At 68.4% G+C, this 55,800-nt stretch carries 53 protein-coding genes and 1 pseudogene (1 of these 54 only partly in view); 15 read left to right on the top strand and 39 right to left on the bottom strand.

The window, feature by feature from the left end:
* Positions 1 to 700: the 5' portion of a LysR family transcriptional regulator gene (locus ABLE88_RS17680; RefSeq protein WP_348833023.1), read on the bottom strand. 161 nt of this gene lie to the left of the window's left edge; only the first 700 of its 861 coding nucleotides appear in the window; its start codon is at positions 698 to 700; the stop codon falls past the left edge of the window.
* A gap of 135 nt (positions 701 to 835) precedes the next feature.
* Here ABLE88_RS17680 and ABLE88_RS17675 point away from each other — a divergent pair, with 135 nt between their 5' ends.
* Complete coding sequence (locus ABLE88_RS17675) at positions 836 to 1,408, top strand: DUF4865 family protein (protein ID WP_348833022.1); 573 nt, start codon at positions 836 to 838, stop codon at positions 1,406 to 1,408.
* Between the two features lie 5 nt (positions 1,409 to 1,413).
* Positions 1,414 to 2,235: an acetoacetate decarboxylase family protein gene (locus ABLE88_RS17670; protein ID WP_348833021.1), complete on the top strand. Its 822-nt coding sequence runs from the start codon at positions 1,414 to 1,416 to the stop codon at positions 2,233 to 2,235.
* Positions 2,236 to 2,467: 232 nt separating this feature from the next.
* Here ABLE88_RS17670 and ABLE88_RS17665 read toward each other — a convergent pair whose 3' ends face one another.
* From ABLE88_RS17665 to ABLE88_RS17630, 8 genes and pseudogenes are all read right to left on the bottom strand, one after another.
* Positions 2,468 to 3,196 (bottom strand): ABC transporter ATP-binding protein, encoded by a 729-nt coding sequence (locus tag ABLE88_RS17665; RefSeq protein ID WP_348833020.1) that lies wholly within the window; start codon positions 3,194 to 3,196, stop codon positions 2,468 to 2,470.
* Positions 3,197 to 3,209: 13 nt separating this feature from the next.
* Entirely contained in the window at positions 3,210 to 5,114 is a 1,905-nt protein-coding gene (locus ABLE88_RS17660; RefSeq protein ID WP_348833019.1) for a branched-chain amino acid ABC transporter ATP-binding protein/permease, read from the bottom strand.
* Between the two features lie 4 nt (positions 5,115 to 5,118).
* Positions 5,119 to 5,991 (bottom strand): branched-chain amino acid ABC transporter permease, encoded by an 873-nt coding sequence (locus ABLE88_RS17655; protein WP_348833018.1) that lies wholly within the window; start codon positions 5,989 to 5,991, stop codon positions 5,119 to 5,121.
* Positions 5,992 to 6,066: 75 nt separating this feature from the next.
* The gene (locus ABLE88_RS17650; RefSeq protein WP_348833017.1) at positions 6,067 to 7,272 is read right to left on the bottom strand and encodes an ABC transporter substrate-binding protein; all 1,206 of its coding nucleotides are present in this window, start codon (positions 7,270 to 7,272) and stop codon (positions 6,067 to 6,069) included.
* Between the two features lie 203 nt (positions 7,273 to 7,475).
* The gene (locus ABLE88_RS17645) at positions 7,476 to 8,180 is read right to left on the bottom strand and encodes a haloacid dehalogenase type II (RefSeq protein WP_348833016.1); all 705 of its coding nucleotides are present in this window, start codon (positions 8,178 to 8,180) and stop codon (positions 7,476 to 7,478) included.
* A gap of 84 nt (positions 8,181 to 8,264) precedes the next feature.
* Positions 8,265 to 9,944, bottom strand: coding sequence for a dihydroxy-acid dehydratase (gene ilvD, locus ABLE88_RS17640; RefSeq protein ID WP_348833015.1), 1,680 nt, complete (start codon positions 9,942 to 9,944; stop codon positions 8,265 to 8,267).
* Positions 9,945 to 10,107: 163 nt separating this feature from the next.
* Positions 10,108 to 10,797, bottom strand: coding sequence for a GntR family transcriptional regulator (locus ABLE88_RS17635; RefSeq protein ID WP_348833014.1), 690 nt, complete (start codon positions 10,795 to 10,797; stop codon positions 10,108 to 10,110).
* 122 nt (positions 10,798 to 10,919) lie between these two features.
* Positions 10,920 to 11,399, bottom strand: a pseudogene (locus tag ABLE88_RS17630) (transposase domain-containing protein); the annotation flags it as partial.
* A 10-nt stretch (positions 11,400 to 11,409) separates the two neighbouring features.
* On the opposite strand from ABLE88_RS17630, the gene ABLE88_RS17625 reads away from it, so the two are divergent.
* Positions 11,410 to 11,640 (top strand): hypothetical protein, encoded by a 231-nt coding sequence (locus ABLE88_RS17625; protein WP_348833013.1) that lies wholly within the window; start codon positions 11,410 to 11,412, stop codon positions 11,638 to 11,640.
* A gap of 73 nt (positions 11,641 to 11,713) precedes the next feature.
* Here ABLE88_RS17625 and ABLE88_RS17620 read toward each other — a convergent pair whose 3' ends face one another.
* The 13 genes from ABLE88_RS17620 to ABLE88_RS17560 all read right to left on the bottom strand — a co-directional run bounded on the left by ABLE88_RS17620 (position 11,714) and on the right by ABLE88_RS17560 (position 25,088).
* Positions 11,714 to 12,217: a RidA family protein gene (locus ABLE88_RS17620; RefSeq protein WP_348833012.1), complete on the bottom strand. Its 504-nt coding sequence runs from the start codon at positions 12,215 to 12,217 to the stop codon at positions 11,714 to 11,716.
* 17 nt (positions 12,218 to 12,234) lie between these two features.
* Complete coding sequence (locus ABLE88_RS17615) at positions 12,235 to 13,230, bottom strand: threonine ammonia-lyase (RefSeq protein WP_348833011.1); 996 nt, start codon at positions 13,228 to 13,230, stop codon at positions 12,235 to 12,237.
* Positions 13,220 to 14,194, bottom strand: coding sequence for a 3-hydroxyacyl-CoA dehydrogenase family protein (locus ABLE88_RS17610; RefSeq protein WP_348833010.1), 975 nt, complete (start codon positions 14,192 to 14,194; stop codon positions 13,220 to 13,222). Before ABLE88_RS17610 ends, ABLE88_RS17615 begins: the two co-directional genes overlap by 11 nt.
* A gap of 3 nt (positions 14,195 to 14,197) precedes the next feature.
* Entirely contained in the window at positions 14,198 to 15,271 is a 1,074-nt protein-coding gene (locus ABLE88_RS17605) for an ABC transporter substrate-binding protein (protein ID WP_348833009.1), read from the bottom strand.
* Positions 15,272 to 15,295: 24 nt separating this feature from the next.
* Positions 15,296 to 16,063: an ABC transporter permease gene (locus ABLE88_RS17600; protein ID WP_348833008.1), complete on the bottom strand. Its 768-nt coding sequence runs from the start codon at positions 16,061 to 16,063 to the stop codon at positions 15,296 to 15,298.
* On the bottom strand, positions 16,060 to 16,893 hold the full coding sequence (locus ABLE88_RS17595) for an ABC transporter ATP-binding protein (protein WP_348833007.1): 834 nt from the start codon (positions 16,891 to 16,893) through the stop codon (positions 16,060 to 16,062). Before ABLE88_RS17595 ends, ABLE88_RS17600 begins: the two co-directional genes overlap by 4 nt.
* 101 nt (positions 16,894 to 16,994) lie before the next feature.
* The gene (locus ABLE88_RS17590) at positions 16,995 to 17,843 is read right to left on the bottom strand and encodes an alpha/beta fold hydrolase (RefSeq protein ID WP_348833006.1); all 849 of its coding nucleotides are present in this window, start codon (positions 17,841 to 17,843) and stop codon (positions 16,995 to 16,997) included.
* A gap of 53 nt (positions 17,844 to 17,896) precedes the next feature.
* Positions 17,897 to 19,405 carry an amidase family protein gene (locus tag ABLE88_RS17585; protein ID WP_348833005.1) on the bottom strand — a complete coding sequence of 503 codons (1,509 nt, stop codon included), beginning with the start codon at positions 19,403 to 19,405 and terminating at the stop codon, positions 17,897 to 17,899.
* Positions 19,406 to 20,024: 619 nt separating this feature from the next.
* Positions 20,025 to 21,332, bottom strand: coding sequence for an MFS transporter (locus ABLE88_RS17580; RefSeq protein WP_348833004.1), 1,308 nt, complete (start codon positions 21,330 to 21,332; stop codon positions 20,025 to 20,027).
* Between the two features lie 298 nt (positions 21,333 to 21,630).
* The gene (locus ABLE88_RS17575) at positions 21,631 to 22,614 is read right to left on the bottom strand and encodes a SphA family protein (RefSeq protein WP_348833003.1); all 984 of its coding nucleotides are present in this window, start codon (positions 22,612 to 22,614) and stop codon (positions 21,631 to 21,633) included.
* 111 nt (positions 22,615 to 22,725) lie between these two features.
* Positions 22,726 to 23,274, bottom strand: a complete 549-nt coding sequence (locus ABLE88_RS17570; protein WP_348833002.1) for a cupin domain-containing protein — start codon at positions 23,272 to 23,274, stop codon at positions 22,726 to 22,728.
* A gap of 26 nt (positions 23,275 to 23,300) precedes the next feature.
* Positions 23,301 to 24,140 (bottom strand): HpcH/HpaI aldolase family protein, encoded by an 840-nt coding sequence (locus ABLE88_RS17565; protein WP_348833001.1) that lies wholly within the window; start codon positions 24,138 to 24,140, stop codon positions 23,301 to 23,303.
* 507 nt (positions 24,141 to 24,647) lie between these two features.
* On the bottom strand, positions 24,648 to 25,088 hold the full coding sequence (locus ABLE88_RS17560; protein WP_348833000.1) for a GlcG/HbpS family heme-binding protein: 441 nt from the start codon (positions 25,086 to 25,088) through the stop codon (positions 24,648 to 24,650).
* Between the two features lie 118 nt (positions 25,089 to 25,206).
* Between ABLE88_RS17560 and ABLE88_RS17555 the strand changes: the two genes are divergently transcribed.
* From ABLE88_RS17555 to ABLE88_RS17545, 3 genes are all read left to right on the top strand, one after another.
* Entirely contained in the window at positions 25,207 to 26,010 is an 804-nt protein-coding gene (locus ABLE88_RS17555) for a FadR/GntR family transcriptional regulator (RefSeq protein ID WP_348832999.1), read from the top strand.
* Positions 26,011 to 26,026: 16 nt separating this feature from the next.
* Positions 26,027 to 26,410: a nuclear transport factor 2 family protein gene (locus ABLE88_RS17550; protein ID WP_348832998.1), complete on the top strand. Its 384-nt coding sequence runs from the start codon at positions 26,027 to 26,029 to the stop codon at positions 26,408 to 26,410.
* 194 nt (positions 26,411 to 26,604) lie between these two features.
* On the top strand, positions 26,605 to 26,946 hold the full coding sequence (locus ABLE88_RS17545; RefSeq protein WP_348832997.1) for a hypothetical protein: 342 nt from the start codon (positions 26,605 to 26,607) through the stop codon (positions 26,944 to 26,946).
* Positions 26,947 to 27,076: 130 nt separating this feature from the next.
* On the opposite strand, the gene paaZ is transcribed toward ABLE88_RS17545, so the two are convergent.
* From paaZ to paaN, 4 genes are read right to left on the bottom strand one after another with little or no spacing between them, the layout of a single operon-like run.
* Entirely contained in the window at positions 27,077 to 29,110 is a 2,034-nt protein-coding gene (paaZ, locus tag ABLE88_RS17540) for a phenylacetic acid degradation bifunctional protein PaaZ (RefSeq protein WP_348832996.1), read from the bottom strand.
* A complete protein-coding gene (locus ABLE88_RS17535; protein ID WP_348832995.1) occupies positions 29,107 to 31,212 on the bottom strand; it encodes a 3-hydroxyacyl-CoA dehydrogenase NAD-binding domain-containing protein in 2,106 nt (701 codons plus the stop codon). The genes paaZ and ABLE88_RS17535 overlap by 4 nt, the downstream gene beginning before the upstream one ends.
* 3 nt (positions 31,213 to 31,215) lie before the next feature.
* Positions 31,216 to 32,421 carry a 3-oxoadipyl-CoA thiolase gene (gene pcaF / locus ABLE88_RS17530; RefSeq protein ID WP_348832994.1) on the bottom strand — a complete coding sequence of 402 codons (1,206 nt, stop codon included), beginning with the start codon at positions 32,419 to 32,421 and terminating at the stop codon, positions 31,216 to 31,218.
* A gap of 21 nt (positions 32,422 to 32,442) precedes the next feature.
* Positions 32,443 to 34,092, bottom strand: coding sequence for a phenylacetic acid degradation protein PaaN (gene paaN / locus ABLE88_RS17525; protein ID WP_348832993.1), 1,650 nt, complete (start codon positions 34,090 to 34,092; stop codon positions 32,443 to 32,445).
* Between the two features lie 150 nt (positions 34,093 to 34,242).
* Between paaN and paaG the strand changes: the two genes are divergently transcribed.
* From paaG to paaK, 3 genes are all read left to right on the top strand, one after another.
* Positions 34,243 to 35,031: a 2-(1,2-epoxy-1,2-dihydrophenyl)acetyl-CoA isomerase PaaG gene (gene paaG / locus ABLE88_RS17520; protein ID WP_510182917.1), complete on the top strand. Its 789-nt coding sequence runs from the start codon at positions 34,243 to 34,245 to the stop codon at positions 35,029 to 35,031.
* Positions 35,032 to 35,096: 65 nt separating this feature from the next.
* Positions 35,097 to 35,519, top strand: coding sequence for a hydroxyphenylacetyl-CoA thioesterase PaaI (paaI, locus tag ABLE88_RS17515; protein ID WP_348833360.1), 423 nt, complete (start codon positions 35,097 to 35,099; stop codon positions 35,517 to 35,519).
* A gap of 34 nt (positions 35,520 to 35,553) precedes the next feature.
* Complete coding sequence (gene paaK / locus ABLE88_RS17510; protein WP_348832991.1) at positions 35,554 to 36,885, top strand: phenylacetate--CoA ligase PaaK; 1,332 nt, start codon at positions 35,554 to 35,556, stop codon at positions 36,883 to 36,885.
* Between the two features lie 81 nt (positions 36,886 to 36,966).
* Here paaK and ABLE88_RS17505 read toward each other — a convergent pair whose 3' ends face one another.
* The 8 genes from ABLE88_RS17505 to ABLE88_RS17470 form a co-directional block, all read right to left on the bottom strand.
* Positions 36,967 to 37,722, bottom strand: a complete 756-nt coding sequence (locus ABLE88_RS17505) for a Phenylacetic acid catabolic protein (protein ID WP_348832990.1) — start codon at positions 37,720 to 37,722, stop codon at positions 36,967 to 36,969.
* Between the two features lie 10 nt (positions 37,723 to 37,732).
* Complete coding sequence (gene paaE, locus ABLE88_RS17500) at positions 37,733 to 38,809, bottom strand: 1,2-phenylacetyl-CoA epoxidase subunit PaaE (protein ID WP_348832989.1); 1,077 nt, start codon at positions 38,807 to 38,809, stop codon at positions 37,733 to 37,735.
* Between the two features lie 27 nt (positions 38,810 to 38,836).
* Positions 38,837 to 39,361 carry a 1,2-phenylacetyl-CoA epoxidase subunit PaaD gene (paaD, locus tag ABLE88_RS17495; RefSeq protein ID WP_348832988.1) on the bottom strand — a complete coding sequence of 175 codons (525 nt, stop codon included), beginning with the start codon at positions 39,359 to 39,361 and terminating at the stop codon, positions 38,837 to 38,839.
* Between the two features lie 9 nt (positions 39,362 to 39,370).
* Positions 39,371 to 40,147: a 1,2-phenylacetyl-CoA epoxidase subunit PaaC gene (gene paaC, locus ABLE88_RS17490; RefSeq protein ID WP_348832987.1), complete on the bottom strand. Its 777-nt coding sequence runs from the start codon at positions 40,145 to 40,147 to the stop codon at positions 39,371 to 39,373.
* Positions 40,147 to 40,431, bottom strand: coding sequence for a 1,2-phenylacetyl-CoA epoxidase subunit PaaB (paaB, locus tag ABLE88_RS17485; RefSeq protein ID WP_348832986.1), 285 nt, complete (start codon positions 40,429 to 40,431; stop codon positions 40,147 to 40,149). Before paaB ends, paaC begins: the two co-directional genes overlap by 1 nt.
* 93 nt (positions 40,432 to 40,524) lie before the next feature.
* Positions 40,525 to 41,523: a 1,2-phenylacetyl-CoA epoxidase subunit PaaA gene (paaA, locus tag ABLE88_RS17480; protein WP_348832985.1), complete on the bottom strand. Its 999-nt coding sequence runs from the start codon at positions 41,521 to 41,523 to the stop codon at positions 40,525 to 40,527.
* A gap of 214 nt (positions 41,524 to 41,737) precedes the next feature.
* Positions 41,738 to 42,604 (bottom strand): phenylacetic acid degradation operon negative regulatory protein PaaX, encoded by an 867-nt coding sequence (paaX, locus tag ABLE88_RS17475; RefSeq protein ID WP_348832984.1) that lies wholly within the window; start codon positions 42,602 to 42,604, stop codon positions 41,738 to 41,740.
* A 32-nt stretch (positions 42,605 to 42,636) separates the two neighbouring features.
* Positions 42,637 to 43,395, bottom strand: a complete 759-nt coding sequence (locus ABLE88_RS17470) for a TetR/AcrR family transcriptional regulator (RefSeq protein ID WP_348832983.1) — start codon at positions 43,393 to 43,395, stop codon at positions 42,637 to 42,639.
* A gap of 253 nt (positions 43,396 to 43,648) precedes the next feature.
* Here ABLE88_RS17470 and ABLE88_RS17465 point away from each other — a divergent pair, with 253 nt between their 5' ends.
* The 5 genes from ABLE88_RS17465 (at position 43,649) to ABLE88_RS17445 (ending at position 48,216) form a co-directional block, all read left to right on the top strand.
* Positions 43,649 to 44,833: an ABC transporter substrate-binding protein gene (locus tag ABLE88_RS17465; RefSeq protein WP_348832982.1), complete on the top strand. Its 1,185-nt coding sequence runs from the start codon at positions 43,649 to 43,651 to the stop codon at positions 44,831 to 44,833.
* Between the two features lie 78 nt (positions 44,834 to 44,911).
* A complete protein-coding gene (locus tag ABLE88_RS17460; protein WP_348832981.1) occupies positions 44,912 to 45,784 on the top strand; it encodes a branched-chain amino acid ABC transporter permease in 873 nt (290 codons plus the stop codon).
* Positions 45,784 to 46,728: a branched-chain amino acid ABC transporter permease gene (locus ABLE88_RS17455; protein WP_348832980.1), complete on the top strand. Its 945-nt coding sequence runs from the start codon at positions 45,784 to 45,786 to the stop codon at positions 46,726 to 46,728. Before ABLE88_RS17460 ends, ABLE88_RS17455 begins: the two co-directional genes overlap by 1 nt.
* Entirely contained in the window at positions 46,725 to 47,528 is an 804-nt protein-coding gene (locus ABLE88_RS17450) for an ABC transporter ATP-binding protein (RefSeq protein WP_348832979.1), read from the top strand. The genes ABLE88_RS17455 and ABLE88_RS17450 overlap by 4 nt, the downstream gene beginning before the upstream one ends.
* Complete coding sequence (locus tag ABLE88_RS17445; RefSeq protein WP_348832978.1) at positions 47,515 to 48,216, top strand: ABC transporter ATP-binding protein; 702 nt, start codon at positions 47,515 to 47,517, stop codon at positions 48,214 to 48,216. Before ABLE88_RS17450 ends, ABLE88_RS17445 begins: the two co-directional genes overlap by 14 nt.
* 183 nt (positions 48,217 to 48,399) lie before the next feature.
* Here the strand turns inward: ABLE88_RS17445 and ABLE88_RS17440 are convergent, their stop codons facing one another.
* The gene (locus ABLE88_RS17440) at positions 48,400 to 48,927 is read right to left on the bottom strand and encodes an Lrp/AsnC family transcriptional regulator (protein ID WP_348832977.1); all 528 of its coding nucleotides are present in this window, start codon (positions 48,925 to 48,927) and stop codon (positions 48,400 to 48,402) included.
* A gap of 177 nt (positions 48,928 to 49,104) precedes the next feature.
* On the opposite strand from ABLE88_RS17440, the gene ABLE88_RS17435 reads away from it, so the two are divergent.
* Positions 49,105 to 52,527, top strand: coding sequence for an indolepyruvate ferredoxin oxidoreductase family protein (locus tag ABLE88_RS17435; RefSeq protein WP_348832976.1), 3,423 nt, complete (start codon positions 49,105 to 49,107; stop codon positions 52,525 to 52,527).
* 20 nt (positions 52,528 to 52,547) lie between these two features.
* Here the strand turns inward: ABLE88_RS17435 and ABLE88_RS17430 are convergent, their stop codons facing one another.
* The 4 genes from ABLE88_RS17430 to ABLE88_RS17415 form a co-directional block, all read right to left on the bottom strand.
* On the bottom strand, positions 52,548 to 52,814 hold the full coding sequence (locus tag ABLE88_RS17430) for an FAD:protein FMN transferase (protein ID WP_348832975.1): 267 nt from the start codon (positions 52,812 to 52,814) through the stop codon (positions 52,548 to 52,550).
* The gene (locus ABLE88_RS17425) at positions 52,795 to 55,002 is read right to left on the bottom strand and encodes a PepSY domain-containing protein (RefSeq protein WP_348832974.1); all 2,208 of its coding nucleotides are present in this window, start codon (positions 55,000 to 55,002) and stop codon (positions 52,795 to 52,797) included. Before ABLE88_RS17425 ends, ABLE88_RS17430 begins: the two co-directional genes overlap by 20 nt.
* A gap of 22 nt (positions 55,003 to 55,024) precedes the next feature.
* Positions 55,025 to 55,495, bottom strand: a complete 471-nt coding sequence (locus tag ABLE88_RS17420) for a DUF2271 domain-containing protein (RefSeq protein WP_348832973.1) — start codon at positions 55,493 to 55,495, stop codon at positions 55,025 to 55,027.
* A gap of 39 nt (positions 55,496 to 55,534) precedes the next feature.
* Positions 55,535 to 55,800 (bottom strand): hypothetical protein (locus ABLE88_RS17415; protein ID WP_348832972.1); only part of this gene is annotated, 266 nt, incomplete at its 5' end.

The following is a 55,800-nucleotide window of genomic DNA, read 5'->3' as shown; positions in this document are numbered from 1 at the left end:
CGCGCCGGCCGAGGGCTGCGACCGCGAGGCCGGCGGAGACGGCGGCCCCGATCGTGCCGACGCCGCCGCCGACGAACACCTCGGTCCAGGGAATGCCCGCGGCGTCCAGCGCCGCCGTCGCCATGCTGCGGACGCTGCACGGCTCGGCCTGTGTCGCAAGCCGCAGCGGCTCGCCGGCCCGATGCTCGAAGTCCGGCACCGCCATCCAGCCGAACCCCTCGTCGAGGATCACCTCCCCGCCGCGGCGGTGGTTGTCATGGCGCAGCACGATGGCGGCGTCGAGATCACCGCGCTCGAAGTGCTCCAGGCTCTCCCGCGAGGAGGCGACGCGCACCTCCAGCACCAGCGAGGGGTCGACGCCGCCCATGCGCTTCAGCAGCACCGGCAGCTCGCTGCCGACGATGTGGTGGCTGATGCCGACCACGAGGCGGCGCTTCTCGGCCCCGAAGCACCCGAGCGCCACCTCATGGGCGCCGATCAATGCCCGCGCATGGTCGAGGAAGGCGGCCCCGTCCGACGACAGGCGGACCAGCCGCGGCGTGCGCTCCAGGAGGCGCCGGCCGAGGATGTCCTCGAGCCGCTTCACCTTCAGGCTCACCGCCGACTGCGCCGTGTCGAGGGCCTCGGCGGCGCGGGTGAAGCTCTTGAGGTCCGCGGTCAGCACGAATGCCTGCACGGCTTCGATGTCGAGTGCCTTCATGGCCATTCATTCGAATTTACAATGTCTGAAATGATCTATCATGCGGTTTTTAGATAATCAACCGCCGCCTATGGTCCCGGCATCCGAGGCCGAATGTCCGCGCTTCGGCCGATGCAAGGGACAAGGATTTCGCGAATGATCCTCGTGCATTACGCCCACCGGCTGCCGGCCACCTACGACGTCGGGCTGATCCGCGCGCGCGCCGCCGAGCGGGGCGTCCTCTGGGCGGACGTGCCGGAGCTCTGTTTCAAGGGGTTCCTGCTGCGCGAGCGCGGCCGCTACGGGGCCATCGCCAACAATTATTCCTCGCTCTACCTCTGGCGCCGGGACGAGGCCTTCCGCGACTTCCTGCTCGCCGGGCGCTACCGGGTCGTGACCGACAGCTTCGGCCGGGCGGACATCGCCACGAGGTTCGTGCTCGATGCCCGCAGGGGCGCGGCAGCCGAGGCGCGCTTCGTGTTCAAGCATGAGCTCGACATTCCGCTCGACGCCGACCTCGAAGCCGCCTTCGCCGCCGAGGTGGAAGCCACCCGGCAGGCGGCCCGGCAGGCCGGCACGGTGGTCGCGGCGGTGGGCGTCGATGCGCAGTCCTGGCGCTTCACCCGCATCGTCGTCTCCGCCAACGCCCCGGATGGGCAGCAGCAGGGCACACCCTACGAGATCCTCCATCTCGCGCGGCCCCTGCTCGACACCCTGCCCCAGGCCTGAGCCCGATGGCCTACCGCTTCGCAGCGGGGCGCATCTACCGGATGCCGACCCATTTCGGGCCGGCCCCCGGCCCCCGGCAATTGCCGGACGGCATCGCGGCCGATCCCCGCTCGAGCCCGCGCCGGCTTTCCGTCGCCGCGCGCTTCCTCACCGATGCCGCGCAGCTGGAGGCGCATCTGCCGGAAGGCTTCGCCCTCGGGGGCGAGCCGGTGGTCACGGTGGAGTTCCACCATCTCACCGGGATCGACTGGCTGGCGGGCCGGGGCTACACGATGGTTCAGGTGAGCTGGCCGGCCACCTTCGCCGGAGCGGAGGACAGGGCCTCGGGCCGGTTCCTCGCCGTCATCTGGGAGAGCCTCGCCGACCCGATCATCACCGGGCGGGACGAGATCGGGCATCCCAAGCTCTATGCCGACATCCCGGCGCCGCGCGTGTGGGACGGCGCCCATCTGTGCTCCGCCGGCTGGATGGGGTTCCGTTTCCTCGATCTCGAGGTGTCCGCCCTGCGCGACGTTCCTGCCGACGCGCCCGCGCCGCCGCCCGACGACGTCCTGTTGCTGAAATATGTCCCGCGCACCGGTTCGTGGGGTGATGCCGACCTGTGCCAGGTGACGCTGACCCCTGGTGGCGATCCCGACCGGGCCGTCGAGCGGCGTCAGGTGGGCGCCGGCCGGGTGCAATTCCATCCCGCCGCATGGGCGGACCTTCCCACCATGCACCATGTGGTGAACGCGCTCGCCGGCCTGCCCGTGCGCGAGCCGCGCGGCGGCACGGTGGTGCAGTCGCGCGGCGGGAAATCCTACCGCGACCAGAGGGTTCTGCGCTGAGCGGAGGCGGCCGCCGGCCTCAGAGCGCGATCTGCGCCTTCGTGAACTTCGACGCCTTCAAGGAACTCGCCTCATCCCCGAGCCGGGGATCATGAGTGGAAAATTCCCGCTCAGACCGGCCTGAAATGCCCGGAGCACGTCACGGCCGCTGTTTCGCCGTCTGGCTCGACGGTGATGGGCAACTTCGACGGCGACGGAATATGACCGCGCCCCCCGATCGAGTGGTCCGATTTCAAGCCAGTCCCAAGGAATGGCCGCCAAGGTAAGCTTGGCGAACACCCTCATCGTCGCGCAACTGGCGGGCCGGTCCCTCCCGCACGATGCTTCCATTGGCCATCACATATGCGTGGTCGGCAACCGCTAGGGCGAGGTTGGCAAATTGCTCGACGATGACCATCGTGCGCCCTTCCGCCCGCAGGCGCGAGATGATGGCATAGACCTCGGAGATGAGTTTCGGCGCGAGGCCGAGTGAAGGCTCGTCCAGCAACATGACCTGCGGACGCGCCATCAGCGCGCGGGCGATAGCGAGCATCTGCTGCTCTCCCCCTGAGAGGGTCCCGGCCTGCTGGCTGCGCCGTTCCCGGAGCAGCGGAAAGACCTCGAGCACGAAGTCGAGGTCCAGCGCCAGCGCGCGGCGGGCCCGGTCCTTGCGGGCAAAGGCGCCGAGGCGCAAATTGTCCATGACCGACAGGCTGGCGAAGAGCTTTCGGCCTTCCGGCACATGGACAAGACCCAGGGCAGAAACCCTGTGCGACGGCAGCCCGCGGAGGTCGTGGCCGTCGAGAAGCACTCGTCCCCCGCTCGGCCGGAGCATGCCCGAAATCGTGCGCAGTGTCGTCGTCTTGCCAGCTCCGTTCCCGCCGATCAGGCAGACAAGCTGCCCTTGGTGAACCTCCATGTCGAGGTGGTGGATCACATCGGCGCGACCATAGCCGGCCGACAGTTTCTCTATGGTGAGCATTGCGCGTCTCTCCTCAGGCTGCGGCTTGCGTCGCGCCCAGATAAGCCTCGACAACCTTCGGGTCGGAGGTGACCTCGTCCGGGCGCCCCTCCGCGATCTTCTCGCCGAAGTCGAGCACCGTGATGCGGTCGCAGAGCGCCATCACCATGTCTATGTGATGCTCGATCAGAAGCAGGGTTCGACCGCCTGCCCGCACGCGGCGAAGGATAGCCACGAGGGCGTCGATGTCGGACGGCAGGAGGCCGGCCGCCGGCTCGTCCAGCAGAAGCACCTTCGGTTCGGTCGCCAGCGCTCGCGCGATCTCCAGCAGCCGCTGCTGGCCGTAGGGCAGGCTGCGTGCGTCCCGGTTCGCGGCGCCGGCGAGCCCGACGAATGCGAGCAACGCCTGCGCCCGTTCCCTGTTCTCCCGCTCCTCACACCTGTAGCGCCTTGAGCGCACCAGAGCGTCGATAAGGTTCGAACGATAGGCGAGATGAAGACCGACCAGCACGTTCTCGATGACGCTCATGTGGCCGAACAACTGGATATTCTGGAATGTCCGGGCAACGCCGAGCCGGGCGATCCGTGCCGGGCTGGCCCCGGTGATCGAAATATCGCCGATGCGGATATCTCCGGCCGACGGCGCATAAAGGCCCGTGAGCGTGTTGACGAAAGTGCTCTTGCCGGCGCCGTTGGGACCGATCAGTCCGTGTACGGACGCGGTCTCGATCCGGGTGGAGACGTCGCTTATCGCCTTGAGGCCGCCGAACCGGACCGTCACCCCGCGGAAGCTAATCGTCGCCCCGTCGACGGACCCCGCGCCCGCGGCGACGCCTTGATCGGGCGGGGCTCCGGGCGCGGACGCCGGTTCGGGCCGCCAGGCGGCCGCAAGCGTTCCGACCAGCCCTTCCGGGAGATAGGCGATGGCCCCGAGAAGCAGCAGACCGAAGACGGAAAGGCGCTGCTCCGTCATGGTCTCCAGCTGGAAGGCGGCGACCGCGACGACGACCGCCACCGCCGCCGGAATCCATGCGGCCCATCCGCGCGCTCCGAGCGCCACCGACCTGGCCGTGGCGCCGAGAATGAGCACGACGGCGGCGACCGCCATGACTCGGAAAGCGGCGATGTCGCCGAGGAGGTTGGGCAACCACACCGCCACCACCGCCCCCACCAGCGCACCCCACCGGTTCGCCCGTCCGCCGACGATCAGGGCCAAAAGGAAGACCACCGTGAGGTCGAAGTTGAAGGCCTGCGGCGTGATGTATTCCTCGGAGAAGGCATAAAGGCCTCCTGCGACACCCGTCACCGCCGCGCTCAGGCAGAAGGCCAGGATCTTGGAAGCGGTGGCGGATACCCCGAGGCTCTCGAGCGCGATGGCGCTGCCCTGCAGCGCCTGGAACGATCGGCCATACCGCGAGGCGGCGAGATTGCCCACCAGGATCCAGACGAGGGCGAACACCACGAACACCACCAGATAAAAGCCGGTGGCATCAAGCGTCGCCCCAAGCAATTGCGGCTTCGGCACGGCAAGGCCGCGGGCGCCCTGAGTGAGCCCTGTCCACTCGTTCAGCACGACCTGCACAATGCTGGCGAAGGCCAGCGTGACCATGGCGAAGTAAGGTCCGTGGGTCCGCAGCGCCGGAAAGGCGAGAACGGCGCCGAATCCGGCCGAGAAAGCCCCTGCCGCGACGAGCGCGACGGCGAGGGGAGCGCCCGCGTCCACGGAAAGAAGGCCGGCTGTATAGGCGCCGATGGCGAACAGCCCGAAATGGCCGAGGGATATCTCCCCCACCTGACCGACGATGATGTCGAGCCCCAGCAGCGCGACGGCGAACACGAGGACCACGGTGGCAAGGTGCAGATAATAGGCGTTGGGCGCCAGGAGCGGCACCGAGGCCATGAGCGCGAAGACCGCGAGGGTGGGATGGAGGGCGCGCATGATCTCAGACCTTCTTCGCGAGGACGTGGCCGAAGAGCCCTTCGGGCTTCAGCGTCAGCGCCGCGAGCAGGATGAGGAGGCCGGGCACCTCTTTGTAGCCGGTGGAGATGTAGAAGGCGGTGAGCGCCTCGGCGAGGCCGATGAGAAGGCCGCCCGCCACGGCGCCGAGGCCTGAGGTGAGGCCGCCGAGAATGGCCGCCGAAAACCCCTTGAGCGCAAGCACCAGCCCCATGCCCGGCCCGGTGAGCGTGACGGGCGCGACCAGCACCCCGGCACAGGCCGCGGTGGCGCAGGACAAGGCGAAGGAGCCGGAGATCACCTTGCCGGTGTCGATGCCCATGAGCCCGGCCGCCTCGCGCTCGTCGGCGGTGGCGGCGAAGGCGCGCCCGAGCAGGGTGAAACGGTTGAACACCTCGATCGCCACCATGAGCAGCAGCGCGCCGCCCACGATGAGAAGCTCCGTCGGCATGACGAAGGCGCCGCCGATTTCAATCGGCTGTGGAGGCAGGGGCGAAGGAAAGGGCAGATCCTCCTTGCCCCAGATGTTCTCGGAGACATTCTTCGCGACGATGCCAAAGGCGATCGTGGCGAGGATCCAGCCTTCCGACGGGCTGTCGAGGGTGGGCCGCACCGCGATCCGCTCCACCACGAAGCCGTAGAGGCCGCCGAACACGATGACCACCGGCAGCATGGCCCAGTATCCCAACACGGGCGTGAGCGACAGACCGACGAGGGCGCCGACGGCGAGCGCCTCTCCCTGGCCGAAATTCACGGTGCGGGAGGTCACGTAGGTGAGCTGGTAACCGAATGCGATCAGGCCGTAGATGGTGCCGAGCGAGATTCCGCTGACCAGCACCTGAGGCAGGAGATCGAGCATGTGCGCTCCTTCGGAGCCGCCGCGCGCGGCGGCTCCAGGGTGGTGGGAGGATGGGGCGGCAGGGGTGGCGGGCGCCTATTTGCCCACTCTCGCCCGGTCGGCTTCGTCGACGAAGACGACGCGGCCCGCCTTCACCGTGCCGAAAACGACATGCTCCGGCACCGTCGCCTCGTGATCCTCGGCGGAGAAGGGGCGGTCATAGGTGGCGATGACGCCCTTGACCGGAGTCTTCAAGTCCTCCAGCGCCGCCTTCACCTGCGCTCCGTTCGGATTGGGTCCCGCCTGCGCCACCGCCGCGGTCAACAGCAGCAGCGCATCATATGATTGCGCCGCGGAGGAGGGATTGGGCAGCCGCTCTACGCCGAATGCTTTCTGGTAGGCTGCGATGAACGCGGCCCAGCGCGGGCTCACGCCCGTATCCTGGATGAACGTCTGGGGCATGTAGACCCCTTCGCCGTTCACCCCCGCATTGTCGATGTAGTTCGACATGGAAGCGTTCCAGCTGGTGATATAGGGGACCTTCCAGCCGATCTTGGCCATGGAATTCGCGATCTGCGCGAGATCCGGCCCCAGCGCATAGCCGAATATGCCCTGCGCGCCTGCAGCCCGCGCCTTCAGCAATTGCGGTGTCATGTCGACGTCGCGGACGTTGAACTTCTCCACCAGTACCGGGGTGACGCCGAGCTTCGCCAAAGCCGCGACGAGGTCGTCCTTGCCAAGCTGGCCATAATTGGTGGAGTCCGCAAGGATGGCCACCTTGGTGATCTTGCGGCGCTTCACCATCTCCTCCGCCATCATGGCCGACTGGATGGTGTCAAAGGCGCCGATGCGGAAGACGTAGTTCTCAGCATGGGCCGGCGGTGTGAACTGCCGGCTGACCTGGCTTCCCGTGGCGACAGGAATGATGATGGGCGTCTTCGCCTCCTGGTAGAGGCGCGAGGCGGCGAGAGCCACCGGCGTGTTCGCGATACCGACCACCCCGACCACCCCGTCCTTGGTGGTGAGTTCCTGGGCGATCTGGATACCGCGCTCTGGCTTCGATTCATCGTCGCGCTCGATAAGCTCTATCTTGCGACCACCGAGCCCGCCCTGGGCGTTGATCGCGTCGGTGGCCAGCCTGACTCCGTCGCGGATGGACACGCCGAGCGGCGCCGAGCCTCCGGTGAAGGGGCCCGTGAGGCCGATGCGGACGGTTTCCTGAGCACGTGCGGAGGGAGGAAGCGCAGGCGTCGCGGCGCACATCACCGCGGCACCAAGCGCGAGGACGCGCATGGTTTTCATGGATTGGTCTCCTGCTGGAAATTGAGCCGGATCGTGATCCGGACTTTTGTCGAGGCGCCTTCTGCGGACGCCGGACCTGCTGTGCGCCTAAACTACTGTCGTCTCACCGATGACGTCTCACTTGGCGCTTATTCTCTGAACTCTGTCTTTGGTTCTGGAGCCCGTGAGCCGGAAGCACAGGTTCACCGGCGAGTGGGTTTGTCTCAGGTCCAGCCCAAGGACCGAAAGAAGGGCGGGACGCAATCCAATGTGGGAAAGACGGCGTCGGGCGCATAGTCGGGCAAGGGCTTGCGGCCTGTTCCGCGATCGATCCAGATGCAGCGGAAGCCCATATCCCGTGCCGCGGCGAGATCGAGATGCGGGCTCGCGCAGATGTGCACCACGTCGTCCTTCGTAACGCCGAGGGCCTTGTGGGCGTGCTCGAAGATTTGGCGCGTGGGCTTGTAGGCTTCGGCCTGCTGCGCCGTGATCACCCGGTCGACATATCCGCCGAGCTGGGCCACGTTGCCTGCGATGATGTCGTCGTCGGTGTTGGAGATAATGCAGAGCCTGAAGCCTTGCGACTTCAGCTGCTCCAGCGCGCCCACCACCTCCGGAAATGGCGGCATGCGGGAAATGGAGGATGTCAGGATCTCGATGTCGGACGGCGCGTAGGACAGGCCCAGCTCTTCCATAGCGAGGCGCAGAGCCTCTCCGGCCACCGTGCGGAAGCTCTTGTGGGGCCTTTCCGCCTCGAGCACGTGCTCGTACTTGTCATAGGTGCGGATGAGGGCCGCCGCGTCGACCTGGGTGCCACTCTGCTTGGCGAGGATCGTCTTCACCGCCGCAAGAAGCCCCTCGTCCCACTGGATCAAGGTGCCGTAGCAGTCGAAGGTGAGCCACCATTCCGGTTTTGGGCCGGGCCTCATGTTCTTCACTCCCATTTTGATTTTGCTGAACATCGACCAGCGTGCTGGAGGGAACGGGCCCTGAGGACCCGCCCTTTCACGGCGTCAGAAGCGTGGCATCACCGCCCCCTCCGAAGCCGGAGCAACATGTTCGGAATAGAACTTCAGATAGCCCCGCTTCACACGCGGCTCGGGCGCCACATAGGCCTCCCAACGGGCGCTGATCTCCTTCTCCGGCACATCGAGGTCGAGCCTACGCGCCGCGAGGTCAATGGAGATGGGATCGCCATCCCGCACCACGGCGATGACGCCGCCGCGGGCCGCTTCCGGCGTGACGTAGCCGATAGCTGGGCCATGGGTGGCGCCGGAGAAGCGCCCATCAGTCACCAGAGCGCAACTGTCGCCGAGGCCAGCCCCCATGAGTGCCGAGGTGGCACCCAGCATCTCGCGCATGCCGGGGCCTCCCTTCGTGCCCTCGTTACGGATGACGATGCAGGTGCCGGGCTTGATGGAGCCGGCGCGCAGAGCTGCGATGGCGCCTTCCTCCTCGTCGAACACCCGCGCGGCGAGGGTGCAGGTCCACATCGCCTTGGTTACGCCCGAGGCCTTGACCACCGCGCCCTCGGGCGCGAGAGATCCCTTGAGGATGAAAACCGAGCCTTCAGCCTCAACGGGATTGTCTGCGGTGTGGATCACCTCGGGATTCTCGATCCTCGCCTCGTCCATGATCTCGCCTGCGGTCTTGCCGGACACGGTCAGCGCCCCACGGTTGATTCCGGCGCCCAGAGCCTTCATCACAGCCGGCACCCCGCCGGCTTCGTTCAGCTCGGTGACCCCCCAGGGGCCCGAGGGCGCGAGCTTCACCAGCGTGGGAGTCGTGCGCGACAACGCGTCCCAGGTGTCGAAGCTCACCGCGACGCCCGCCTCCTTCGCCATGGCCATGAAGTGGAGGACCATGTTGGTGGAGCCACCCACCGCCATGCCCACGCGCATGGCGTTCTCGAACGCCTCCTTGGTGAGGATCTTCGAGGGACGCACGTCGTCGCGCAGAAGATCCATGATGCGCATGCCGGAATACTTGGCGGCACGCAGCTGATCGTTCGAGCTCGCAGGCAACGTGCCGGAATGGGGCAGCGCGAGGCCGAGCGCCTCGGTGTAGATGCCGGCTGTATTTCCGGAAGTGGCGGTGTCGCAGGCACCGGCGAAGGGGAAATGGTTGTCCTCGAGCCCCTTCAGGTCCTCGGCCGACAGCTCGCCGCGAATGTGCTCGCCGACCCCGTCATAGACGGTTTCCAGGAAGACTTTGCGACCGCGATAGCGCCCCACCGGCGTCGGCCCGCCATAGAGCATGATGGCCGGCAGGTCGAGGCGAGCGGCGGCCATCACCATGCCGGGCATGACCTTGTCACCGGAACCGATCAACACGATGCCGTCGAGCCGATGGCCCTCCACCATGAGCTCGATCATGTCGGCAACCACGTCGCGGCTCGGCAGGACATAGCGCATGCCGACGGACGCGAAGGTCTCCGAGTCCGTTACGTGGAAGGTGTTGAATTCGCAAGGCGTACCACCCGCCATGCGGATGCCGGCCTTTACCGCGTCCGCCACCTGGCGCAGGTGGACGTTCTCGGGTGAGAAGTCCTGATAGGTATTGACCACTGCGATCATGGGGCGGGCGAATTCCTCGTCGATCAGTCCTGCGCCCTTTGCCCAGGCCCGTTGCAGGGATCTCTCAACGCCCTGGAACTGGTGTTTGCTGCGGCTGTTGCTTTCATGATCGGCCATGGTTGGTCCTTTCCGGGTCGCCGGCAGCCCGGGCGCCAGTTTGGGCGCGGGCGTTCATTCACGGAGGCACCTAACCATATTATAGATTGTCTAACAACCGACAATTTTGCTGCGCGTTGATTTTCCCCGCGGCGGCACGCACCGCCGCCCGCCGGCGCAGTTTTCATGCGCTCTCGCGGGCCTCCTGCTCGCGCAGAAATGCGACGAGGATCTCGCCCTGCTCGGTGTTGTGCGTCACAGCAAGCTCGGCCGCCATGCGAACATCCCCGCGCACGATCGCATCGACGAGCGGCTGGTGCTGTGCGACGATCTGCTCTGGGTGCGGCACGAGGGAATCGCTGGAAGCGATGTAGATCCGGATCTGCTGCTCTACCTTGAGATATTGTTCCGCCAGGCGGCGATGGCCGGACATCTCGATGATGGCCTTGTGGAGCGCGAAATCCGCCTCCGCAATCTTGCCTTTGCGGCCTCCGACGCACGCGGCGGACAGCGCCTTCAGGCTCTGGGCGAGACGCTCCTTCACCATGCGCGCCTCTGCCGTGGAGCCGCCGGCGCGCTCCGCTACCAACCGCGCCGCCAGCGCTTCGAGACTCGATCGAAGCGTATACAGTTCCCACGCGTCGCGGGAGGTCAGTGTCATCACCGTCCAGCCGGTGTAGGGGACCTGGACGATGAGGCCTTCCTGGGCCATCTGGTGGAGCGCGGCGCGAACCGTCGCACGCGACACCTCCAACTGCTCGGACAGCTTGATCTCCGTGAGCCTCATCCCAGGGGGGAGTCGCCCGGAGATGATGCTCTCCCGCAGCACATCGGCAGCCTGAACCTCTGCGCTGACCTTCTTCACCGGCCTCATCGGCCCCGCGTTCGTCATAGCCAAACCACATGCGTGTCGATTGTCAGACAGGACATGATGTCGATCCATGTTGCAAGGGGCTTTGAACCGCCCCGGGTTTGCCGGCGACTGTTTGGTTTGAGTCACGCTGCCATTTGCGGCCCATCGAGCACGGCGTAGTAGCGCTCCTCGACTTCGGCCGGCGGCATGGTGCCGAAGGGCTGCAACAGCCGGAGATGGTTGAAGCAGCCGCCCCAGGTCAGCGTCGCGAACTCGACGGCCTCGAAGGATCGCCAAGGACCACACCGATGGACGACCTCGGTCTTGTAGAGGCCGTTGATCCTCTCGGCGAGGGGATTGCCGTAGCTGTCACCCGCGCTTCCGGCGGAGGGCTCGATGCCAGCCTCGGGCCGGCGCCCAGTGCAGCGGATGCCGACATAGAGCGAGCCTGGATCGGAATGGTGCGCCAGATCGCCGCGATGGGTAGGCCGTCGTTCGTGCAGCGGCTGCTCGAGAGCATGGAGAACGAGCCCGGCATGAGCGGTCCGGTTTCCCCACCAGCCCGCGACGCGGCGGGCAAAGGCGGCGATCACGAAGGCGGCATAGATGAAGCCCGACCAGGTCTGGCCTTAGATGCAGCTAGAGAAGATCAAAACTTACGCTATGGCTATTTCCCTATCGCCATTTTCCAACATGCAGCCCGCTGATGGCAAGCTCTACATCACCTTCGCCATCTATCGAAGCAGAAAAACTGCAAATGGCGGACAAGTCAGCCCGAACGATCTGGGCTCAATCCACTCCATCAAATGCGGGGACGAAACACCTGGAGCCGATCCGATCAAGTTGAGCCAACTGGATCGGTGAATCGCCCTCTCAATTGATGAAAGAGAACGTGGTATCCGACCGGCTCGCGGTGGAAGCCGATCGGCGCGTGCTCCTAGAGCCCGGCCGCCGGCTTCACCGAGGCGATCAGATCGATCTCCACCGCGGCATTGCGCGGCAGCTTGGCGACGCCCACGGCCGAGCGGGCGTGGCGTCCGCGCTCCGGCCCCAGCAGATCGAACAGCAGCGTCGAGGCGCCGTCGGCGACCGCGCTCTGGTCCACGAAGTCCGGTCCGCTCTGGACGAACACCGTCATCTTGAGGATGCGGTCCAGGCCATCAAGGCCGCCGAGCCCGTCGCGCAGCGCGGCGAGGCCGCGGACCAGGGCGAGCCGCGCGCCCTCCTGCGCCGCAGCCCGCGTGACCTCCACCCCGACCCGCCCGACCGTGCGCACGCCGGCCTCGTCGCGGGGCAGCTGCCCACTGACGAAGGCGAGCCCCCCATGGACCACGACGGGCGTATAGGCGGCGGCCGGCGGTGCGGCGGCGGGAAGGACGATGCCGGCGGCGTCGAGCGCCGCCTGCCAGTGAAATGGTGTGTCGTCCGCGCGCGCGTTCAAAGGGATCCTCCCCGATCTCAGGCTGCGACCGGCAATCCCAGGGCCGTCTGGAAGAGCGCCGGATCGATGTTTCCGCCCGAGGCGATGACCAGCGTCGTCCGCCCGGCGGTCTCGATCGCGCCCGAGAGCACGGCCGCGAGGGCAGCAGCGCCGCCCGGCTCCAGCACCAGCTTCAGCTCCTGCGCGGCGAAGCGGATGGCCCCGAGGACCGCATCGTCGGAAACCGCGACGCCGCAGGCGCCGCGCGCGGCGAGGATCGGCAGCGTCAGGCGCCCCGGCGCGGGGACGAGGAGCGCGTCGCAGATGGAGCCGGACAGGCGCGGATTGCGCTCCCATACGCCGTTCGCGAGCGAGCGGGCCATGTCGTCGAAGCCCGCCGGCTCCACCGTGACCACCCGCGCCGCCGGGGCGGCCGCGGCAAGGGCGATCGCCCAGCCCGCCGCGAGGCCGCCACCGCTGCAGCACACCAGGGCCTGATCGATGGATGTGGCGGTTTCCTCGGCGACCTGCGCCACCGCCTCGAGGGCGCCGGTGCCCTGTCCGGCGATCACGAACGGGTCGTCGAACGGCGAGACGAGGGTCAGCCCGTCCTCGGCCACCAGGGCGCGTCCGATCTGCTCCCGGTCCTCCCGCTCGCGGTCGTAGAGGATGACGCGCGCGCCGCGCTGGCGCGCGCCCCCGATTTTGATGCCGGGGGCGTCCGCCGGCATGATGACGGTGGCCGGGACGCCGGCGATCCGGGCGGCCTCGGCGATGGCGAGCGCGTGGTTTCCCGACGAGAAGGCCACCACGCCCCGGCTGCGTTGGCCGGCGTCGAGCGCGCGGATGCGGTTGGCCGCGCCGCGGAACTTGAACGAGCCGGTGCGCTGCAGGTTCTCCGCCTTGATGAACACCCGGCCGCGCGCGAGTGCATCGAGCCGCGGGCTGGTCAGGACCGGCGTGCGGACGATGTCGCGGCCGATGCGTTCGGCCGCCGCGCGGATATGGTCGATTTGGACAAGATCAGCGGTCATGGCGCGGGCCCTCGGGGGTCTGGGCGGCGGCGACCGTCGCGGCCGCGGGTCCGGCATCGAGCAGACGGGCGGCGGCCATCAGCGTCTCCTCATAGGCCTTCAGCGCGGCGTTCGCGCTGTCCTGCGTCCAGTCCCAGAAGCCGCCGTCGGACTTGATGCCGCGGCGGCCCCGCGCCACCAGATTCGCCAGCGTCCGGCTCGGCTCGGCGCCGTTGTGAAGGCTCGGATAGATGGTGCGCGCGGCGGCGAGCTGGGTATCGAGCCCGGCGAACTCCTTCTGCAGGATCGGCCCCGCCGCCACATAGCGGAAACCGAAGCCGTAGCGCACGGCGGTGTCCACGTCCTCCGCCGTGCCCAGCCCCTCGTCGATCACGGCGAAGGCTTCGCGCATCAGCGCATGCTGGATGCGGTTGGCGAGGAAGCCGGGGACGTCGCGCGCCACCCGGATGGGCTTGCGGCCGACGTCCGCCATGATGGCGTAGAGGCTCTCTGCCACATCGGTGGCGGTCTGCTCGCCGCGCACCACCTCCACCGCCGGCACGAGATGGGCCGGCAGGAAGAAGTGCAGGCCCGCCATGCGGTGCGCCGACCGGCAGCCGCCGGCGATGTGGGTAATGCGGAAGGAGGACGTGTTGGTGGCGAGCGGGATGTGCGGCGGCACCAGCGCGTCCAGCTCGGCGAAGACCTGCCTCTTCAGCTCGAACACCTCCGGCACGGATTCGAGGCCGAACGTCACCTGCGCCCAGTCGATGTCCTGCGCCGCGCGGTGCAGGCGGAACCGCGCCGGGACGAAGGGCGCGCCGATCTGCGCCAGGGATGCCGCCACACGCTCGCGCCGACGCTCCCAGGTCGCCGCGTCGCGGGTCGTCGCATCCACGCTCCAGCCCTTGGCCAGGAAGATTGCGGCCACGTCGCACCCCATGGCGCCGCACCCGATGATGGCCATTCGTTTGTCGTCTGACACCTTCTACTCCTTGCTGCCTGCGCTCCGGGCAGGCTCCTGGCGGCTCGTTGAAGGGGCGGCGGCGAGGGTCACGATGGCGTTGGTGAAGACCTCGGCGACCGGAACGTCGAGGCGCGTGCCGCGGACCTCCGTGAGGAAATCGATGTTCTTGCCGATGCCCGCCGCGTCCATGTCCAGCGACGCCGGAAGCGACCCCAGGGCCTGCGCCCAGGCGGCATCGAGCACCGCCGGCGCGACGCCCGGGTAGAAGGGCCCGATCGCGGCGCGCGCGGCCGCGGGACGCGTGCGCATGGTCTCGATGGCGCGCGCGAGCGCCCGCACCAGCCGCACCGCCGCGCTGCGGTTGGCGGCGAGCCATTCCGGTCGGGCGGAAAGGGCGGTGAAGAGGAAATCGCGGAGCGGGGGATATTCCCCCTTTGCGAAGTCGAACAGCAGAGCGCCGCCAAACGTCACGACGCCGATGGTCGAGGTCGGCGCCGAGAGGCAATAGCCATCCACCCGCCCTTGGCCGAAGGCCGCGATCATGTTGCCGCCGCCGCCGATGGGAATGATGGTGAGGTCCCTGTCCGGATCGAGCCCGCCATAGACCGCCACGTGGCGGACGACGAGATCAGTGATGCTGCCGGCCCCGGCCACCGCGATCTTCAGGCCGCGCAGCGCTTGCGCCTTCTCGGCCGGCGTCCTGCGCGCCCCAAGGTCGGCCCTGCGGGCGGCCTCGGCCGAGAGCACGATGTCGCTGCCGCACTGCTTCAGCAGGGCCGCAAACAGCTGCGTCCTCTGCCCCTTCGCCCATGCCTGCAGCGGCACCGCCGGCAGGCCCACATAGATGTCGCTCTCGCCGCCGATCACCGACGTGAGCGCGGCGGCCGCGCCCTTGCCGAAGATCGTGACCTCCACGTCCAGCCCCGCGTCATGGAAATAGCCGAGCCCGCGGGCCGCATAGATTGGCAGGTAGAGGAACCCCTCGCTCGGTTGGGCGATGGTGAGCCGGGCCGGCGCCTCGGCGCGGGCGCTGGAGGCCCGCGCGGCGAGCGGCATCATCGCAACGAGCTTCGTGAATGCGCGACGGTGGAGCATGGTATCCTCCCCTTCGGAGCTTTTTCAGATGGATATTTCCCGGGTGCCCTCGCCGGCCTTCCAGGGCATGAGGGCCCTTTCCGCGAAGCGGACGATGCCGTTGAAGATCAGGCTGAGGACGACGATGCCGATCAGCGCCGCGAACACCGCCGCCGTATCGAACTGCGCCGCCGCGTCGGAGAGGATGTAGCCAATGCCCCGGTTGGCGGCGATGATCTCGCCCACGATGGCGCCGATGAGGGCGTACGGCACCGACAGGCGCAGGCCCGTGAACACCCAGGTCAGGGCCGACGGCACGATGACCTTGGAGATCAGCGCCCGCTCGCCCGCGCCCATCAGGCGCAGAATGGCGATCTGCTCCGGGCTGACGCTGCGCACGCCGGTGTAGGTGTTGAGGAAGACGAGAAAGAAGACGGTGACGGCGGCAAGGATCACCTTCATGTCGATGCCGATGCCGAACCACAGGATGAACAGAGGCGCCAGCGCGACCTTCGGCAGGCTGTAGAAGGTGATGAGGAAGGGGTCGAGGATGTCGGCCAAAAGCTTCAGCCGGCCGAGCAGCAGGCCGGCGCCGATGCCGAAGATGGCGCCGAAAAGGAAGCCCAGCGCCGCCTCGGTCGCGGTGATGGAGAGATTGTAGAAGAAGCTGCCGTTGGAGATCATCGTCAGGAAGCTCGCCGCCACAAGCGACGGGCGGGAGATGAAGAAGCCCGCGTCGAAGACGTTCGAGGCGGCTTCCCACATCGCGAGAAACGCCGCGAGGAACGCGATGCGATAGAGCGCGATCTTCATGCGAAGGCTCCCGCCATGCGCACCGCGGACGGCGCGTCCTGCGCCTGCGGCGCGGCGGCGGAAGGCTCCGAAAGGAGGTCCCACAATTCGGCGTACAGCCCGTGGTAGCGCGGATCGGTGCGCAGGCGGACGGGATCGCGTGGACGCGGCAGGTCGATGGGCACGATGCGCCGGATCGTCGTCGGCCGCGCGCCGAGCACGACGCAGCGGTCGGCGAGCGTGATGGCCTCGTCGAGATCGTGGGTGACGAACAGCACCGTCTTGCGGAAGCGGGCACACAGGCGCAGCAGCTCGCCCTGCATGGTGAGCCGCAGCTGGGCGTCGAGCGCGCTGAACGGTTCATCCATCAGCAGGGTTGCTGGATCGGCGGCGAGCAGGCGGGCCAGCGCCGCGCGCTTGCGCATGCCGCCCGAGACCTGGCTGGGATAGTGCGCGCCGAAGCGATCGAGACCCACCAGCGTGAGCAGCCGCTCGATCCGCGCGGCGCGCTCCGCCTTGGGCAGGCCCTGGATCTCCAGCGGGACGGCGATGTTCCCGGCGATGGTGCGCCACGGCAGCAGGTGGTCTGCCTGGGTCATGTATCCCACGTCGAGGTTGATCCCCTGCACGGGCGCGCCGTCGTAGGCGACCGATCCGGAGGTTGGCTGCATCAGGCCCGCGCTCATGTTGAGCAGGGTGGACTTGCCGCAGCCGGAGGGGCCCAGCAAGGTGATGAACTCGCCGCGGTCGACGTCGAATGTGACGCCGCCCACGATGGGCAGCGCCTCGGGACCGCTGCCGAAGCTCTTGCGCACCTCCGAGAAGGCAAGGATCGTCTGCCCGTCGTCCATTTTGTTCGCTCCCTGGAAAACAGTCCCGCCGCCCGGCGGGGAATGCCCGCCGGTGAAGGAAAGTCTTGGTTCTTGATGTCTTGGTTCTTGGACGCCGCCGTTCAGCGCGCAGCGATGTCGAGCAGGCGTGCCGTAAGCGCGTCCGGCGCGCTCACCATGGCGTCATGACAGGCGGCGAGCTCCATATATTCGAATCCCTTGCGGTTCCTGGCCCATTCGCGGGAGCTGTTGAGCGCCCCATAGGCCGGCGCCACGCAGCCGATGTAGGTCGCGGGCAGCCCGTTGCCGATCGGCCCTTGGACGTTGAGCGGGCTCGTGTAGGTGCTGAGCGGCTGGGGCGTGAGATGGCGCTCCAGCCATTGCGCGTCCGTCGCGTCGACGACGCCGAATGCGGCCGCCGGGGGTGCCGGCAGACTCAGTCCGCCGCTCGATTCTTCCGCCGCCTTCAGTCGCGCGGCGACGCCCTCGGCCGGCAGCGCGTCGAACGGCTTGCGTCCCGGCTCGACGATCATCGCATCGAGATAGACGAGGCGGCGGATGCGCTCCGGCATCCGATCGGCCACGCCGCTCAGCGCGCAGCCGCCGAACGAGTGGCCCACCAGCACCACGTCACCCAGGTCCTCCATTTCGATCAGGTTGGCGACGTCGAGGGTGAGAGTGTCGAGCGTGATGTCCCTCGACATCAGATGCCTGCGCTCGCCCAAGCCGGTCTGGGTGGGGGTGAAGACCCTGTGCCCCGCGCGCGCGAGACGGTGCGTCACCCGCTGCCAGCACCAGCTGCCGTGCCATGCGCCGTGCACCAGGACGAAGGTCAGGCCGCCGGGCGGATTGGCGGCGGCGGCTGTGCCGCTCGCTTCCGGGAGGGCAGAGGTTCCTGCGAGGACTTGATTTCCCGCGAGGATCTGGCTGGCCGCGAGCGCGGTGCCCGCGACGGTGGCGACGGTCTTCAACGCATCTCTCCGCTTCATGCGCTTGGTTCCTTGGTGTCGGGGCGGCGCGCCGTCTAGAGGTTGGGCGGCGGCGCGCTGCCGAGCACCGACGCCAGGGCGAGGCCGACGGCGAGCAGCGTCCGGTCGCTGCCGCCAGGGCCGAGAAGCTCGAGGCCGACGGGCAATCCGCTCCCGGCCAATCCCGCCGGCAGGATCAGGCTCGGAAATCCCGTGCAGCTGCCGAGCGCCATGTTCCGCGCTACCGCGGCCGCCAGCGGCACGCGCATGCTGCCGACCATCACCGCGTCCTCGACGCCGATCGGCGGCGGCGGGACCATGGTGGCGGGGAACAGCAGCGCCGCCGCCCCGGTGCGCGCGAACCAATCCGTCATCTGCGCGGTCATGGCGGCGCGCAGGGCCAGCGCCGCCTCGTGCTGCTCCCGCGACGGCCGGTTCGGCGGCAAAGCGAGGGCTTTGAACAGGGTCTTCACATTGTCGCTGACCGACGCGAACATCCCGTCGAACGAGACGCCCGCCTGGTAGCGCGCGAGGAAGCCGGCGATGCTCGCCTGCGCCTCGAAGGAGATGATGGTGGCAGCCACCTCGGGGGAGCGGGAGACGATCTCCGGCGCCGGCGCCTCGACCACCACCGCCCCGGCGCTCGTGAGCCTGCGCAGCGCCTCGGTGGCGAGGCGCTCCACCTCGGCGTCCAGCCCCTCCCAGAAGAACGCCCGCGAGACGCCGATCCGGATGTCCTTCAGCGGCAATGGACCGAGCGGACGCCCGTCGCGCGTCACCGCCGCGTCGAACAGGGCGAGGTCGGCCACCGTGCGCGCCACCGGGCCCACCTGATCGAACACGCTCGTTAGGGGCATGATGCCGTCATCGGGATAGCGGCCGTAGGTCGGCCGCAGCCCTACGAGCCCGCAGCACGCCGCCGGCAGCCGGATGGAGGCCCAGGTGTCCTCGGCGACGGCGAGCGGCGCCATGCGCGCAGCCACGGCCGCGGCCGACCCGCCGCTGCTGCCGCCGGGGATGCGGGTGAGGTCGTAAGGGTTGCGCACCGGGCCGAAGGCGCCGTTGTTGCTGGTCCAGCCGAAGGACAGCTCGTGGAGGTTCGTCTTGCCCATAACGGCGCCGCCCGCCGCCTTCAGCGCGGTGACGACGGCGGCGTCGACGGCCGGCCTGAAGTCGCGCAGCGCGGCCGTGCCGTAGGATGTCGGCAGGGCGACGGTGTTGACGCTGTCCTTGACCGGGATCGGCAGGCCGTGGAGCAGGCCGGGCCTTGCGCCTGCGGCCCGCTTGCGGTCGGCGTCCCGCGCCGCCTCGAGCACGAGGTCGCCGTCGAGGACGCGAAAGGCGTTGAGCTGGGGAAGGGCCGCGGCACGATCGAGGAGCGCCTGCGCATAGGCCTCGGTGGTGATGTCGCCCCGTGTCATGGCGGCGACCGCCTCGGTCGCGGTGAGATCGGTCAATCCGCTGCGCGCCGCCGCTGGCACCGAACCCTCCATCGCCAAGATCGTGGCGGCGCCGACGGCCTGCGCCGACTGCTTCAGGAACGCGCGGCGGTCCACTCGGTCCATCGACATCGCCTCCCGGTCCGCCAGGACGTGCTCGTCTTCCTGCACGTTGGGACCAGCAAAAGGTTAGCCTCGGGCCGGGGGCGATAGTATCGGGCGGCGGATATTTCAGAGATACGCGTGGAGAATGACGCCGCGGCCCAGAACCGGGCATTGGCGCCTGCCGACGCATCCTCGCCAATGCCGGTTGGGCACGCAAGACCACCGAGGGCTCGGGACACGGGCGAGCGCCGGCGAGCGATGCCGATGCGGATGACCTCGACGCAGCGGCAATCCAAATTTGCCCTGTAGCCCCGCCCGTTGGCCGATCCCCTCCGAGGTGCGCGCCAGGGCGGCGCGCGCCCGATCTGGCAGACGGAGAGCGGCCGCGCCGTCGAAAGCGACGCCGTGCCGGTCGTGGTCAGGACACGAACATTTCCGTCCCTTCACGAGCCGGTAAACGGAATCCAAAATCAGCAATTGGATATAACCAAATGCGCCGCCTTCGATAAGACGAAGAGGCTTAAAGGTCATATATTCCGCATTGGGATGCAATATGCCGTGACGGTCGGACGCCAGACATGCCTTAGACTGTATCCTCGCCGATGATCTTGCAGCCTAGCGGAACCGCGCAGTCGTCTTTTTAGGTTTTTCTCGGAGCGCTCGCTCCGCGCCCCGAGCTGGCGCACAGGCGCCATCGTAAAGCAAAAACCGCCGCCGCAGCCCCGAGCGAAGTCAGTGAGACCAGCGGGAAGAGAATTGTTTGGTCCAAGGCGCTCCCGACCAGGACGCCACCAATCACCGGACCGGCAATGGCGCCGATTCGGCCGACGCCGACCGCCCATCCGATGCCGGTGGAGCGCAGGTTGGTCTCATAGAAGGCGGCGCAGAGGGCGACCGTGCACATCTGCGCGCCGAGGCTCATAAAGCCGGCGGCGAATGCCGCCGAAAAGAGCAGCCACGTGGAATGTCCGATCAGCCCCATCGACGCGATCACGCCGGCGCCAACGGCGAATGCGGCTCCGACCACCAGCGCGGGCCCGAAGCGATCGCCCGTGCGTCCGATCAGCAGGCAGCCGCAAATGGCTCCCAGGTTGAGGACCACCACGGCGAGCACCGCATTCTGCATATCCCCGCTTTCCCGCGCCACGAGGAGGGGCAGCCAGTTTATGAGAAAGTAGGTCAAAAGCAGGCTGAGGAAAAAGGCGCACCAAAGCAGCAGCGTGCCCGTGGCGCGCGCGGGGGTGAACAGCTCGGCGACCGAGGCCTTGATCTCGTCGCGGGCGTGGCTGACGCCGTCCCACCGAACAGCGGGGAAGACCCGCGTCATGATCCTCGCCGCCTCATCGGTGCGCCCTCTGGACATCAGGAATTGGGCCGATTCGGGGATAAAGCGCCAAAGGAAGGGCACGCTCAGAAGAGGGGCTGCGCCCGCCACCACGAAGACGCCCTGCCACCCGATCTTCGGCAGCAGCACGGCCGAGGCCACTCCGCCGACGACGGCGCCGAAGGGAAAGCCGCAGAAGACACCGGCGACGAGTGTCGTACGCAGCCGGCGGGGCGCATATTCCGCGGTAAGGGCCACAAAACACGGCAGCGCCCCGCCGAGGCCCAGGCCGGTAATGAAGCGGATCAGGATGAGCGTCCGCACGTCTTCCACGAGGACCGTCGCGAGCGTTGCGAGCGCGAACAGCACTACCGAACACAGGAGCGCCGGCTTGCGGCCGGCCACGTCTGCAATCCGGCCCACGGCCACGGCGCCGACGAGACCGCCAAACAGGCCAGCGCCGAACACCGCACCGAAGTCGCCCGCCGGAACATTCCAATGTTGGGCGATCTGCGGCGCGACGAAGGCGATGGCCTGGGTGTCGAAGCCGTCGAGCATGGCGACCAGGCCGCAGAAGGCGACGATACCGAGCTGGGCTCGGCTGAGTCGGGTGATATCGAGCATCTCGTCGAGCGTCCTCGCCCGGCCGACGGAAGCGTGATCTATAGTCTTCACGGACTGGTCCTCCCGAACCACCTGAGACCGAGCTGACGAGCCCCACGGGCTCATCCGACGCTCGCCCTCTGACGTTTTGATTGTCACTGAATCCCTCGCCCGCCGCCAAGACGCTGCCCACTCCGGCAGACGGCATGAGCACGCGTTGCTCAGCCGGCATCGCGAGCTGAGCGGGGAACGTGTTCTCGCTGCCAAAGTTGGCGGGCGATTCCTCGAGCAAACTGAAACAATTTGCCCGGATCACATCCTAGAATGCCATCAGGCGGAAGTTGAGGTTGGCATAGATGCGGAAGCCCTGGCCGATCGCTGCGGAATCCGCGGCATGTTGGTTCGGCGAACCTCCCGAGGCGCTCGACTGCAAATCCGACAGTCCCCACATCGTCAGTTTGCACGGTCCGAAGTCGTAACCGACCATGGCCCCTACGCTCCACACGTTGAATCGCTCCATGAAGATGGCATTGTCATAGAATGGACTTGATACGTCGCTGGTCAGCTGCCCCACATAAGAGGCAACCGGCCCGAAGCTCCACTTGCCCACCGCCTTCGTGGCGACAAAGTCAACATGCAGCAGATCGCCGCTCTGATAGCCGGTGTAGGAGTTCTCGGTATTGAATTCGCCGTAGATGTGGGTCGAGAGATTCCAGCCGTCTTTCAGGTAGGAAACGCTGAACTTGGGCATCAGCGTCCACCAGGGATTGCCGACGCTGGAGAGCCCGGTTTTCCCGGAGATGGTTCCGTCGGGAATGCCGACGCCGAGCCCGGCTTGGACGTAGAATCCACTGTCAGCGAGCTTCCAGCTCAGCAGCGCCGGGAAGACGACTGTGTTGTGCATGCCGGCTTGGGACGAATTCACCGGGGCGGTGGTGCTCGACATGTTGAACGGCTGGACGATGATGGCCTCGTATTTGGCGCCGAGAAACGTCCATCCGGGAGAGAAGAGGAGTCCGGTTGCCCAGGTGGCCGTCTGGGCGTGGGTGGAGCCGCTCGGAAGATGGGGCGCGCCGGGTCCGACGAGTTCGCCATAGGCGCCGAAGGCGATGTTGAAGCTGTAGAGACCATCGGGCGGCGTAGCGGCGGTGGTCGCCATGAACACGCCCGGCGGCAGCAGCCAGCCGGGATAGCCCCGCTCGAAGGCCGCGGCCTGGTGTCCGCAGCACAGGGTCGCGACGGAGGCGAGGGCGGAATAGCCGGCCACGCGCCGCAGATTGATCTTGCACTCGTCGAACGTCATCGAAAGTTCCTCCCGTGAAGCTGATGCACTTGTTCGTGCTTTTGTTCATTTTTGACGACACCGTTGAATTGCGCGACGTCTTGGCGGACGCGCGCCGGCATTCCTTTGACACTACGTCGACTTTTCTGCCTCCAAGGGCACCGCGTCGATCATGCAGCCGACCAGCAGCGCGGGCTCGCTCGATCGGTTGCTCCAGGCATGGTTGGTTCCCCGGATGACGACGGTATCGCCGGCCGTCATGAGCACCTCCTCGACATCGGTCACGAGGTAGATCTCGCCCTTCACGCAGACGATGCAGTCCAGCGTATCGGTGCGATGCATGCTGGGGTGCCGCCGAAGATCTTCATCGCTCGGAGCGTGTTTCTGCTCGACCTCGACATTGAGTTCGAGAAGCCGCTTCCTGTGCGCGTCCTGGTCCTTCGCATCGGGCGGAATTTCCAGCGCCCGGAAGAGCATTCCGCCGGGAAACGGCTCCCGGGACTTGAGATCGAGGCCGCGGTCGGCGGCGATGCTGTTGTCGACCGGGACCTCCCGGGTGCTCCAGAGCGTCGCGCGCCAGAAAAATCCTGCGCTTTCCTGCACATTGGTCGCGTCGGTCATGAGCACGGCGGACCTGCCATCGTCCCTGGGACCGACCACGTACCGCTTCAACTTCGCCATGGGGGCCAACTCCACGCTTTGGTCGCTCAGGATTTGAATGCGCTCGGCGGCAGCGGCGGCCGGGTGAAGGCGGTGCCGTCGACCGCCTCCTTGAGCGCCCGCACGGTCTGCTCGCACGTCTTGCGGAAGGCCAGGGCATCGAGGCCCAGGCAAAAGACGGAGACGCCGTCCTCCAGCGCCTTGCGGCACGTCTGCGGGGTGGGATCGAGAACCGGCCCGCCGATGACGGCCACGTCGTGCCGGCGCGCCGCTTCGAGGGTCCTGCGGTAGGCGTCCTGGACTTTCGGGCTCGCCATCATGGCCGTGCCCTCGCCCATGGCGTAGGCGAGGTCGCCGGCGCCGAACACGATCATGCGCACGTCGGCCATGGCGCAGATGTCGTCGATGCGCTCGACCGCGTCCGGGTGCTCGATCATCGGCACCAGCGCCACCTCGCTGTTGTTCCATTGCGCGTAGCGATCGAAGCCGTTGAAGGCGTAGCGCGCCGCCCGCGTCGCCGGGCAGATGCCGCGCGTGCCCTTCGGCGGGAAGAAGGCCGCGCGGGCTGCCGCCTCCACGTCCGCCGGCGACTTGATCATGGGCAGGAAGATGCCCATGGCGCCGGCCTCGATGGCGCGGCGGATATCGGTCCCGGCGTGGGCATCCGCCACCCGGACGAAGGGAACCAGGCCGGCATTCTCGGCCGCTGCGATGACCGCTTCGAGCGCGCGCACGTCCGCCCCCGAGTGCTCGGCGTCGAGCATGACGAAGTCGAAGCCGGTCAGTCCCAGAATCTCGATCAGCGCGACATGCCCGGTGAAGCATTGCATCCCCAGCGGAATCTTGTGATCGGCCAGCATTCGCAGGATGCGGTTCGGCTCTGGCATCATTTCCTCCAGCCGTGCCCGGGCGATGCGCCGCCCAGGCTTGCGACTAAATACCAAGTGACTTGGTCACATTATCATGATCGTCGACGAAAGGAAGGCCGCCGGCTCCCTTTTTCCATGCCGCGCGACCGCGACCGTGATCCGCGCATCACATTTTCGCGTCTGATCAATGGGTTGAAATGAATTTCCAAAAATTTGGTTGGTCACGATCGGAGCGTTGCAACCTTGCGGAATGGTGCCCGCGCGAGTTGCCGGCACGGCGTCGACCGGGCGGCCCGCGGGATTGCACTGGCGGGCGGTTGCCGCGCCCTGTCGCGGACCGGCGGGCAAGGCGCCGGCGGCCGCGCCGGTCAAGCCGCAACAGCGCCGCGGCCGTGGACCACCGGCGCGCGGCCTAGCTCGAACCGATAGGCCGGCCGCGCGCTTTTTCGTCCGGCAAGGCGGTGGGTCGATGGTGGTGCTTCCGGGTTCCGGACGCCCTCTCCAGGGCGCCGCCCCGGTCGTCGGTCAGGACAGATCGGCACCCGCATCCCAGGAGTAGGCCGTCGCCTCGATGCCGGCGATCGCGCAGGCCTCGTCGTGATCAGGGAGGTCGCCGCTGACGCCCACCGCTCCAACGATCGCCGCATCATGGGGCGAGCGGATCAGGACCCCGCCAGGGACGGGAATCATGTTGCCCCCGGACAATCCGCTCAAGCCGACGAAAAAGGCCGGGTGATGCTTGGCGCGGCCGACGAGCGCCCGCGTACCCATGCCAAGGGCCAGCGCGGAAAGGCCCTTGGCCTTGGCGATGTCTTCGCGGAGCAGGCTCGAACCGTCTTCCATCTGGAGCGCGACGAGGCATCCGCGCGCATCGAGCACGGCCACGGTCATGGGATTGAGCTGCCGAGTACGTGCCGTCTTGAGCGCCACCTCGGCGACCACCAGTGCTTCTTCCAACTTTATCATGGTCTCTCCGCTTCCTCTCGCGCGGGCTTTGTCCGCCGCCGAGCCCAGCATTGACGATCCGCATAAAGTTTGCTAGTCACTTGGTGTCTTCGTTGGGGTGGAAATCGGATGTGCGGGAATGGAGCGTGACCAATTTGCGGGCGAAAAGGCCTCGATCCACAAGGGCAACGTCGCCGATCGCATCTTCCACGATTTGCGCGACGGCATTGTGTTGGGTCGTTTCGCGCCGGGGTCCAAGCTGCCCACCGAGCGCGATCTCGCGCGTCACTACGACGTGAGCGCTCCGACGGTGCGCGAGGCCATACGGGGGCTTTCGCTGATCGGCCTGCTGGACGTCCGGCACGGCAGCGGAACCTATGTCACCGCCAATTCCGATGCGCTGATCTCGCTGTCGCTGAGCACGCTGATCCAACTCCGGAAGCTCGGCGTCGTCGAGATCCTGAGCGTGCTCGGGGTTCTCAACGAGCTCGCCGCCAGCCAGGCCGCGACGGTGGCGACGGCGGAGGATCGTAAGGCCCTGGAGGCTGCGCTCGACGCCTTCGCTTCCGTCAAGAGCGTGCCCGAATCCGCGCAGGCGGTGCTCGCCTTCCACTCGGCCGTGGTGGCGGCGGCCCATAACCCGCTGCTGACGTCGCTGTGCGGCTTCCTCATTCAGCTCCAGACGGAGCTCGCCCTCGAACTCGCCGGCTCGTCCACGACGGTCTGGCGCAAGATCTTCGCCAAGCTGCATCCGAGCCGGGTCAAGCTCGTCAAAAGCATCATCGCGGGGGATGCGTCGGCCGCTCGGAAGGCCGCCGGCGAGTTTCACGCCTTGGCGACGCAAACCATCAGCTCGCTTCCCCGCGCGCAGGAGGTGCGCCTCACCGATCCGCGGCTCGGAGACTTCCTGTCGTCCTTGATCGAGCGCATGGGGCGCTCCTGATCCGCGGGAGTGGTCGATGGGAGCGGCTTTTGCATTTTCCGAGGACATCGTCCTGGAGCTGGAGGCGTCGCGTCGCCAGGCGATGCTGAACGGCGCGGAAGACGATCTCGACCGGCTTCTGGCCGAGGACATGCTCTGGGTGCACGGGTCGTCGGCCGTGGACGGAAAGTCCTCCTTCATCGCGAAGTTCAGGGCCGGCGATCTGCGATGCTTCGACCTCGACTATACCGAGCCCTCGATCCGCCTGTACGGCCGCACCGCGCTGGTGAGCGGGACGGTGAACATGGACGTCGCCATTCTTGGCGAGCGCAGGCGCTCGACCAACAGGTACGTGTGCGTTTGGTCCCTCGTCGGCAATGCGCCGCAGCTCGTCCACTGGCAGTCGACACGGATCCCATAGGGTGTGCTCCGCCCCCAGGGCGCGGCAATTCTCGGCCTGTCGTCCTCTGCCGGCCCGGCAGAGGACGTTCGATCCGATCCGTCGGCGCGGCGGACCGACACCGCATCGTGGCCGGCGGAGACGCGGCGCCGCCTCCGGTCTCGCCGCTGGGCGGTGTGACCCACCAGACACGTCCCACCCATGGAGCGATCGAAGTGGTGTCTTCTTTCCTGGCCTGTGCCGGCATCACCATCATCAGCGCCGCGGTCGGCCTCGGCTTTTCCGTGGCCGCGGTGCGAACGGCGTCGGCCGAGGCGCGCGGCGTCGCCCTGTACGCCACGTCGCGGAGCGCCTCCCTGCTCATGGCCAGCCTGCTGTCGCTCGCCACGCATCCCGCATGGCTCGCGGCCATGGCGCTCACGATGGTGCTGGTCCAAGCGGGCGACTCCGCCATCGGCGTGCGGAACGGATCGCTCCTCAAGACCGCCGGGCCCGCGGCAACGGCAATCATCAATCTGGCTGCCCTCCTCTGGATGATGTCGACGGCCAGCACCTGATTTCGACCACTTCTCCGTCTCTCCGCCGCAACCAGCCCTCTGGGCATCGGAGCGGAACGGGCGACGCCGGTCCTCGCTCTAAGCCGCCGAAGTTGTGAATTTCGCGCCGAACCGCAACGGCCTTGAGCCCTTAGACCCGGCTGCTCATGGTCAGCAGTTCGTAGCGGGCCACGGTGTCGCCGTCCTGGTTGAACACCTCCGCATCCCAGCGCACCTCGCCATATTCTGGCTTGCGGGCCGGCTGCTTGGTCTTGACTGTCAGACGCACGCGGATGGCGTCGCCCGGCGAGACGGGCTTCAGGAAGCGCAGGGAATCGAGCCCGTAATTGGCGAGCAACGGCCCCGGCGCGGGATCGACGAACAGGCCCGCCGCGAAGGACAGGATGAGATAGCCGTGCGCCACCCGGCCGGGGAAGAAGGGATTGGCCTTCGCCGCCGCCTCGTCCATGTGGGCATAGAAGGTGTCGCCGGTGAAATGGGCGAAATGCTCGATGTCCTCGAGCGTGATGGTGCGCGAGGCGGTTTCCACCGTGTCACCCACGTTCAGGGCATCGTAGTTCCGCTTGAACGGGTGCTCCGCCGTCACCGGCGCCGGCGCGCCGGAGAGCCAGGTCCGCGTCAAGGCGGAAAGGCGGGCGGGCGAGCCCTCGAGGGCGGTGCGCTGCATGTAATGGAACACGCCGCGCAGCCCGCCCATCTCCTCCCCGCCGCCGGCCCGGCCGGGGCCGCCATGGACGAGGCCGGGAAGCGGCGAGCCGTGGCCGGTGGACTCCTTGGCGCAGTCGCGGTCGATGAGCACAAGGCGGCCATGGTGCGAGGCGATGGCGAACACCAATTCCTCCGCGACAGCGGAATCGTGGGTGTAGAGCGAGGCGACGAGGCTGCCCTCCCCCTTCGCCACCAGCGCGACCGCATCCGCGAGGGTGCCATAGCCCATGACGGTCGCGACGGGGCCGAAGGCCTCCACCTCGTGCGGCGTCCGCGCCGCAAGCGGATCGGGGCAGCGCAGCAGAACGGGAGCCATGAAGGCGCCCGTGGCGGCATCCGCCCCAACCGGCTCGACCTTGTCCGGATCGCCGAACACGATCTGCGCCTCGCGGGCGATCTCCCAGACCGCCGCCTGCGTGGCGGCGCGCTGGGCGCGGCTCGCGAGCGGACCCATGCGCACGTCCTCGCGGCGCGGGTCGCCCACTGCGACGGCGGCAAGGCGCGCGGCCAGCGCCGCGATCACCGCCGCCTCCTGCGCCTTCGGCACGAGGATGCGGCGGATGGCGGTGCACTTCTGGCCGGCCTTCACCGTCATCTCCCGCACCACTTCGGTGATGAAGAGGTCGAACTCGGGCGTGCCCTCCACCGCATCCGGGCCAAGCACCGCGGCATTGAGCGAATCGCGCTCGGCGATGAAGCGCACGGCATTGCGCGAGACAGCCGGATGATCGCGCAGCGCCTGCGAGGTCGCGGCCGAGCCGGTGAAGGAGAGCACGTCCTGCCCGGTGAGATGGTCCAGCAGGTCGCCGGCCGCACCGCAGACGATCTGCAGGGACCCCGCCGGCAGGATGTTCGCCTCGATGATGAGCTTCACTACGGCCTCGGCCACGTAGGCGGTGGCGGTGGCCGGCTTGGTGATGACGGGCATGCCCGCGAGGATGGCCGGGGCCAGCTTCTCCAGCATGCCCCAGCAGGGGAAATTGAAGGCATTCACGTGCACCGCGACGCCGTGGAGCGGGGTGAGCACATGGAGGCCGATGAAGGTGCCGCCCTTGGACAGTGCCTCCGGCGCGCCTTCCACCACGAAGCGCTCGCCCGGCAGTTCGCGCCGCCCGCGGGAGGCGTAGGCGTAGAGCGTGCCGATGCCGCCGTCGATGTCGAAGAAATTGTCCCGCTTGGTCGCGCCAGTGTCGGCGGCCAGTGCATAGAGCGCGTCCTTGTGGGCGGTGAGATGCGCGCCGAGGGCTTTGAGCATGTCGGCGCGCTCGTGGAAGGTGAGGCGCCGCAGCGCCGGCCCGCCCACCTCGCGCGCATGGCGCACCATGGCCGCGAAATCGAGCCCACGGGTGGAGGCCCGCGCCACCACGCGCCCGTCGATGGCGCTCGGAATGTCCACCAGCCCGGCCTCGGGGGTGAACCAGCGGTCGAGGGCGTAGCTGTCGAGGATTTGGGTCATTGTATCCCTCCCATGGGAGCGCCGGCCTTGCGCCAGTCTGAAAATGTCCCGCCCGCTGCGGCGCGTTCGAGGAGGAGCGGTGCCGGCTCGGAGCCCGCGCCGCCGGTGGCATGGGCGGCTTGAACCTCGGCGAGGATGGCGGGCAGGCCGAGCGTGTCGGCGGCGAACATGGGGCCGCCCTTCAGGCGCGGGAAGCCGTAGCCGTGGACGAAGGCGAGGTCGATGTCGGACGCACGCAGGGCAATGCCCTCGGCGAGCGCCTTCGCCCCCTCGTTCGCCATCACCGCCAGAAGCCGAAGCTGGATGTCCGCGGGCGTGAAGGCGCGCGGGACGATGCCCTTCGCCGCGCGGGCCTGCTCGATTGCCCGCGTAACGAAGGCATCGGGCATGCGGTTGCCGGCCGCGTCATAGGCATACCAGCCCGCGCCGGTCTTGCGGCCGAGCCGACCCGCCTCCACCAGGGCATCGGCGATGGCGACATAGCGCTCGTTCGGGTCGCGCGTGGCCGCCCGGCGCATTCTCATGGCATAGGCGATGTCGAGGCCGGACATGTCGGACACCGCGAAGATGCCCATGGCGAAGCCGAACGCCTCCAGCGCCGCATCCACCGCCTCGGGCGCAGCCCCGTCCTCCACCAGATACTCCGCGTGGCGCCGGTACACCGCATAGATGCGGTTGCCGATGAAGCCGTCGCAATTGCCCGCCACCACCGGCTGCTTGCCCATCTTCTTCGCCAGCGCGAGGGCGGTGGCCAGCACATCCGGCGCGGTATGGGTCGCCTTCACCACCTCCAGCAGCTTCATGATGTTGGCGGGGGCGAAAAAGTGCAGGCCCACAACGTCCTGCGGTCGCGCGGTCGCGGCGGCGATGGCGTCGAGGTCGAGATAGGAGGTGTTGGTGGCCAACACCGCGCCTTGCTTTGCTATCCGGTCGAGGCGGCCGAAGATGTCGGTCTTCACGGCCTGGTCCTCGAAGGCCGCTTCGACGATGAGGTCGGCATCGGCCAGCGCGGCATAGTCGGAGGAGGGCGTGAGGCGGGCGAGGCGCTCGGCCTTCCGGGCCTCATCGATGCGGTTGCTCTTCACCTGCCGGGCATAGACGGCGTCGATCCTCTCGACGCCCGCCTGCGCGGCGGTGGCGTCGCGCTCCACCAGAGTGACCGGGTATCCGGCATCGAGCAGGGCGACGGCGATGCCGGCCCCCATGGTGCCGGCGCCGATGACGGCGAGGGATGCGAGCGGGCGCGCTTTCGCCCCCTCGAGCCCAGGCACCTTCACCGCCTCGCGCTCGGCGAGGAAGAGATGGCGCAGGGCCTTGGCTTCCGGGCTTTCCCGGAGCGCGAGGAAGGCCGCGCGCTCGGCCGCAAGGCCGGAGGCGAAGTCGCCGTCCCGTGATGCCTTGATGACGCGGATGGCCTCGGCGATGGCCGGCACGCCCTTCGCCCCTTTGAGCGCCTTGGCGGCGGCCGCCTCCGCCGCCGCCGGATCGCCCGCGGGCGCCGGCAGGGCGGAGAGGCGGCGCTTGGCCTCAGAGGGCGCGCGGGCTATGGCCTCGGCGAGGAGGTCGCCTTCCGCCACCGCGTCCAGAAGACCGAGGGACAGCGCCTCGCCGGCCTTCAACACCCGGCCCTCGCAGACCAGAGCGATGGCCTGCGCCACCCCGACCAGCCGGGCCAAACGCTGGGTCCCGCCGGCACCGGGGATGAGGCCGAGCCGGGTCTCGGTGAGCCCCACCAGCGCCGTGGGCGAGCCCAGCCGCACGTCGCAGGCGAGCGCGATCTCGCAGCCGCCGCCCAAAGCCGCCCCATCGAGGGCGGCGACCACGGGCTTGGTGCAGGCCTCGAGCGCGCCCACCACCTCCGGCAGGAAGGGCGCGTCGGGCGGCAACGCCATCTCGCGCAGATCCGCGCCGGCGACGAACCGCCCCGGCCCGCCGCTGAGGACAAGCGCCGACACCGCCGCATCGGCGTCGAGCGCACGCACGGCATCCAGCAGCCCCTGCCGCACGCCCTTGGACAGGGCATTCACCGGCGGATGGTCGATCCGGACGACCGCAACCGCGCCGTGGCGGCTGATGGTGACGGGAGACGTCAGGGCGTCCACCGCTCAGACCCGCTCGATGAGGGCGGCGATTCCCTGGCCCACGCCGATGCACATGGTGGCGACGGCGCGCTTGCCGCCGCGCACCTCCAGCGCGCTCACCGCCGTCATGGCGAGGCGGGCGCCGGACATGCCGAGGGGATGGCCCAGCGCGATGGCCCCGCCATGGGGATTCACATGCTCCGCATCGTCCGGCAGGCCGAGCTGGCGCAGCACCGCCAGCGCCTGCGAGGCGAAGGCTTCGTTCAGCTCGATGAGGTCGATGTCGGAGAGGGACAGGCCGTTCTTTTCCAGAAGCTTGCGCGTGGCCGGCGCCGGGCCGATGCCCATGACGCGCGGCGGCACGCCGGCCTGCACCACCGAGAGGACGCGGGCGCGCGGCGTGAGCGCGTATTTTTTCGCCGCCGCCTCCGAGGCGAGGATGAGGGCGCCCGCGCCGTCATTGACGCCGGAGGCATTGCCCGCCGTCACCGAGCCGCCGTCCTTGCGGAAGGGGGTCTTCAGCGCGGCCAGCTGCTCCAATGTGGTGTCGCCGCGCGGGTGCTCGTCGCGTTCCACCAGAACCGACCCCTTCTTCGTCCTCACCTCGACGGGGGCGATCTCGCGGGCGAAGAACCCCGCCTCCTGCGCCGCCTTGGCCCGCTGCTGGGAGCGATGCGCGAACAGGTCCTGGTCGGCCCGGGACACCTGGAAGTCCTCGGCCACGTTCTCGCCGGTCTCCGGCATGGAATCGACGCCGTATTGCGCCTTCATCAAAGGGTTGATGAAGCGCCAGCCGATGGTGGTGTCGTAGATTTCCGCCTGCCGCGCGAAGGCCTCCGTGGCCTTGCCCTGCACGAAGGGCGCGCGGGTCATGCTCTCCACGCCGCCGGCAATGATGAGGTCGGCATCCCCGGTCATGATCGCGCGGGCGCCGATGCCCACCGCATCGAGGCCGGAGCCGCACAGCCGGTTCACGGTGGTGCCCGGCGCGCTCACCGGCAGGCCGGCGAGGAGCGCGGCCATGCGGGCGACGTCGCGATTGTCCTCGCCCGCCTGGTTGGCGCAGCCGAGGATCACGTCGTCCACCGCCTCCCAGTCCACGCCGGGATTGCGGTCCTTCAGCACACGGATGGGATGGGCGGCGAGGTCGTCCGCCCGCACGTCCTTGAGGGCGCCGGCATAGCGGCCGATGGGCGTGCGCGCGAAATCGCAGATGAAGGCGTCAGCCATGATGATCTCCGAAAAATAGGCTCAGGCGGCGGCCGGGCGGCGCACGCACACGACGCGGAAGCGGCCGGCCACGAAGGCCGCATCGGTGAGGCAGGCATTGCCGGCGGGATTGGCGCCGGAGACGTGGTAGTCGCTGAAGGCCGCGCTCTGGTTCACATAGATGCCGCCCGTGAGGTTCACGGAGAGCGGCACGCCGGCGCGCGCATAGGCCGGCACGGCGCGGGCGATCTCGGCCTCGTCGGTGGAATAGAGGGCGGCGGTGATGGCGCCCTTCTGCCGCGCGGCGCGGGCGGCGCGGACCACCCCATCGGCCGCATCGGCCACCGCGACGACGAAGGCGATGGGGCCGAACCGCTCTTCGAGATATGCCGCCTCGTCGGCGGCCTCCACCGCCAACAGAAGCGGCGTCGCCGTCCGCGCGCCCTCCACCTGCAGCGCCGCGCTGTCGCGCACGATGCGGCCGAGGCTGCGGGCTTCCTCGATCCGCGCGAGGGTCGCCGGATTCTGGATGGCGCCCAGCACCGCGGCGGCGCGGGCGGGCTCCGACAGCAGCGCATCGATGGCGGAGGCGATACCGCCGGCCACCTCGTCGAAGCTCTTGCGCCCCGCCTCGGTCTCGATGCCGCCCGCCGGCACGAAGATGACCTGCGGCGCCGTGCACATCTGGCCGCTGTAGAGCGAGAGCGAGAAGGCGATGTTCTGGCACATGGGGCCGAAGGCGGCCGTGGAGGCGACGACGATGGTGTTGACGCCCGCCTCTTCGGTGAACACCAGCTTGTCCTTCACGTTCTCCCGCAGCCAGCCGCCGAACTGCGACGAGCCGGTGAAGTCCACGATGCCGATGGCCGGATGAGTCGCCAATTGCTTCGCTATGGGCGCCTCGGCGGTGTCCGGGGCGAGCTGGATCACGTCCGGATCGAAGCCCTCTTCGCTGAGCACCTCGCGGGCGATGCGCACGGTGAGCGCCAGCGGCAGGATGGCGGCGGGGTGCGGCTTCACGATCACCGCATTGCCGGTCACGAGATCGGCGAACAGCGCGGGATAGCTGTTCCAGGTGGGAAAGGTGGCGCAGCCGATGACGAGGCCGATGCCGCGCGGCACCATATGGAATTCCTTGTCGAGGCGGATCGCGGAGCGGCCCATGGGCTTCTCCCACATGACGGCGCCGGGCACGCGGGACATCTCCTCATAGGCATAGGCCACGGCTTCCAGCCCGCGGTCCTGGGCATGGGGGCCGCCGGCCTGGAAGGCCATGGGGCCGGCCTGCCCGGTGGTGTGCTCCACCGCTTCGGCGATGAGGAAGCTCGCCTTGTTGAGCCGCACGAGAATTTCCAGCGCAACGCCCGTGCGCTGGGCGATGGAGGCGGCCGCCCAGCCGGCGCCGGCCTTCCCCGCGCGGGCGATCAGCTCGTCGACGGCGCGGGCGCGATAGGTGATGCCGAGCGCCGGGCCGAAGGGCGAAACCTCGGCGCCGACCAGGGGCGCGTCCTCGTCCGCGGTCAGCTCGAACGGATGACCTTTCATCGCCGCGAACGCCGCCTTCGCCTCGGCTGCCGTCCCTTCGGGATAGGCCTTGGGATTTTCCGGGAAGGCCGCCCAGAAGCCCCGTCCGCGCGCTGCGGCAACGGCGGATTCTAGCAGCGCAGCGTGGGCCGCGAACAGGTCAGCCATGGTCCTCTCCCTGTGCAGGGACGCTGTGCGATGATGTTGACAACCCCATCCCTTGGGCTAATGATTAACCGATCGTCCGGTTAATTCAAGAGGCCCCGAAAGGGCCCTGCGCGGGAGGAGCAAGTGGAGGAGAAGCAAGTGGAGGCGCAGATCAAGGACGCCGTGCTTACCGTCGCGGACCATGGCGGCTGGCTGGAGCTGACGCTCAATCGCCCTGACCGCCTCAACGCCTTCAACGAAGAGCTGCATATGGCGCTCGGGAACGCGCTCGAAGCCGCCGCCGCCGACAGCTGCCGGGCGGTGCTGCTCACCGGCGCGGGTCGCGGCTTCTGCGCCGGGCAGGACCTCGGCGACCGGGTGAATGCGGACGGCCCGCTCGACCTCGGCGCCACCATCGATGCCTTTTACAATCCCCTCGTCCGGCGCATTCGCGGCCTCAACAAGCCGGTGATCTGCGCGGTGAACGGGATCGCTGCCGGTGCCGGCGCGAACATCGCGCTCGCCTGCGACATCGTCCTGGCGGCACGCTCCGCCAAATTCATCCAGGCCTTTTCCAAGATCGGCCTCGTGCCAGATTCGGGCGGAACCTATTTCCTGCCGCGCCTCATCGGCGAGGCGCGGGCGCGGGCGCTGATGCTCTTGGCCGAGCCGCTTGCCGCCGAGACCGCGGCGGAATGGGGCCTCATCTGGAAGGTGGTCGACGACGCAGCCTTGCTCGACGAAGCCCGCGCGCTCACCTCGCGCCTCGCCACCCAGCCGACGCAGGGCCTCGCCCTCACCAAGGCGGCGCTGAACGCCTCCGGCGGCAACAGCCTTGATGCCCAGCTCGATCTCGAGCGCGACCTGCAGCGCGAGGCCGGCCGCACGCCGGACTATCGCGAGGGGGTGAGGGCCTTCATGGAGAAGCGCGCGCCGAACTTCACGGGGCGGCGCTCGTGACCGCCCCGGCTGAAACCCGCTCGGCGCTCACCCCGCAGGAGATTGCCAGCCGCTCCGCCGACGCCATGTGGGCGACCGATCATGCGAGCCAGGGGCTCGGCATGGAGATCGTCAGCATCGGCCCCGGCACCGCCACCCTCGCCATGACGCTCACCGAGCGCATGTGCAACGGCTTCGGCATGGGCCATGGCGGCTTCATCTTCGCCCTCGCCGACAGCGCCTTCGCCTTCGCCTGCAACACCTATGACGAACGCACCGTCGCCCAGCACTGCTCGGTGACGTATCTGCGGCCCGGCACGCGCGGCAAGCGCCTCGCGGCGCGGGCGCGGGAGGTGAGCCGCAGCGGGCGCTCCGGCATCTATGATGTGGAGGTCTCGCAGGACGGCGTGGTGATCGCCCAGTTTCGTGGCCATTCTCGCGTCATCGGCGGGCGGATCACGCAACCCGATCCCGCCAGGTCGGACGGCTCCACGGACAAGAAATCCTGATCTCGCAAAAAGATCTTTGGAGGAGACGATGAACATGGCTCTGCCGGCACTGTCCCCGGGCCGTTCCTTCGAGGGTGGCCTCGATCCCGCTGAGCGCGCCTCGCGCGACGAGATCATGTCCCTGCAGCGCGAGCGCCTCGCCTGGTCGCTGCGCCACGCCTATGAGAACGTGCCCTTCTACCGGCAGGCGTTCGATGCGGCCGGGGTGCGCCCGTCCGATCTGCGCGACCTGTCCGACCTCGCCAAGTTCCCGTTCACGGTGAAGACGGACCTGCGCGACAACTACCCCTTCGGCCTCTTCGCCGTGCCGAAGGAGAAGCTGGCGCGCGTGCACGGCTCGTCCGGCACCACGGGCAAGCCCATCGTCGTCGGCTACACCAAGGCCGACATCGACATGTGGGCGGACGTGATGGCCCGCTCCATCCGCGCCGCGGGCGTGCGGCCCGGCATGATGGTGCATGTGGCCTATGGCTATGGCCTGTTCACCGGCGGCCTCGGCGCCCATTACGGCGTCGAACGGCTGGGCTGCACCGTGGTGCCCATGTCCGGCGGCATGACCGAGCGGCAGGTCCAGCTCATCAACGATTTCAGGCCCGACGCCATCATGGTGACGCCGAGCTACATGCTCGCGCTCATGGACGGCTTCGCCAAGGCCGGGCTCGACCCGCGCGCGACCTCGCTCAAATACGGCATCTTCGGCGCCGAGCCCTGGACCAACGCCATGCGCCACGAGATCGAGCGCGATTTCAACCTTGACGCCACCGACATCTACGGCCTCTCCGAGGTGATCGGCCCCGGCGTCGCACAGGAGTGCGTGGAGACCAAGGACGGCCTGCACATCTGGGAGGATCATTTCTATCCGGAAGTGATCGACCCGCTCACCGGCGAGGTGCTGCCCGATGGCGCGAAGGGCGAGCTGGTGTTCACCTCGCTGACCAAGGAGGCCTTCCCCATCATCCGCTACCGCACCCGCGACCTCACCCGCCTTCTGCCCGGCACGGCGCGGCCCGGGATGCGGCGGATGGAGAAGGTGACGGGGCGCTCGGACGACATGATCATCCTGCGCGGCGTCAACGTCTTCCCGACCCAGATCGAGGAGATCCTTTTGGCGGTGGAGGCCTGCTCCGGCCACTACCAGTTGGAGCTTACCCGCGACGGCCGCATGGACGAGATGACCGTGCATGCCGAGATCCGCGAGGAGGCCTATGGCCAGGTGGACGTGGACGCCACCGGCAGGCGCATCCTGAAGCGCATCAAGGACACCATCGGCATCACCACCCGCATCGCCCTGCACGAGCCGGGCGGCATCGAGCGCACCGCCACCGGCAAGGCCAAGCGCATCTTGGACCGCCGTCCCAAGGAGTGAGCGGAGGGCCCATCGCCCTCCTTTGCCCCAGCAAAAAAGGCCCGGCGCGATGCCGGGCCTTTTTCTTGTCTGCTGCCGATCTCAGTCGAGGCCGAGCGGCGCGAGGCGGTCCGAGACGATGCGCTCCCATTCCGCCAGCAGCGCCTCGTTGGGCGTGTGGCGCAGGCCGAGGCGGCGGAGCGTGTCGTAGCGGGCGGAGCCGGCCACGCCGAACGTGGCAGCGACCCGCGGCCGCCAGTAAGCGAGGCTCGCCCGCGCGCCGACCCGACCGACTTCGGTGGCGGCGATGCGCTCCAGCCCTTCGAGCCCCAGCTCCGCATGGCGCGCCTCGCGGGGGGCGATCTCGCGGAACACCCCGGCGAGCGGCGCATAGGACACCCGCGACAGCTCGGCGAGCTGCACGCCGGTGGCGATGCCCATGAGCACGTTCATCACCACCGCGTCGGTCCATCCCGTGATGGGATAATGGAAGACAGAGAGACGCATGTCGTTGCCGTGCCGCACAGTGCCGAGGTCGGCATCGCGGGCGACCCGCGCCGCCCAGTCGTGCTGCGCCTGATAGCGGCCGGTGTCGGTGCCAAAGGCCCCCATCAGGCCGAGCACGCGCTCGGCATGATCCGCCTTTTCAAGGGTGATGCGGCTCGCCGCGATCCGCGCCTTGATGCCGGGCGAGAAGTTGATGGAGGCGGCAAAACCCGCCGAGCCCGCAAGCTGGCTGTCCACGAAGGAGGACATGAGCCGCAGCAGCTCACCGCGATAGCGCGGCGGCACGTTGTCGGGCGAGGAGAGCACGCCGCCCTGGGCGAGATAGTCGTCGATGGCGATCACGTCGGACATGGTTTCCCCCTCACTCGTCGTAGGTGACGACGAGATTTTCGGTGAGCGGGAAGCACTGGCAGGTGAGCACGTAGCCGGCGCGCACCTCGTAATCCTCCAGCGCATGATTGACCGCCATTTCCACCTCGCCCTCCACCACCTTGGCGCGGCAGGTGGAGCACACGCCCGCCTTGCAGGCGTAGGGCGCATCAAGATTGGCGGCGAGCGCGGCGTCGAGCAGGCTCTGGCCCTCGCGCGGCATGTGGAAGGTGCGGGTAGCGCCATCCAGCGTAACGGTGGCGGTGGTGCCGGCACCGTTGGCGGCGGCGCTCGCCGACACCGCCTTTGCCTTGGCCCGGCCGGGCTGGCCGGAGGCGAACAATTCGAACTTGATCTGCGCGTCGCTGAGACCGTGCGCGCGCAGCGCGGCGGCAATCGCCAGCATCATGGGCTCGGGACCGCAGATGAAGGCGGTGTCCACCGACTTCGCGTCGATCCAGTGCTTGAAAAGACCTTCCATCTTCTCCGCATCGACGCGGCCGGTGAACAGGTCGATCTCCTGCGCCTCGCTCTCCAGCACATGCAGCACGCAGAGACGGCCGAGATAGATGTTCTTCAGATCCTCCAGTTCTTCCCGGAACATGATGGAGCTGATCTGCCGGTTGGCATAGACGAGGGTGAAGCGGGACCTCGGCTCGCGCGCCAGCACCGTCTTGATGATGGACAAAAGCGGCGTGATTCCCGAGCCGCCGGCAAAGCCGAGATAGTGGCGGTCGAGCTCCGGGGCCAGCGGCACGAAGAACTTGCCCATGGGCGGCATGGCTTCGAGCGTGTCGCCGGGGGAAAGGTTCTCGTTGGCCCAGGTGGAGAAGGCGCCGCCCTCCACCTTCTTGATGCCCACCTTCAGGCAGCCCTCATCCTTGCCGGCGCAGATGGAATAGCTGCGGCGCAGTTCTTCCCCATCAAAGTCGCGGCGGAAGGTGAGGTATTGGCCCTGCGTGAAGTCGAACGCCGCGGCGTCCTCGGGGCGGGGCTTGAGGGTGACGACGACGGCATCACGCGTCTCGCGCCGCACGTCGACCACCTCCAGGGAATGAAACCGTGCCATGCGGCGCTCCTCGGGATTTTTCAATATTCAGATGCACTTGAAGTAGTCGAACGGCTCCAGGCACGAGAGGCAGCGATAGCTGGCCTTGCAGGCGGTGGAGCCGAACTGGCTCACCTTCTCAGTCTGCGCCGAGCCGCAGCGCGGGCAGGCGACGGTGAGGTTGGAGCCGGAGGCGAGCCGGCGCGCGAGCGCCAGCGAACGGCCGTCGGCGGCGGTGTCGTCCACCGGCGGGGCGATGCCGTAGGCGCGCAGCTTCTCGCGGCCCTCGGCGCTCATCCAGTCGGTGGTCCAGGGCGGCGAGAGCCGGCGCTCCAGGCGCACCCTTGCGACGCCGCGCGCGTTCAGGGCGCGCTCGATGTCGAGATTGATGACGCCCGTGGCCGGACAGCCGGAATAGGTGGGGGTGACGGTGACGACGAGCGTGTCGTCGTCCCAATTGACCTCCCGAACGATGCCGAGATCGACCAGCGAAAGCACCGGGATTTCCGGATCCGGCACCTGCGCCAGCCAGTGCCAGACCGCGTCAAGGGACGGCAAAGTGGCGGTTGCCATGATCGCCCCCTACCAGGTCGCGCCGGGATAGGCGCGCTGCAGGAACTGCATGTCGGCGAGGATGTAGCCGAGATGCTCGGTGTGCACCCCGCGGCGGCCGCCCTTGTGGACGTATGTGGAGGTCGGCGCCTTCAGGGTCGCTTCGCGCAGCAGGTCCGAGACGATGGCCTCCCACTCCGGCTTCAGGCTCGCCGGATCGGGCGCGATGCCGGCCTGCGCCATGGCGCGGTCGGTGGCGTCGGCGATGAAGAGTTCGCCCACATAGGACCACAGGTCATCAAGCGCGCGCTGCATGCGGGCATGGCTCTCGCCGGTGCCGTCACCGAGGCGGATCACCAGGTCGCCGGAGCGCTCCAGATGATAGGAGACCTCCTTCACCGCCTTGGCGGCGATCTCGGCGACGCGCGGGTCGGACGATCTGGTCAGCGCCGTCAGCATCACATGGTGCCAGGCATCGAACAGGAACTGCCGCATCAGCGTCTGGCCGAAATCGCCGTTGGGGCGCTCCACCAGCAGGCAGTTGCGAAAGGCCGCCGCGTCGCGCAGGAAAGCGAGCGCATCGGCATTGCGGCCCTTGCCCTCCACCTCACCAGCGAGGCCGAGCCAGAGCTGGGTCTGGCCGATGAGGTCCAGCGCCGTGTTGGCGAGGGCGATGTCCTCTTCCAGCACGGGGGCGTGGCCGCACCATTCGGACACGCGATGGCCGAGGATGAGGGTGTTGTCCCCCATCCGGGTGAGGAATTCGAACAGAGCGGCGCGATCGACCGCGATCTCGGCGCTGGCCATCACATGTGCCCCACGTCTTCGGGAATCTGGAAGAAGGTCGGGTGCCGGTAGACCTTGGAATTGGACGGCTCGAACAGCGGTCCCTTGTCCGAGGGGCTGGAGGCGGTGATGTCCACCGACTTCACCACCCAGATGGAAACGCCTTCGTTGCGGCGGGTGTAGACGTCCCGCGCATTCTTGATGGCGAGCTCCGCGTCGGGCGCGTGCAAGCTGCCCACATGGCGGTGGTTGAGGCCGTGCTGGCCGCGGATGAAGACTTCCCACAAGGGCCATTCGCTGGACATGGTTGTTCCTCCCGTTCCGAGCCGGACGGCCAGACCGTCCGGAAGATGTGCTGTTGTTATGGTCCGCCCTGACCGGCGATTACTTTGGCGCGGCTATTCCGCGGCGACGCGGGCGGCGGCGCGGCGCGCCTCGGCCTTCTCGGCATGGGCGAGCAGGCCGTCGCGGAACCAGGCGCCGTCTTCCCAGGCCTTCACGCGGGCGCCGAGGCGCTCCTTGTTGCAGGGGCCGTTGCCGGCGATCACCTCGAAGAATTCCGACCAGTCCGGCTCGGAGAAGTCGTAGCCCTTCTTCTCCTCGTTCCACTTCAGGTTCGGATCGGGGATCGTGAGGCCGAGATATTCCGCCTGCGGCACGGTCTGGTCGACGAACTTCTGGCGCAGCTCGTCATTGGTGTTGATCTTGATCTTCCACGCCATGGACTGGGCGGAATGCACCGAATCCTTGTCCGAGGGGCCGAACATCATGAGAGCGGGATACCAGAAGCGGTCGAGGGCATCCTGCGCCATGGCCTTCTGCTCGGCTGTGCCCTGCGCCATCTTCATCATGATGTCGTAGCCCTGGCGCTGGTGGAAGCTCTCCTCCTTGCAGATGCGGATCATCGCGCGGCTGTAGGGGCCGTAGGAGGTCTTCTGCAGCTGAACCTGGTTCATGATGGCGGCGCCATCCACCAGCCAGCCCACCGCGCCGATATCGGCCCAGTTGAGGGTGGGATAGTTGAAGATGGACGAATACTTCATGCTGCCGTCGTGCAGCTTGGCGAGCAGCTGGTCGCGGCTGACGCCCAGCGTCTCGGCGGCGCAATAGAGGTAGAGGCCGTGGCCGGCCTCATCCTGCACCTTGGCGAGCAGGATGGCCTTGCGCTCCAGCGTCGGCGCGCGGGTGATCCAGTTGCCTTCGGGCAGCTGGCCGACAATCTCGGAATGGGCGTGCTGGCCGATCTGGCGGATCAGCGTCTTGCGGTAGCCCTCGGGCATCGACTCCTTGGGTTCGATCTTCTCGCCGCGGTCGATGCGCTCCTGGAAGGCGCGCTCCTCCAGCGAAAGCTCGGCGGCGGGCTTCATGCTCTCGGACTTCACGAGCTGTGCATACATGCTGTGTCCCCCCCTATGACCTGAGATGCGGCGTCTGCGCGGCTTCGAGCAACCGGGGAAATGACGCTCCAGCCGCTGCCGCCGGTTCTGTCGTGGAGCATGTTGCCCACAGCCCGGCACCTTGGAAGCGTTTATATATTACAAAAAAATTGATTTCAATATTTTTTCGTAATATTTAGAGCGGCAGGCACGAGCAGCGGCGAGCAGCGTCCGCTTATGCCTTGAAGCGACTTAATATTTTCGGATCGGCCGGCAGCGGTGTCCCGTCCTCGCCGATGGCATTCTCATCCAGCCAGCGCTCGGACGCTGCCACCAGACAGCCGTAGATGTCCGCGCATACCGCGCGGGCGGCGAGGCCGGGCCAGTCGGCGGGAAGAATGGCCAGGGGCAGGATGGGATCGCGCAGCACGATGCGCCGGTAATCGTGGATCAGCAGTACGCGGGCCACGATGGCTTCGAGGTCGCTCAGCACCGCGCCGGACGACAATTCCGCCTTGAGCGGCTCGAAGGTGGCGATGAAGCGCCGATAGGCCTCCGCCGTCTGCTCCAGCGGCCAGGCGCGGGCGGCGAGCGCGCGCTGCTCCGCCGCGCTGCCCGCCACGTCGAGCCGGAGCGCCGAGGCCGCCTCCTCCGGAATGCCGGTGCCGGCCGGGGCGATGAAGACGCCGGGCAATGGCATGCCGAAGCCGGCGGCCTCCAGCGCCGCGCGCGCCCCCTCGCGGGCGCCGGGCTCGATCAGCAGCATGTCGAAATGCCCGTGCCATTGTGGCGGGCGATGGCGGTAGATGTGCTCGGTGGCGCGGGCGAAGGTTTCACGTCCCTTGTCGGCGAGGCGATAGAAGCTGTTGCGCCCCACCCGGTTGCGCGTCAGCCAGCCGTCGGCGGCCAGGCGTGACATGGCGGTGCGCACCACCCCGTCGGCAATGTCGAGCCCGCGGAAGAAGGCGAGCAGCGTGCCGAGCCACACCGAGCCGCCGCGCGGCACGATGGCATCGCCATAGATGGTCACGATGATGGACCAGGTGCGCGAGGGCTCGGCGCGGACATGGTCGAGGATAAGGTCGAGGGCGCGGCGCGACATGGCCGTTCCTTAAAGCGTTTTTGGGCCAAGTCCTATTCTGCCGGTCGCCGCGCCTTGGCGACGCGGGCGGGCTTGTCGGCGGTGGCGGGCGCCGCCCTCGGGCGGGCCGAGGCGGTGCGGGGCTGCGCCGGCTTGACTTCCGCTGCCTTGGCCTCCGCTGCCTTGGCCGCCACCGCTTTGGCCTCCGGCGCCGCAAGGCTGCGCGCCGCGGCCTCGGCACCTTCGGTGATGAGGCCGGTGACGAGGCGGGCATACTCCGGCCGGGTCAGGCCCTTGCCATCGCGGAACCAGAGATAGTGCCAGTTGAGCATGCCGAAGGCCGACATGGTGACGGGCTTCAGCAGCGGTCCGCGGCCGATGGCGGGAACTTCCTCGGCGATGGCGTCCGCGAGCAGCACCACGAGCTTGCGCTCGAGCGCGCGCAGGGCCTCCTGTCGCTCCGGGGCGAGCAGCTTCAGATTGGCAATCTGCACCTGATGCTCGGCGTCCGCGTCCTTGTAGGCATCGAGCAGCGATGCGGCGATGGCGTAGATGCGGCCGCCGCCCGGGGCCTCCGCGATCGCCTTCTCCACGCCGGTCACCAACTGCTCCAGATGGGAGGACAGGATGTCGAAGAGCACCGCCTCCTTATCCGGATAGTAATGATAGAGCAGAGCCTTGGAAGCGCCGCAGGCGTCCGCGATCATGGTGATCGAGGTGCCGGAATAGCCGTACTGCGCAAACAGCTCCGCCGACTTGTGGAGGATGGCCTCCCGTTTGGCCCCGTAGTCCTGTGCACGCGTGCGCGCCATCTTGCCTGTCCGCCTCGATCGCACACCCCCGGCAGGGGTGCCGCGACTGTCCACCACCAATGGGAAAGGAGGTCAGATACCAAATGTTGTCCGCCCGGTCGATGAATGATCTGACGAGAGGGAGCCTGGATGGGATCAATTGACCATCCGATCGGTTAATCATATGGTTCAGGTCCCGTCGGCCGGACGGCCTGCGGATGGAGGCGGGACAACCCGCTCCTCGGCCCGAAATGGACCTTAGGAGGAACGCTTCATGGATACGCCCGCTCGCCTGCGGCCGATGCTGCGCGCGGCTGCCATCATGCTCGCGACCGCCGTCGCCGGCCCCGCGCTCACCGGAACAGCCCTTGCCGCCGATCCCATCAGGATCGGCTCGGTGGTCTCCGCCACCGGCCCCGCCGCCTTCCTCGGCGATCCCGAGGCCAAGACGCTCAAGCTCTACGTGGACGAGCTGAACAAGAAGGGCGGCCTCCTCGGCCGTCCGGTGGAGCTGGTGCTCTATGACGACGGCGGCGACGCCAACAAGGCGCGCACCTTCGCCACCCGCCTCGTGGAGGACGATAAGGTCGTCGCCATGGTTGGCGGCACCTCCACCGGCGCCACCATGGCCATGATCCCGGTGTTCGAGGAGGCGGGCATTCCGTTCGTCTCGCTCGCCGGCGGCATCGAGATCATCGAGCCGGTGCGCGCCTTCGTCTTCAAGACGCCGCACACCGACAAGACCGCCTGCCAGAAGATCTTCGAGGACATGAAGGCGCGCGGCATCACCAAGATCGGCCTGATCTCGGGCACCGACGGCTTCGGCAAGTCCATGCGCAACCAGTGCCTGAAGGTGATCGGCCAATACGGCATCACCGTCGTCGCCGACGAAAGCTACGGCGCCACCGATTCGGACATGACGCCCCAGCTCAACAAGATCAAGAACACCGCTGGCGTCGAGGCGGTGCTGAACCCCGGCTTCGGCCAGGGCCCGGCCATCGTGACGCGCAATTATGCCCAGCTCGGCATCAAGCTGCCGCTCTACCAGAGCCACGGCGTCGCCTCGAAGAGCTTCATCGAGCTTGCCGGCCCCGCCGCCGAAGGCGTGCGCCTGCCCGCCCCGGCCATCCTCATCGGCGACAAGCTCGCGGCCGTCGACCCGCAGAAGCCGGTGGTGGCGGAATACAAGACCTCCTACGAGAAGGCCACGGGCCAGCCGGTCTCCACCTTCGGCGGCTACGGCTACGACGGCATCCAGCTCGTCGCCCGCGCCATCGCGAGCGCCAAGTCCGCGGACCCGAAGAAGATCCGCGACGCGCTGGAGGCCACCAAGGGCTATGTGGGCGTAACCGGCATCTACACCTTCACCCCCACCGACCATCTCGGCCTCGGCACGGACTCCTTCCGCATGTTGGAGATCCGCGGCGGCGACTGGGCGCTCGAAGCCCCGGCGCGCTGATCTGCCCCCGAGCCGAACACAAGATCCCCAGACCGCGGCGGCGCCCCTCCGGCGCCGCCACACTGACGGCGTGAGGACATGTCCGAATTTCTCCAGCTCGCGTTCTCGGGCCTGACGGTCGGCGCCATCTATGCGCTCATCGGCCTCGGCTTCACGCTGATCTACAACGCCTCGGACGTCATCAACTTCGCCCAGGGCGACTTCGTCATGATCGGGGGCATGGGCACCGTCTTCCTGATGGCGGCGGGCCTGCCGCTGCCGGTGGCGGCGCTGATCGCGCTGGCGGCCGCCGTCCTCGTCGGCCTCCTGCTCCACCGCCTCGCCATCGAGCCCGCGCGCGGCGCCTCGCCGGTGACGCTCATCATGATCACCATCGGCGCGTCCATCTTCATCAAAGGCGTGTCGCAGATCATCTTCGACAAGCAGTTCCATTCCCTGCCCGCCTTCTCCGGCGACACGCCGATCCCGGTGGGCGGCGCCACCATCCTGCCGCAGAGCCTGTGGGTGATGGGCACCGCGCTTGCCCTCGTTGTGGCGCTCTATCTGTTCCTGGAGCACACGCTGGTGGGCAAGGCGGTGCTCGCCACCGCCGCCAACCGGCTGGCGGCGAAGCTGGTCGGCATCAATGTCGCCCTCGTCCTCGCCCTCGCCTTCGGCCTGTCGGCGGCCATCGGCGCGCTCGCCGGCGTGGTGGCGACGCCCATCACCCTGACGCGCTACGACATCGGCACGCTCTTCACCCTCAAGGGCTTCGCCGCCGCCATGCTGGGCGGCATGGGCAACCCGGTGGGGGCCGTCGTGGGCGGGCTGCTCATCGGCCTCATCGAGACCTTCGCGGCCGGCTACCTCTCCTCCACCTACAAGGACGCGGTGGCGTTCCTGATGATCCTCCTTGTGCTCCTGTTCCTGCCGCGCGGCCTGTTCGGCAGCCGCAGCGTGGAGCGCGTGTGATGAAGGCCGTCCTGCGCTCGCGCCTCACGCCGCTCCTCGCCCTCGCGCTCGTGATGGCGCTGGTGCCGATGATCGCCCCCACCTCCTTCCACCTGCGGGTGGCGGCGCTGGTGTGGATCTTCGCCCTCGCCGCCCTCGGCCTCACCATCCTCATGGGCTATGCGGGGCAGGTGAGCCTCGGCCATGCCGGCTTCCTCGGCATCGGCGCCTATGCGGTGGCCATCGGCCCGGCCCGGCTCGGGCTCGACCCCATCCTGTGCCTGGTGCTCGGGGCGGTGCTCGCCGGCCTCGTCGCCTATGGGGTGGGACGGCCCATCCTGAAGCTCAAGGGCTATTACCTTGCCATCGCGACGCTGGGCTTCGGCGTCATCGTCGCCCTCGTGCTCCACAGCGAGACCGAGCTGACCGGCGGGCCGGATGGCATGGCGGTGTCGCGCATCACCCTGTTCGGCTGGCGGGTGACGGGCGCGCTGAACTGGTACTGGGTCTCGGCCGGCGCGCTGCTCGTCGGCGCGCTCCTCGCCCTCAACATCGCCGCCAGCCCCACCGGCCGGGCGCTGCGCGCGCTGCACGACAGCGAGGTGGCGGCGGCCGGCGCCGGCATCGACGTCAGCGCGAAGAAGCTCGCCGCCTTCGTGGTGGCGGCGGTCTATGCGGCAGTGGCGGGCGGGCTGCTGGCGGCCATGAACGGCCTCATCACGCCGGAAGCCGCGAGCTTCTCCCACTCGGTGGAGCTGGTCGCCATGGTCATCATCGGCGGCCTCGGCTCGGTGTTCGGCACCGTGCTGGGCGCGGCCTTCCTGGTGGTGCTGCCGCAGACCCTCACCGCCTTCCAGGAATACGAGCAGGCGGTGCTGGGCCTTCTCATCATGGTGTTCATGATCTTCCTGCCCCAGGGCATCGTCCCGTCGCTGCGCGCGCTGATCGAGGAACGCCTGCCGTGAGCCCTGCCAAGGCGCCCCTTCTCGACGTGAGCGGCATCGGCATCTCCTTCGGCGGCCTTCGGGCGGTGGACGAGGTGAGCTTCCGCGTGAACGCCGGCGAGGTCTTTTCCATCATCGGGCCGAACGGGGCGGGCAAGACCACTTTGTTCAATCTCGTCACCGGCATCTACCGCCCCTCGCGCGGCGCGGTCCGCCTCGACGGCGCGGACATCACCGCCGTGGCGCCGCACCTTCGGGTCCGAAGCGGGATGGCGCGGACCTTCCAGAACCTGCAGATCTTCTTCCGCATGAGCGCGGTGGAGAATGTGATGGTGGGCTGCGCTTTGTCCGAGCGCACCTCCTTCCTCGCCGACCTGCTCGGCCTGCCCTCGGTGTTCCGCCAGAACCGCGTCACGCGGGAGAAGGCGCTGGCGCTGCTGGAGCGGGTCGGCCTCGCCGCGCTGGCCGACGCGCCCGCCGGCGCCCTCCCCTACGGCGCGCTGAAGCGCCTCGAGATCGCCCGCGCGCTCGCCGCCGATCCGAAGATCCTGCTGCTGGACGAGCCCGCCGCCGGCTGTAACGCGGTGGAGACGGAGGCCATCGACCATCTGATCGCCGCCGTCGCCAAGGGCGGCGTCGCCGTGGTGCTGATCGAGCACGACATGAAGCTGGTGATGAAGATTTCCGACCGCGTGCTGGTGCTCGCCCAGGGCCGCCCGCTGGCGGAGGGGGCGCCGCGCGCGGTGCGCCAGAATCCGCAGGTCATCGCCGCCTATCTCGGGGACATCGGATCGCGGGAGGCGGATCGTGCTCACGGTTGAGGCTCTTTCCTCCGCCTATGGCCGCATCATGGCCCTGCGCGAGGTGTCGCTTCAGGTGAAGGCCGGCGAGATCGTCGCGCTGGTCGGCTCCAACGGCGCCGGCAAGACCACGCTCCTGCGCGCCATCTCCGGTGTGCAGCCGGCGTGCGGCGGGCGCATCCTGTTCGAGGGCGAGGCCATCGAGCGGCTGGAGCCGCATTTGCGGGTGGTGCGCGGCATCTCCCAATCGCCGGAGGGCCGGCAGGTGTTCGGCCCGCTGAGCGTCGAGGACAATCTGAAGCTCGGCGCCTACCGGCGGCAGGATGCCCGGCGCCAGGCGCGGCTCGATCACGTCTACGGCCTGTTCCCGGTGCTGGCCGAGCGGCGCAAGACGCCGGCCATGAGCCTGTCCGGCGGACAGCAGCAGATGCTGGCCATCGGCCGCGCCCTGACGGCGGGGCCGAAGCTGCTGCTGCTGGACGAGCCCTCGCTCGGCCTCGCGCCGCTGCTGGTGGACCAGATCCTCGCCGCCGTCACCTCGCTCAGGGCCGAGGGCATCACCACCCTTCTGGTGGAGCAGAACGCCTCCGCGGCGCTGGCCATCGCGGACCGCGGCTATGTGCTGGAGACCGGCCACATCGCGATGGAGGGCACGGGGGCGGCGCTGCTCGACGATCCAAAGGTGCGCGCCGCCTATCTCGGACTGTGAGCCGCACCCACCCCACCGAAGCCGGCCGCGCGCAGGCCGGTCTCATGAAATACGACGCAAAAGGCGACCCGCACATCTGCGCGCCGAGGCTCATGACCCGGTGCAAATTGAAACAATTCACGCGGCAAAGCTCTCTACCCAAAACTTTCAAAGCATCGCCGCGCGCGCTGTCACCTTACGACCTCAAGATGCGGCGCTCCCTTTCCGCCGCGGGTGGGGGCCTTGCCCCGCCGAAGGCGTGCCGGGCGAGAACGGCAAAGCCATGCCGCTCTTGATCTCCTTGAGGATCACATTGGAGCGCACGTTACGAACGCCCGGCAGGCGGAAGATAAAATCGTCGAGGAAGGCGTTGTAGGCCTTCATGTCGCGCACCACGACCCGCAAGTGGTAGTCGGCGTCCCCCGTGGTGGCGAAGCACTCCAGAACTTCGGCGCGGGCGGTGACGCGGGCGACGAACTCTTCCACGTATTTGGTGTCGTGGCGCTCCAGCGAGACGTGGAGGATCGCCGCCATGGCAAAGCCGGCCTTCTCGCGGTTGACGAGCGCCGAATAGCCGACGATCACGCCGGACTCCTCAAGGGCCTGGACCCGACGCCAGCAGGCCGAGGTGGACATGCCGGCCTCCTCTGCCAATTGCAGGTTGGTGGCGCGGCCATCTTTCTGCAGGGCAGCCAGAAGACGCTCGTCTCGCTTTTCGATCGTGATGGCCATAACGGTAAAGTATTCCACTTAAGCTGGGACGTTCGGTTATATCTATCATAATCTGTCCAGTTCGGTGGCAGATTGAAATCTCCTGCCGCCGAGCCCGGCCTATCCTCGGCTTCGATCTGCAGCGCGCGCCGGCAGCCCGGTCGGCGTCCGCGGGCGATGCCCTCGAAGGCCGGACCCATGCACCACGCCTCCCACCTTGACCCCTATGAACTCGCCGACCGCTACGCCCGCCGCAGCGGCCGGATTTTCCTCACCGGCACACAGGCCATTGCGCGCATCCTCTTCGATCAGGCACGGCGCGACCGCGAGGCCGGCCTGCAGACCGCCGGGTTCGTCTCGGGCTATCGGGGCTCGCCGCTCGGCGGCGTCGATCTTGAGCTCTGGCGCGTGGCGAAGGAGCTGGAGGCCAACCGCATCACCTTCCTGCCGGCAGTGAACGAGGAACTCGCCGCGACCGCGGTCCTCGGCACCCAGCAGGTGGAGAGCAGCCCCGACCGGCAGGTCCAGGGCGTGTTCGGCCTCTGGTACGGCAAGGGACCGGGCGTCGACCGCTCCGGCGACGCCCTGAAGCATGGCAATGCCTATGGCTCCTCGCCCCATGGCGGCGTGCTCGTGGTCGCCGGCGACGACCATGGCTGCGTCTCCTCGTCCATGCCGCACCAGTCCGATGTGGCGTTCATGAGCTGGCTCATGCCGGTGCTCCACCCGGCGGGGGTGGGGGAATATCTGGAGTTCGGCGCCTATGGCTACGCCCTGAGCCGCTTCTCCGGCATGTGGGTGGGGTTCAAGGCCATCTCCGAAGTGGTGGAATCCGGCGTCTCGGTAGAGTTGCAGACGGAGCGGGCGTTTCATCTGCCCGACTTCGCGGCGCCTCCCGGCGGCCTGCATTATCGCTGGCCCGACCTGCCGGGCCCCCAGATCGAGGAGCGCCTGCTGGCGAAGAAGGAGGCGGTGTACGCCTTCGCCGAGGCCAACCCCATCGACCGCCGCATCTACGACATCGCCGACGCCCGCTACGGCATCGTCTGCGTGGGGAAGGCCCATCCCGACCTGATGGAGGCGCTGAGGCTCCTGGGGCTCGATGAGGCCGCCTGCCGGGCGCGGGGCATCGACATCTACAAGGTGGGCATGGTGTGGCCGCTCGCCCGGCGCGATGCCCTGGCGTTCGTCGCCGGCAAGCAGGAAGTGCTGGTGGTGGAGGAGAAGCGCGGCATCGTCGAAAGCCAGTTCAAGGAGTATTTCTACGACCATCCCGGCCGCAAGCCGGCGCGCATGGTGGGCAAGTTCGACGAGGCGGGACGCCCGCTCGTCCCCTGGACGGGCGAGCTTTCGCCGCGCGCCCTCGCGGACATTCTCGCCCGGCGCCTTGATGCCTTCTTCCCAGACCTGAGGCTGGCCGCCCGGGCGGCGGCTCAGGCCAGGGCACGCGACAGCATCATTTCCGTCCCCGGCGTCACCCGCACGCCCTATTTCTGCTCCGGGTGCCCCCACAATATTTCGACCCGGGTTCCGGAAGGCTCCAAGGCGCTGGCCGGCATCGGCTGCCACTTCATGGCAAGCTGGATGGACCGAGACACCTCCTCGCTCATCCAGATGGGCGGCGAGGGGGTCAATTGGGTCGCCGCGTCGAAGTTCACGGGCAACGGTCACGTCTTCCAGAACCTCGGCGAAGGAACCTTCTATCACTCCGGCTCCATGGCCATCCGCCAGGCCGTCGCCGCCAAGGCCAACATCACCTTCAAGATCCTCTACAACGATGCGGTGGCCATGACCGGGGGCCAGCCGGTGGATGGCCCGGTCAGCGTCCATGCCGTGGCCCACGGCGTGCGGGCGGAGGGCGTGTCGCGCATCGCCCTCGTCTCGGACGCGCCGTCGAAATTCAGCCTCGCCGACTTCCCGCAGGGCGTGACGCTGCACCCGCGGGCCGACCTCGATGCGGTCCAGCGCGAGCTGCGGGAGATTTCCGGCGTCAGCGTCCTCATCTACGAGCAGACCTGCGCCACCGAGAAGCGGCGGCGGCGCAAGCGGCGGCAGATGGCCGATCCGCCGCGGCATGTCCACATCAACGCCCTCGTCTGCGAGGGGTGCGGCGACTGCTCCGTCGCCTCCAACTGCCTGAGCGTCGAGCCGCGGGAGACGCCATTCGGACGCAAGCGGAAGATCAACCCATCGAGCTGCAACAAGGACTTCTCCTGCCTCGACGGCTTCTGCCCGAGCTTCGTCACCGTCGAGGGCACGCGGCGCCGCCCGCGCGGCGCGGGAACGGACGACCTCGTCCTGCGCGCAGCCGCCCTTCCCGCACCGGCGCGTCCGTCCCTCGACCGGCCCTTCGATCTGCTGGTGACGGGCGTCGGCGGCACCGGCGTGGTGACGGTGGGCGCGCTCATCACCATGGCTGCGCATCTCGAAGGCCTGGGCGCGTCGGTCCTCGACTTCATGGGCTTTGCCCAGAAGTTTGGCCCGGTGTTGAGCTATGTTCGCGTCGCGGCGCGGCCCGCCGACCTCAATCAGGTTCGCATCGACGAGGGCTCGGCCGATGCGCTCATCGGCTGCGACCTCGTGGTCAGTTCCTCGCCCAAGGCATCGGCGACCTACAGGCCGGGAATGAAAGCGGTGGTGAACACCGCGCAGATGCCCACGGGCGACATGGTGCGCCATCCCGACGCCGACCTCGCCGCCCCTGCGCGCCTTGCCGCCATCGCTGAGGTGATCGGCGCGGATGCGCTATCCGCCGCGGACGCCAACGCCGTGTCCGAGTCCATCCTCGGGGACGGCGTCTACGCAAATGTCGTGATGCTCGGCCTTGCCTGGCAAAAGGGCCTCGTTCCGGTTTCCCATGCGGCGCTCGCCCGCGCGATCGAGCTCAACGGTGTGGCGGTCGCCGACAATCGCGCCGCCTTCGCGCTCGGCCGGCTGCTGGCGGCCGATCCTTCCTTCGGCTCGCACCTCGCCTCCCCTGCGGGCAAGGCGCCGGAGACCCTCGACGAACTGATCGCGCGCCGCACCGCATTTCTCACCGCGTATCAGGACGCGCCCTATGCGGCGCGCTATGAGGCCCTTGTCGAGCGCGTGCGCAAGGCCGAGGCCGGACGGGGCTCGCAGGAGCTGACCGAGGCGGTCGCCCGCTCCCTGTTCAAGCTGATGGCCTACAAGGACGAATATGAGGTGGCGCGGCTCCATGCGGAGCCCGCGTTCCGCGCCGAACTCCGGCAGGCGTTCGATGACGGCTTCAAGGTGAGCTACCATCTTGCGCCGCCGTTCCTCCCCGCCGGCAGGGATGCGCGCGGTCGTCCGCGCAAGCGCACGTTCGGCCCGTGGCTGCGCCCGGCACTGGCGGTGCTCGCGCGCATGAAGCGTCTGCGCGGCACGGCGTTCGACATCTTCGGCTACAGCGCGGAAAGACGCATGGAGCGGGAGCTGATCGGCTGGTACGAAACGCTGATCGAGACCACCTTCACCAGGCGCGACATGGAGCCATTCGCCGACCTGGTGGCGATCGCGAGGGCGCCCATGGACGTCCGCGGCTACGGGCCGGTGAAGGAGGCCGCCGCCCGCACGGTGAGGGCGAACGTGGAGCGCCGAGTGGCTGCCCTGCGGTGATTGCTTGGCCCCAAGGCCGATCAGGACCGTTTCCCGCGGGGGATGGGCATCCAAGCCCCGACGGGGGCGGCGTTCAGCCGTTCCAGATCGGAATCGGGCCGGAAGGTGGACATCTGCTGTTCCACCCGCTCCACCGCGCTCCGGAGGCGGTGGGTCAGCGCCGCGTCGTCCACTTGGTCGGCGGCGAAGAAGGCGGCGGACCAGCGGGCGCCGATGGCCGGGCCGCTCAGGGCGCGGCGCCGGAGCGCCGTAGCCCCCCGACCCGCATCAATAGACGTCTTCGACATAGCGTCCGCTCGATTTGAGGGTGGGAGGGTCGAGGCCCAGCGGGCGCACCACCGGCTCCAGCGCGCGGGTCACGGCCTCGGCCATGTCGCGGCCGCCGCAGACGAGGATCTGCGCGCCCTGCTTCACCAGTTCCCGCAGGCGCGGGGCGTCGGCGGCGATGCGGTCCTGCACATAGGCGCTCTCGTCCGCGTCCCGCGAGAAGGCGGTGCGCAGCGTCGTCAGCCGCCGCTCGGCCAGATGCTGGGCGAGCTCGTGCTCATAGAGGAAGTCGGAGGCCGCGCTCCGCCCGCCCCAATAAAGATGCACTGGCCGTCCCGCCGCATTGGCCCGCACGAAGCCGGCCAGCGGCCCGATGCCGGCCCCCGCGCCGATGAGGATGAGCGGCGCCCGCCCCTTGGCCGGCCGGAAGGCCGGGTTCTCGCGGATGAAGGCGTCGATGGTAGCGCCGGGTTGAAGCGCGTGCAGGAAGGTGGAGCAGACGCCGCCCGCGCGCAGCCGCACGCAGATCTCCAGCACGCCGTCGCGGGTGGAGGAGGCCAGCGAATAGAAGCGCGGCATCCCATCCCCGGGCATCCCTTGTCCCGGCGGCACGATGCCCACGAGGTCGCCGGCCTCGAAGGCGGGCAGGGGGCCGGGCGCGCCGGTGCGCGGGTCAACGGGCGCGGTGAAGCGCAGGATCGCGACCGGCGCGCCCACCGCCTCGCCGTATAGCTCCCGGCTGGCGAGCATGAGGGGCGAGGTCTTCGGCGGTTCGGCCACATGCCTGAGCACGAGATCGTGCCCCAGTACTGCACCGAGATCCCGCCCCCACTGGGCGAATTCCTGCGCCGAGCGGCGATCCACCCGTTTCAGGGGCAGGATCTGAGAGCACCCACGCGCCTCAAGCGCGTCTGCGACCGTGTGGGCGAAGCGGCAGAAATGCGGGAAGCTCCGGTCGCCGAACCCCAGCACCGCCACCGCCGGTCGCCCGGGAAGGCGCCCGAGGCGGGACAGGAAGCGCTTGGCCGACTGGGGTGCCGCGCCCTCGCCATAGGTGGCGGCGAGCACCAGCAGGCGCGGGGCGGCCAGATGCGCCGCGGTTACATCGTTCATGGCGGCGGTGTGGACCTTGTGCCCGGCGGCGGTGAGCGCCGCGTGCAGCGTGCCCGCGAAGCCCCAGGTGGAATTGCCTTCGCTCCCCACCAGGATCACCGTGTCTGCCGCCCGCGCCGGCACGTTGGCGGCGAGACGGGGCCGTGCCGCGCGCCGGCGCAGCCACAGGACGAAGCCGGTTCCGCCCAGCACGGGGACCATGGCCGAGGCGAGGCCGAGCAGGAGGCCCAGCATCCAGGCGCCGCGCCCCGTGTGCAGCGCGCGGACGAGGTCATTCACCCGCTCCAGCGCGGTCGCTGGCGTCGAGGCGAGGGCGGCGCCGGTGGCGGCGTCGATCACCGTTTCACCTTCGGCGGTGACGAGGGTGAAGACGTCAGCGGGGTCGGCGGGATCGGGGAACGTGAGTTCGCGCAAGTCGCCGAGCTTCGCGGCCTTCAGCCCGGCGAGCGTGCCCACCGGAGCCGGCGTGCCGCCGCTGGCGGTGACGGCGGGGCTCGCGCCCGCCGTTTCGGGCAGAAGGCCGAAGGTGCCGGCGGACATCCACAGGCCGGTAAGCGACGACAGCAGGAGGCCCAAGGCGGCGAGCCGTCCCAGCTCGCCGTGCCAGCGTTGTGCCGGCGTGCCGCGGATGGGCCGCAGCAAGGCCGCCGCGCCGCCGAGCCGGCGGGCGAGCAGCATGAGGCCGGAGACGCTCATGGCCAGCATCGCCAGCGCGCCGATGGCCGCCCCCACGCGCCCCGCATCGCCCATCAGGAAGGCACGGTGCAGGTTGGTGATGAAGCGGGTGGTCTCCGACACCGCGTAGGGCCCCAGGTCCGCGCCCGTGGCGGGGTCGATGCGCTCCACGCCACGCGCGTTCCCGTCGTCGAAGGCCGCGGTCAGGCTGCCATCCGCCCGCAGCCGGATGGCGCTGACGCCGGGATGGTGCGCGGCGACCTGCGCGGCAAGGTCCGCGACACTGCTTGTGGCCGGGATCGCCGGTATGGAGACGCGATCCAGCGCCGGCTGCACGGACAAGGCAGCGCCGGTGAGGGCGGTCACGGTAAGGGCGAGCGCCAGCGCGATGCCGGGCAGGCCATGGAGGCGGCGAAGCATTTTGGGGGTGTCCGAAGGGGGATCAGAAGGTGACGGTGAAGGATTTCACATAGCCCTTGCCGGCCACGGGCTTGCCCGATGCGGCCGAGGCGAGCGGCGCCACCACTTCCGAGGGATTGTCCATCCCGTCCTCGACCGCCGTGTCCACATGGACGGTGTAGCCGGCATCGATCATGGCGTCGGCGAGATCGAGGGTGATCTTCAGCGTCTTGCCGGAGCCGACGCTGGCGCCGGTGATGCCGTCGATCTCGGTGGCGCGTCCGCCGGAGGCGCGCTGCCAGTCGGACAAATGGCGATAGTATTTCGCCTTGCCGCCCGCCATCCAGAGCGTGCCCTTGTAGGCGCCGGCGGCATCGGTGACGTAGAGCACCACATAGGCGCCGTTGCCGCCGTAAGGCTTCAGGGTGGTCTCGAAGGTGACCTGCCGCGCCTCGGCCAGCACCGGCGACAGCAGGGTGGCGGTGGCGGCCACGGCGGGAAGAACGAATTTCATCTGATTATTCCTTTGAACGTGCACGGGATTGGCCGGAGGTCACTGCACCTCGACCTTGGGCCGGGCCTTGCCCTGGAACAGGCCGTTGTCCGGGACAGGGGCCGCGGGATCGGCCGGGCCGGCCTGCGGAACCGCGCCGGGGCGGCCGCCCGAACGGTCGTCATCGTCGTCGTCGTCATCGTCGTCGTGATGGCGGCCGTGATGGCGCTCCTTGCCCTCGCGCCGGTGGTCATTGTCGGCGAGATGGAGGGGTCGGGCGTCGGCGCGGGGGGCGTCGTCACGGCTGTGGAAGGGGAGGTCGAGAT

Source organism: Xanthobacter luteus (assembly GCF_040049235.1).
GTDB lineage: Bacteria > Pseudomonadota > Alphaproteobacteria > Rhizobiales > Xanthobacteraceae > Xanthobacter.
This window is presented reverse-complemented; position numbering and strand designations above follow the sequence as displayed.

Excerpts from the sequence above, each read along its gene's own strand:
- ABLE88_RS17420 (WP_348832973.1), bottom strand. The coding sequence starts at position 55,495 with ATGAAATTCGTTCTTCCCGCCGTGGCCGCCACCGCCACCCTGCTGTCG.
- ABLE88_RS17430 (WP_348832975.1), bottom strand. The coding sequence starts at position 52,814 with ATGTCGAAGACGTCTATTGATGCGGGTCGGGGGGCTACGGCGCTCCGG.
- ABLE88_RS17465 (WP_348832982.1), top strand. The coding sequence starts at position 43,649 with ATGGATACGCCCGCTCGCCTGCGGCCGATGCTGCGCGCGGCTGCCATC.
- ABLE88_RS17455 (WP_348832980.1), top strand. The coding sequence starts at position 45,784 with ATGAAGGCCGTCCTGCGCTCGCGCCTCACGCCGCTCCTCGCCCTCGCG.
- paaX (WP_348832984.1), bottom strand. The coding sequence starts at position 42,604 with ATGTCGCGCCGCGCCCTCGACCTTATCCTCGACCATGTCCGCGCCGAG.
- paaD (WP_348832988.1), bottom strand. The coding sequence starts at position 39,361 with ATGGCAACCGCCACTTTGCCGTCCCTTGACGCGGTCTGGCACTGGCTG.
- ABLE88_RS17605 (WP_348833009.1), bottom strand. The coding sequence starts at position 15,271 with ATGCTCCACCGTCGCGCATTCACGAAGCTCGTTGCGATGATGCCGCTC.
- ABLE88_RS17660 (WP_348833019.1), bottom strand. The coding sequence starts at position 5,114 with ATGCGCGCCCTCCATCCCACCCTCGCGGTCTTCGCGCTCATGGCCTCG.
- paaI (WP_348833360.1), top strand. The coding sequence starts at position 35,097 with ATGTGGGCGACCGATCATGCGAGCCAGGGGCTCGGCATGGAGATCGTC.
- ABLE88_RS17555 (WP_348832999.1), top strand. The coding sequence starts at position 25,207 with ATGGAGCGTGACCAATTTGCGGGCGAAAAGGCCTCGATCCACAAGGGC.
- ABLE88_RS17635 (WP_348833014.1), bottom strand. The coding sequence starts at position 10,797 with ATGAGGCCGGTGAAGAAGGTCAGCGCAGAGGTTCAGGCTGCCGATGTG.
- ABLE88_RS17650 (WP_348833017.1), bottom strand. The coding sequence starts at position 7,272 with ATGAAAACCATGCGCGTCCTCGCGCTTGGTGCCGCGGTGATGTGCGCC.
- ABLE88_RS17470 (WP_348832983.1), bottom strand. The coding sequence starts at position 43,395 with ATGGCGCGCACGCGTGCACAGGACTACGGGGCCAAACGGGAGGCCATC.
- ABLE88_RS17550 (WP_348832998.1), top strand. The coding sequence starts at position 26,027 with ATGGGAGCGGCTTTTGCATTTTCCGAGGACATCGTCCTGGAGCTGGAG.
- ABLE88_RS17655 (WP_348833018.1), bottom strand. The coding sequence starts at position 5,991 with ATGCTCGATCTCCTGCCTCAGGTGCTGGTCAGCGGAATCTCGCTCGGC.
- paaZ (WP_348832996.1), bottom strand. The coding sequence starts at position 29,110 with ATGACCCAAATCCTCGACAGCTACGCCCTCGACCGCTGGTTCACCCCC.
- pcaF (WP_348832994.1), bottom strand. The coding sequence starts at position 32,421 with ATGGCTGACGCCTTCATCTGCGATTTCGCGCGCACGCCCATCGGCCGC.
- ABLE88_RS17575 (WP_348833003.1), bottom strand. The coding sequence starts at position 22,614 with ATGACGTTCGACGAGTGCAAGATCAATCTGCGGCGCGTGGCCGGCTAT.
- ABLE88_RS17565 (WP_348833001.1), bottom strand. The coding sequence starts at position 24,140 with ATGCCAGAGCCGAACCGCATCCTGCGAATGCTGGCCGATCACAAGATT.
- ABLE88_RS17615 (WP_348833011.1), bottom strand. The coding sequence starts at position 13,230 with ATGACCGCTGATCTTGTCCAAATCGACCATATCCGCGCGGCGGCCGAA.
- ABLE88_RS17560 (WP_348833000.1), bottom strand. The coding sequence starts at position 25,088 with ATGATAAAGTTGGAAGAAGCACTGGTGGTCGCCGAGGTGGCGCTCAAG.
- paaA (WP_348832985.1), bottom strand. The coding sequence starts at position 41,523 with ATGTATGCACAGCTCGTGAAGTCCGAGAGCATGAAGCCCGCCGCCGAG.
- ilvD (WP_348833015.1), bottom strand. The coding sequence starts at position 9,944 with ATGGCCGATCATGAAAGCAACAGCCGCAGCAAACACCAGTTCCAGGGC.
- ABLE88_RS17460 (WP_348832981.1), top strand. The coding sequence starts at position 44,912 with ATGTCCGAATTTCTCCAGCTCGCGTTCTCGGGCCTGACGGTCGGCGCC.
- ABLE88_RS17595 (WP_348833007.1), bottom strand. The coding sequence starts at position 16,893 with ATGGACGACGGGCAGACGATCCTTGCCTTCTCGGAGGTGCGCAAGAGC.
- paaE (WP_348832989.1), bottom strand. The coding sequence starts at position 38,809 with ATGGCACGGTTTCATTCCCTGGAGGTGGTCGACGTGCGGCGCGAGACG.
- ABLE88_RS17600 (WP_348833008.1), bottom strand. The coding sequence starts at position 16,063 with ATGAAGATCGCGCTCTATCGCATCGCGTTCCTCGCGGCGTTTCTCGCG.
- ABLE88_RS17670 (WP_348833021.1), top strand. The coding sequence starts at position 1,414 with ATGGCCTACCGCTTCGCAGCGGGGCGCATCTACCGGATGCCGACCCAT.
- paaB (WP_348832986.1), bottom strand. The coding sequence starts at position 40,431 with ATGTCCAGCGAATGGCCCTTGTGGGAAGTCTTCATCCGCGGCCAGCAC.
- ABLE88_RS17440 (WP_348832977.1), bottom strand. The coding sequence starts at position 48,927 with ATGGCCATCACGATCGAAAAGCGAGACGAGCGTCTTCTGGCTGCCCTG.
- ABLE88_RS17570 (WP_348833002.1), bottom strand. The coding sequence starts at position 23,274 with ATGGCGAAGTTGAAGCGGTACGTGGTCGGTCCCAGGGACGATGGCAGG.
- paaN (WP_348832993.1), bottom strand. The coding sequence starts at position 34,092 with ATGGCTGACCTGTTCGCGGCCCACGCTGCGCTGCTAGAATCCGCCGTT.
- ABLE88_RS17425 (WP_348832974.1), bottom strand. The coding sequence starts at position 55,002 with ATGCTTCGCCGCCTCCATGGCCTGCCCGGCATCGCGCTGGCGCTCGCC.
- ABLE88_RS17505 (WP_348832990.1), bottom strand. The coding sequence starts at position 37,722 with ATGTCCGACGTGATCGCCATCGACGACTATCTCGCCCAGGGCGGCGTG.
- ABLE88_RS17625 (WP_348833013.1), top strand. The coding sequence starts at position 11,410 with ATGCAGCTAGAGAAGATCAAAACTTACGCTATGGCTATTTCCCTATCG.
- ABLE88_RS17585 (WP_348833005.1), bottom strand. The coding sequence starts at position 19,405 with ATGGACCGAGTGGACCGCCGCGCGTTCCTGAAGCAGTCGGCGCAGGCC.
- paaK (WP_348832991.1), top strand. The coding sequence starts at position 35,554 with ATGGCTCTGCCGGCACTGTCCCCGGGCCGTTCCTTCGAGGGTGGCCTC.
- ABLE88_RS17645 (WP_348833016.1), bottom strand. The coding sequence starts at position 8,180 with ATGAGGCCCGGCCCAAAACCGGAATGGTGGCTCACCTTCGACTGCTAC.
- ABLE88_RS17665 (WP_348833020.1), bottom strand. The coding sequence starts at position 3,196 with ATGCTCACCATAGAGAAACTGTCGGCCGGCTATGGTCGCGCCGATGTG.
- ABLE88_RS17580 (WP_348833004.1), bottom strand. The coding sequence starts at position 21,332 with ATGCTCGATATCACCCGACTCAGCCGAGCCCAGCTCGGTATCGTCGCC.
- paaC (WP_348832987.1), bottom strand. The coding sequence starts at position 40,147 with ATGGCCAGCGCCGAGATCGCGGTCGATCGCGCCGCTCTGTTCGAATTC.
- ABLE88_RS17675 (WP_348833022.1), top strand. The coding sequence starts at position 836 with ATGATCCTCGTGCATTACGCCCACCGGCTGCCGGCCACCTACGACGTC.
- ABLE88_RS17435 (WP_348832976.1), top strand. The coding sequence starts at position 49,105 with ATGCACCACGCCTCCCACCTTGACCCCTATGAACTCGCCGACCGCTAC.